Source organism: Methylocystis sp. (assembly GCF_050251305.1).
GTDB lineage: Bacteria > Pseudomonadota > Alphaproteobacteria > Rhizobiales > Beijerinckiaceae > Methylocystis.
Map to the genome: position 1 here is coordinate 1 of NZ_JBFWNB010000025.1, position 48759 is coordinate 48759.

Here is a 48759-nt window from a genome sequence, read left to right on the forward strand (position 1 = left end):
CCACGCGCATGGGCATGATCACGGCGACCATGATCACGCTCACGAGGATTCCCACCGGCGCCTCGAACTCGAATCGCGGATTCTCGCGAAGAACGACGCGATCGCCGCCAAATGCCGGGCCTGGCTCGCAGGTCGAGAGATCGTGGCGCTCAATTTCGTCAGCTCGCCCGGCGCCGGAAAGACGACGCTGCTCGAACGGGCCATCGCGGATCTTTCGGGCGAGCTGCCGCTGTTCGTCATCGAGGGCGATCAGGCGACGTCGAATGACGGCGAGCGCATTCGCGCGGCGGGCGCGCCGGTGGTTCAGGTCAATACCGGCACCGGCTGCCATCTCGACGCCGAGATGATCGCGCGCGGTCTCTCCGAACTCAAGCCGAGCGTCGGATCGCTCGTCTTCATCGAGAACGTCGGCAATCTGGTCTGTCCGGCGCTGTTCGATCTTGGCGAGCGCGCCAAGGCGGTCATCTTTTCGACGACCGAAGGCGAAGACAAGCCGCTCAAATATCCGCATATGTTCAGCGCGGCGAAGCTCGTCATCTTCAACAAGATTGATCTTCTGCCGCATCTCGATTTCTCGATGGAGCAGGCGCGGGAGAACGCGCTCCGCATCAATCCGGACATTGAGATCGTCGAAGTCTCCGCCAGGACCGGCGCGGGCATGCCGACGCTCTACAACTGGATTCGCGCGCAACGTATGGCGGCAAGACAGTTGGACGTCATCTGAGGCTGCTGGGCCAGTGAAGCCAGCGCGGCCAGTCCAAATGCCTCAGGAACAAATCCACCTCGCTGAAGTTTCAGCCTTCAGCGAGGCTACTTCATGAAAACACTAAAATCAGATAGATGGCGAAGCGCCTTCCGGCTTACCGGCGGCACAAAATTCGTGGTCGTGAAGCAGACGGGCGCGGAACAGCGCCCCCGGTCATTCGCAAGCGCGCTCAGGGCGCTCGACGGCCTGCTGTACGAAGCCGGAAAAACCGAGCGGGGGATCGTCCTTCTGAGTCCGGTCGAGATCGAAGGCGGTCGCGGCGTACAGGATAGCCTGCGCGGAGACCATCACGGCGGCGAGAGATTACTCGGAGCGCGCGTTGCGACTGCTGTCGCGGCCCTAGCCTCGACAGGCTGTCCCGGGTTGGGCCGCTGCGGCCGAATTTTGCGCCGCCATTCGAGTGACACGGTCTCCGTCGAGTCGGCGCACAAGCGTCGGCCGCCGTGGCGGGGTCAATGTCCGTGCAGATAGGCGAGATAAGTGCTGAGGAAATAGACGATGGAGAGTGACAGGCTTGTCCAGCCGACGACGCCGAAGAAGCGGACTGAGGGTCTGTCGATGAGGGCGACGATCAAGATGCCGGACATAATGACGGCGGCGAAGGCGGTCACCGCATGGGTCGGCGACGCCGCCGCGAACAGCGATCCCGGCTCATAGGCGATGTCGTCGACGGCGAGCACGAGCATATTAAAGAGATTGCTGCCCAACAGATTGGCGATGCCCATGTCGAGTGCGCCGAGGCGCATTGCCGCCATGCTGACGACGAATTCGGGGATAGATGTGGCGGCCGCGACGAATAGGGTGCCAACAAAAGTCGTGCGCCAACTCATGGCCTCAGAAATCTCGAGACCCACGAAAGGGAGCCAGACGCCTGCCGCGGCGACGATCCCCGCCGCCAGAAGATAGCCGCCGATTGCCCGGGCAAGACCTATGTCGGGCTTGGGCGCGGAGTCCGCGCCGGCGGCGGATCGCCGCGACTCATAGCCAAATGTGGCGCGCATTGCCAGGAGATAGAGTGCGATCAGGACCGGGGTATAGATGCCGATGTGAAAGAATTTGGGCCAGAACTGATTGACGCCGAGCAGCAAGGACGCGCCAGCGAAGCCGATGAGGATCACCCCGAAGCCGGCGGTGAGAATATGCCCCTGGTCCATGCGGGTGAACACAGATCCCTCTCGGCTCAATGCGTCGAGAAAAACGAGTATCGCCAGATTGAAAATGCAACTCCCTAGGGCGTCGCCGATCGCGATATTGGGCGCCCCGACGGCGGTGACGGCGGTGACGCCGGTTAGGAGCTCCGGCAGTGAGGTGGCGGTCGCGAGCAACAGCAGGCCGACCCAGCTGCGGGTCAGTCCCGTCCGCCGCGCGATAATATCGCCATGGTAGCTCAGCGCCGGCCCCGCGACCCCGATCAACGCGACGCAGATCGCGAATTTCGTCCACGCCTCGGCAATAACTGTCATTTGGCCTCCCTTATCGTCTCGAGGCGGCGCGGCTCAAGGCTTTTTTCCTGTTTGAAAGCGACCACGCGGTAGATATACCAAAGCCGGCATTGAGCCGACGACGGCGTTAGACGCCGCGTTCCGGTGGAGATCTGCCGATAGCGATTTTCCAGCAGATGGCCGGCGTCGGCGAGAACGCCGGACCAGGTCGTGGTTCCCGGGGCGGAATAGACGAAGAATCGGCCCGACGGCATTTCATCGGCGCCCGCCGGCGCGGAGATCGGCGTCCGCACTGCCGGAACGAGGCGTCCCAAAAAGACCGCGCCCAGCCGATGTAACCGCGAAACCATTCCTCCGCTCTGTCGGTCCCGGTCGGCTCCAGCATTAGCTAGCGGCCTCGCCGCGCGGCGAACCGTTTCAGGCGCTCTTTTCCGATCCATCGGCCTACACCATAGCAGAAAAACGCCCCCACCGTGGAGATGACCGCGCCTGCGAGAAGGACAAGGCGCAGGGTGAGGTCCCGGCGCGCCGCTGCGAAGCCGGCTGCGCTCCTCTCCGCGTCCATGAACAATGCCCGCCGTCGCGCTCGGTCTCGCACTCGCCACGATCTCCTTTGCCGCCGGCGTTCCGGTGGCTTGGCGCGGAGAGTGATTCCGCCGCTGGGTCTATGAAGCGGTCGAATGCCCGGTGATCGTTCTGTTGGGGCACCCTGATTCGGGTCGCTGCCGGCTCCATCGAGCCGACCGGCGCTGCCGATCTTCTTTCCCTTACGTTGCTGCGGGACGTCGCGCGGAGCGACGCGTTGATCGCGCTGGCCTCGATTCTTGCCCGCTTCGACATTGCGCGCGACGACCGTCGCGCTCGCCGAGGGCGACTGTCACGTTAGAGGGCCGCCAATTATCCAAAGAATGCTAACGAAGGCGGATGCGGTTGCTGCCGCGGTCAATAATCCAACGGCAAAATCTACTAAGGGCTCAATCGCGAGTTGAACGTCCCTCGCGATGCGATATTCCGGCGAAGACTGCTCCTGCGCTATCGCAGTTCATGGACCCACCAACCCGCCAGGGTCTCGGTCAAAAACTCTCTCCACCGCGTTTGCATCGTCATGCGCGAGACCAGTCCGCCAGTTACGGCGAATGCGCTGAATGCGACGAGCAACGGAAGAAGTAGGACGACGCGTCAAAGATCAGAGATATTCTTGTATTCCCGCGCATCAAAAAAGCCGCGGCTGCGCCGCCAACTGAAGGAGGACGAACAACAAGACCAGAAAAGTCAACATAAAGGCTCGGGCGCGCGCAGGGCCGATCCAATATTTCGAAGCCATCGATAAAAATCGCAACCATTGATAATATGGATTAACAGGCGTTGGATCGCAGCTTGTCATGATATTCGTCCTCACATCCGGACGCTTCATCGACCGAGCAGTTATAAGGTGGCGGGGGCTACGCACAAACGCGCGGCGCCGTCAAGGTCTTCGACCATATTGGTTCTTTACGGATGGTCCGCGCGACGGTCAAATCAAATGGCGCATACGATAAGGCGCATGCCGATTCGACCATGATGGTGCTTCGCGATTCGCTTCATTGTTTTGCGCGGAGAACGTCCTTGAGCGGCCAGATGCGCGTTCGGACGCGATTTTTTCGACATCGGTCATTGCGAATCTCCAAATGATCGAACGCGTCACGTAATTCCCTGCCGCGTCTATCGCGGAGCGAGATCGGCCCGCCAGCTTTTTGGCCAAAGAATCCAATGTTCGACTTGGAGCTGTCGCAGCAATATTGGGAACATCGCGATCAGAATGATCCCAATAGAGAACAGACACCATATTGCCGGTGATTCGTTGACATTACTCGTGAGAAAATTCGCGAGTACCGGCCCGGCGAGCAGATGGAAGAGCGCGAAGCGCCACGATCCATAAAGAAACGGCAAGACAAGGACAGTCAGGACATAAGTTGGAAACCCCCAATTCGCGCCAATCGCGTCGTCAAATGGTCGGGCGAGTCCATTGTAGGGAATGTCCCAGGCGATGTGCCACTCTCCTGAACGCAAGCATAGTTCTCTGCCGCAAAAAACCTGGCCAATCCGACATGTCCCCGCCCATTCGAAAGGATAGACTTGGGCCAGCATGAACATTGCCGAAACCGTGCACAAGCAATACACGATGACGCGTACCCGCCGGCTGACCGGGGCCGGCACCAGTTGCATTGCGAATGCGTTGATGACGAAAGGCTGAAAAACAATATGAAGGTACGATAATGCGATAATCAGCCGATTGGCGGGCGAACCACATGCGTCCGCCACGAAATAGCCGGCTGCCTGCAGGCCTTCCATGATGCTGAAATAGCCGACGGCGACCCATATAGCCCTTGGCGCCCCCATACGTGCGGCAAAGAGAGTTGTCGTGACGCCAATTGCCCCCACCGTCACTGAAGCAGCCAGACTCCAACACATGCTTGCACCATCAGGGGTCGCGACGCTAAAAAATGCAATTCCGTCTGTGGTCGCCACGGACTGTTGGCTCGACGTGAACCATGCGACGGCGCAGCTTTTTAGACAAGCCCGCCGACCAGTCCTCCGGCGATAAAAAACGATGGACACGACGGACCGCATTCAGGCTTTTGCTCGTCTGGCCGCCACTCTGGCCGGGATCTATGTTTGTTCTTTGTTGTGGGCGCCCTTCTTATCGAGTTTAACATTGGCGGTCACGCTCGCGATTTTGTTTGCTCCAGCCCATGAACTTATCGAGCAGAGGCTGAAAAGCTCGAATCTTTCAGCCGCCGTTTCTGTGCTAATTGTCGCGGTCATCGTCGTGGCGCCGACGTTTTTCGTCACGGAAAGACTTATTAGCGAGGCGGTGAATAACGCTGATTACATGCAACGCCAGCTTGCGTCGAGCGATTGGCGGCGGCTAATCGGCAAGCATCCTTGGACTGCAACGCTGAGCCAATGGATTCAGAACGAGATTGATCCAGGGGCGATTGTAAGCCGCCTGACGTCCTGGCTGACGAACGCGGGCGCCGTATTTCTTCGGAGATCGACCGCCGGGGTCATTAGCGTCCTCATTACTTTCTATGCGCTTTTCTATTTGCTGCGCGATCGACGCGAAGCAGTCGCAATGGTCAAAGCTCTCTCGCCGCTGTCTGAGGCGGAAACTGATCTCATCGTAACTCGCGTCGCGGAAACCATTTACGCGATCGTTTATGGAACCTTGGCGGTCGCAGCGATTCAAGGTGCGTTGGCGGGCTTGATGTTTTGGTGGCTCGACCTCCCGGCTCCGCTGCTTTGGGGCCTCGTCATGGGGCTCCTGTCTATCGTGCCGGTTCTAGGCGCGTTTATCGTCTGGATTCCAGCCGCGATCGTTCTGGCGCTGGATGGAAATTGGGGAAAGGCGATTATTCTCGCCGCCTGGGGCGGCCTGATCGTCGGAAGCGTCGACAATTTGCTTCGTCCGCTGCTGATGGGCGAGCGGCTCAAAATCCATGCCTTCATGGTCTTTATCTCGCTGGTGGGGGGGCTAAACCTTTTTGGGACGCCAGGCATGATTCTTGGGCCAGTTGCGATGACGGTGACGATCGCACTTCTCGGCTTGTGGCGCGCCAGCGACGTTGAGGCGGAGAAAGCGACCCAAGGCGCTCCAGCCGAGCGGAGAACTGAAAGGCCATGGCATTGCGTCTCGCGCGACGAGGTTCTCCAGCGGCTAGGCGTTTCGGCGAACGGCCTATCGACGCAGGAGGCCTCGAAGTTGCTCGCCGCGCACGGGCCAAACGTCCTTCTCAAGCAGACGAAGCCGCTCCGGCCCTGGGCGATCTTTTTAGCCCAGTTCAACAGCATTCTCATCTGGATCCTGATCGCCGCGAGCGTCGTCTCCGGCTTTCTCGGGGACGCGATCGACGCGGTCACCATCCTCGCCATCGTTTTCCTGAACGCCATCGTCGGTTTTTACCAGGAATACAGCGCGGAGAAATCGATCGCCGCACTGATGCGAATGACCGCGCCGCAAGCGAAAGTTTGGCGCGACGGCGCGGTGACGACGGTCGCTTCGGCTGAAGTGGCGCCTGGCGACATACTCGAACTCGACGCCGGCGACCTGGTCGCCGCCGACGCCCGGTTGTTTGACGCCGTTTCCCTCTCCTGCGTTGAAGCCGCCCTGACTGGGGAATCGGAAGCCGTCGAGAAAAACGCGGAGGTCCTGGCGCAGGCGGAACTTCCGATCGGCGACCGTAGGAACATGGTTTTCATGGGCACGAGCGTCGCGACCGGCTCTGGCCGGGCGGTGGTGGTCGCGACCGGTATGCAGACCGAATTCGGCTCAATCGCCACCCTTCTCGAGGAAGCCGGCGCGGCGGCGGAAACGCCGCTGCAGCAGCGCCTGGGAGCATTCGGGCGAATCCTGGTCTGGGCGTCTCTTGGGATCGTCTCCCTGCTGTTTGGGCTCGGACTATGGCGGGGCGGGGACGTCTTGGAACTCTTCCTGACTTCGGTCAGTCTCGCGGTCGCGGCCATACCCGAGAGCTTGCCCGCTGTCGTCACGGCAGCGCTATCGCTCGGCGTGATGAGGATGTCGAGGCGTCGCGCGCTGATCAGACGATTGGCCTCGGTCGAAACGCTCGGTTCGGCCAATGTGATCTGTACGGACAAGACTGGGACGCTCACGGTCGGTCAAATGACCGTGCGCAGGCTGCTCGTCGCCGGGCGGGCGTATGAGGTCTCCGGCGAAGGCTATGGCGGCGACGGCGACATCCGATTCGAAGGCCGAACGATTGAGCCGGGCCGCGACGCCGCGCTGACGCGACTGAGCGAAATCCTTGTAGGCTGCAATAATGCGCGTTTCGAGCAAGAGGACGACACATGGAGAGTGATTGGCGATCCCACGGAAGGCGCGCTCCTCCTTGCGGGAAGAAAGGCCGGAGCGCATCGCGACGCGCTCGATCGGGCTCAGCCGAAAATCTTCGAGATACCTTTCGACTCGGACCGCAAGCTGCATTCCATCGTCCGCCGCCTGCCCGAGGGGCGGCGACGCGTCCTGACCAATGGCGCGCCCGACGTCTTGCTCCAACGCTGCTCACACATATTGGACGCGTCTGGCGTGCGGCGGATGACGGACGTAGACCGGGAGGCGATCGCCAGCCAGAACCGCGAATTCGCCGATCGCGCGCTGCGCGTGCTCGGCTCGGCGTTCCGTGATCTCGAGTCAACGTCGAGCGAGGAGCGTGCGCCCGAGGCGATTGAAAAGGACCTCGTCTTCGTCGGTCTCTCGGGCCTCTACGATCCGCCGAGACCGGAAGCAAGAGACGCTCTGGCGAAGTGTCGAAGCGCCGGCGTGCGCGCCGTAGTCATCACTGGCGACCATCCCCATACCGCCAAAGCCATTGGCCGCGAACTCGGAATCGACGCGACCGGGCGCATCCTGTCCGGCGTGGAAATGGATAGGCTGACGGACGAAGACCTCGAGACGAAGGTTACGGATACAACCATCTACGCCCGTGTGAACGCGGCGCACAAACTGCGCATCGTCAGAGCATGGCAGGCCAACGACGCGGTCGTCGCGATGACGGGGGACGGGGTGAACGATGCGCCCGCAATCAAGGGCGCCGATATTGGCGTGGCGATGGGGCGCTCGGGCACGGAGGTGACGAAGCAGGCCTCCGATATGATCATTACCGACGACAATTTCGCTACCATCGTCGCCGCGATCGAGGAAGGGCGCGGCATCTACGAGAATATCCGCAAGACACTCCTCTACCTTCTCGCCTGCAATTCAGCAGAACTTTTTGTCATGGCGATTAGCATCATCATCGGTTTGCCGGCGCCGCTGCTCCCCATCCATCTGCTGTGGATCAATCTGATCACCGATGGTCCGCCGGCGCTGTGTCTGGCCGCGGATCGCGTCGACGCTTCGGTGATGAACAAGCGTCCGCGGGAGCGAAATGAGGAAATCGCCGACGAGGAGTTTCTCTGGACGATGTTTCTCGTTGCCGTTCCGACAGCCGTCGTGTCGTTCGTCGCTTACGTCTACGGCCTGCGCTATGGGAACCTGGAACTCGCCCGCACATACGCCTTCATGGCGATGGTCTTCGCCCAACTCTTCACCTCGCTCAGCGTGCGGAGCCGGAACCCGATCTGGCGCGAAAGCCTGTTTTCGAACGTCGCTCTGCTTGTCGTAATCGTCCTGTCAATTTCCGTGCAGATGTCGATCCAGCAGAGCGAATTTTTCGCCGGGCTTCTCAAGACGGCGCGCGTGCCCTGGGAGGACGCGTTCCGATTGCTGGCCTTCGCCTTCACGTCGCTTGTCGTGCTGGAGTTTCTAAAATTTCTGCGATCCGCTGCGGGCGAGGCCAACGACCTGAAGATCATTCGCGCATCGGCGATCAGCGCGCTCGCGATCGTCGCGGTCGGGGGGAGCTGGCTCTATTGGTCGTGGTGGGACGCGCCCGGCATCCGATCTGTCACAGAGAGGGAAACGCGACAGTCGGCGCCGCAAAGCGTTACGGTCGAGGGGCTCGTCAGTGCAGAGAGCGTTGCGCGGGTGACGGCCCCTGTATCAGGCGCGATCGAAGCCATCTACTGCGAGGCGGGCGCGCAAGTGAACGCCGGCCAGCTGTGCGCCCGGATCGACTCTGGGCCCTATCGCGCCGCGGCGGCAAGCGCGCAGGCCGACCTCGACGCCGCAAGGAAGAAATACGAGAGGAGCCTCGCGCGAGCCACGCGCGCCAAGGCGGCGCTGGAGCGTCGCCAGGCGCTCGCGCAACGCAACGCCGCGATACGCCGCAAGTTGGATCGTTACAAAAACGCCTATGCGCGTGCCGTGGCGAAATCGAAGAGCGACGAAGCGCTGGTCGCCAAGCGCGAAGCTGCGTTACGCGCCGCCGAAGTCGAACTCGACAAGACGAACATTCATTCGCCCGTCGACGGAAAAATCGTCGCGCTGGCCGGTGAAACGGGCGAGAGCGCCGAGGCGAGCGCGGCTCAACCCCCGCTCTTCGTGGTGGCCTTGCCCGAGGCGCGCATAGAGGCGCGCGTCACGGAGAAAGACGTCGCAGAAGTCGAGGTCGGGCGACCGGTCTCCATCACCATCGACTCTCTTCCCGGCCGCGTTTTCGAGGGTGAGGTGAAGACCATCAACCCGTCGCCAGACGCAGGGGCCGATGGAAAAAGCTATGTTGTGGTCGTGGGCGCGGCCAATCCGCAGGCGTTGCTGGCGCCGCTGATGAAGGCGACGGTGAAAATACCCATCGTCCACGACAAGGACGCGCGCCGCGCGCCAGACAAGCCGTCGCGAGCCGTTTGGAGCGACTGTTCCGCCTGCGCCCCGGCTGCGGAAGCCAACTCGTGATATCGATTGCGGGGTCGTAGCGTCGATAAATATTTGCCGTAACGGCAATGACGTCGCCGAGCGCCAGAGCCCTCGCATCGATGATCGTCGACTGATCGCCGGCGCTTTTGGGATACGGCTGCCTTTTTGTGTAATTTGCGGCTCGGCGCAATACAGCTTCGATGTGTTCGCCTCGCGCTATTCACGCAATGACTTACGCCAAGATAAGGAGCGCTCGTGGACGTGCCGCATAAAGGCCGGTGGAATGTAACAGCCGACAGCGGCGATCCTGGTCTCGCGATCGACGACCATTATGCAACGACGTGGCGATCCGATCCTTCGACGGAGCCGTGGCTGGAAATCGACTTGGGGGTGATTGCGACGCTTGGCGGACTGGAAATTTATTGGGGCAAAGAAACTCCCAGAAGATATGGGTTCGAGGCTTCGCTCGACCGTGAGACCTGGACGCATCTTTGCCGCACTCTGCACGGCGAAGGCGGACAAGAGATTTTCGCTTTCCCGCCGGTCGCGGCCCGCTTCGTGCGCTGGAAATGCGACAACCTGGAGCCGGCGCGAACGCCCGAGATCATCGAGATCAACTTGTACGGCCCGGCCGATGCCGCGTCGGTGTTGGAGGAGGGTCGCATTGCGGCGCTCGGCAACGCCCCGGTCAAACTTCCCCCTGGCGAGAGCATCACGGTAGATTTTGGCTATGAGAGATTGCCTCTTGGAGCCTTCATCAAATGGGGAGCGACTTACGGAACCGTATTTTCGGTGCATCTCTCCGATGATGGCGCAAACTTTCGCGAAGTCGGCCGGATCTCGACCGGCGATGGCGATATAGACAACTTTTGGTGGCGCTCCACCACCAGCCGTTATTTTCGCTTGACGGTGCATGAGGCGAGTTCCCCAGAGGGAGCCGTCGTCAACGAACTCAAAATCCGACTCTTGAACAAAGACCGGATGCCGTTCGGACAGTTCGAGCGCGCCGCCCGGGCGGGGCGCGGTGAGCTCTACCCGCAGTCGCTCCTGGGTCGCCAAGTCTATTGGACGGTCGTCGGCGAGCGGGAGCGACCGGAGGACGCGCTTTTCGATGAATACGGAAATCTCGAGCCGCGCGCGGAGAGCGCCCAGATCACGCCTCTTCTCAGATTGGGCGGAGTGCTTCGCGGAGCGCCGGCGAGCGCAGCCGTCAGTCAATCGCTGCTCGATGGCGCGCTGCCCATACCGAGCGTCACTTGGTCGATGCTAGGGGTCGAACTCAGGGCGACCGCCATCGCTCATGCCGGCGAAGCACTGGTCGAATACCGCATTACAAACAGGGATAGTCGGCGGCAAGACGGCGCGCTTGTCCTCGCGGTGCGGCCGGTCCAAATCAATCCCTATTGGCAACACGGCGGCCATGCGGCCATCGACGCCATCGGTGTCGACGGGCGCCAAGTGTGGGTCAATAATCAGATCTTCGCCGCTTTTTCGCGCGAACCGGATTTCGTCTCCGTTGCGGACTTTGACAATGGAGACGTAATAAGACTGATTGAGAACGCGCCGCGACAAACCGTTCGCAGACTTCATTCAGTTTCAGGCCTGCTTAGCGCCGCTTGCGAGTTCCGCTTTTCCTTGGCGCCTGAGGGGAGCGCCGCCTTCGTCCTCTCGTCGCCGATGTGGGATGGCGTCACGCCCCACCCGGATATATCGTTTTGCGCCGTCCACGAAGAAGTCGCGCGGGGCTGGCGGAAGAAGATCGGACCCCGGAAAATCACAGTCGGTGATCGAGAAGTCAGCGACACCGTCGAGGCGCAGACCGCGCTTATTCTCGTGAACGCTACGCAACACGCCTTCAAACCCGGTCCCCGCAATTATGACCGCACATGGATTCGCGATGGTTCGTCGCAGGCGCTCGCGCTGCTCTGGGCTGGCTTGGTCGACGAGGCGAAGGACTATGTCCTTTGGTATTCAAAACGCATTTATAAAAATGGGATGGTGCCGCCAATCCTGAATTGGGACGGAAGCGTCAACAAAGGATACGGAAGCGATATTGAATTTGACGCGCAGGGCCAATTCGTCGGCATCGCTGCGGATATATATCGCGTGACCAGAGATCGCGACTTTCTGCACGCCGTTTACGAGCCTGTGGTCCGGGCGACCTGGTTCATCGAGACGCTGACCGCAAGAACCAATGCGCAGCACGGCCCGCAGAGTTCGTTCCACGGACTGTTGGCGCCGTCCATAAGTCACGAGGGCTACAGCAAACCTTCCTACAGCTACTGGGACAACTTTTTTGCCCTGAGCGCGTGGCGGAACTGCGCGTATCTTGCAAATGAGGCGGGCGATGCGGCCGTTGCCGCCCAGGCGAAAGCGAAAGGCGAGGAGTTCGCCGCCAATCTTGCGCGCTCTCTTCGGATGACCGCGGAGCGATTGGGCTCCAAATATATACCTGCATCGGCCGATCGCGAGGACCTGGATCCGAGTTCGACGTCGATCGCTTTCGAGCCTTGCCGGGTGGATGACGTCCTTCCGAGAGATTTGCTAACGGCGACCTATGACGTCGTTTCCCGTCAGATCGAAGTGGTTGGAAAGCCGAAATTCGTGGAAAGCTATACGCCATACGGCGTTCGCAACCTCAACGCTTTCGTGTCGCTTGGTCGTTTCGACGACGCCTTCCGACTGCTCTCCGCCGCCCTTATCTGGCGGCGACCGAGCGGATGGCGCTCTTGGGCGGAGGTCGTCTGGGGCGAACCGCAGTCGCCCGAATATATTGGCGACATGCCCCACACATGGATCGGAGCGGAGTTCGCCACAGCGATCCGTCGGATGCTGCTGTGCGAAAACGGCGCCGCCTTGGAATTGTTGCGCGCGGTTCCCGATGCATGGTGGGAGGGCGATGGCATTACGCTGCATGAAATGCCGACCGCTTTCGGAATCGCCAATCTTTGCGCTCGTCGCGATCGAGCCCAGGCGGTCATCGACCTCAAGTTGAGCGGTCCACAACCAAAACGGATCACATGCCGATTTCCTGGAGCCAAGCAAGCGCGAGCAGACGGCAGGCCGTGCGATGTGCATGGGGATGTCATCTCGGCGCCGAACTTCAACCGGCTGATTATCGAGTCCTGATATCGATCTCACCAGCCTTATTTTATCGTCCATTTGCTGGACGCAAACCCAGGCGCGGTTCACAATGTGCTGCGCGTTTGTCCACGTCGCATCGGCTTCGCCGACCGTCCGTTTCGTCGAGAACCGCCCCCAGCAGGAATTCTTGGACGCCATTCATCCTTGCCTATCGACCCTCACCTACGTTCCGGTCTCGACTGCGCAGCCAGAGGATTGTCAACCACGAGGACCCGTCAATCAGACCAGAACGCCACGTCGCGTCGTCAATCGCCAGCACCCGCAACTAGGTTGGCGCGCCTTGGGGCGACGATTGTTTTGATGTCCCTGTTGTCAACGAACCGTTTGAAAAATGAATTTATGACCGAGCAAAACTTAGGGCGGCGACATTCCCTTAGCGGCAAGCTCCTTGAGTGCTTGCGCGTTTTTGGAAATGTGCGTCAGACCCATGCCACGCAGTACGTTCGGGGCCTTGGAGAACTGAATGTTCTCATAGCCGACGACCTCGACGCGATTGCCCCACGGATCGTAAAAATCGAGGAAAGGCCCGGGCAGTACTTCGATGCCTGCTTCAGCCAGCGCCCGGCGGACGGCGTCCTTGTCGTCGACCACCAGCCCAAAGTGACGATTGTCGTCTCTGGACTGGCGGCGACCTTTCTGAAGAGCGAGGAATTGGTCGCCCAGGTCGATGAAGGCCATATCCTCGCTCTTGCCGCGAAGCTCGAACTCGAACACTTGCGCATAGAATGACAGTGCTGCATCGATGTCGCCTACTTCCAGCGCGACGTGATTGAAGCCGACGGCGCGAGAGCCGCATGCTCTGGATGCGGATCCACAGTTGCGGAATGGTGGCTTTCGAGGCGTAGAAGGTCGTCATTGCGCGCCCTCCTGCGCACCTTTAGCGCGGCCCGGCTTGAGGATCGCGCCAAGCTGGTCAGCAATGTCCATCGACAGTTGGATGAGCGCGGGACCCGCCCGAAAGTCGTCCAGCTCGTCTTTGATTGCGAGAATACCGAGATGAAGTGCATAGGCGCGATCATGGACATGATCGAGTTCGTCCCAGTCGAAGCCTTGGGGATTGCTGCTCATGACTGCGCCTCCTGCTTGTGCTCGATCAAACGCTCGGCGTCGAACGCTTCGGACAATCTGTTCATCTCTCGTGTGATGTCATGCGCGAGTTGTAGGACGCCCCTCGCCTCGGCTTCGTCGTCGCTGTCGACGAGGACTCCTCCAATTGCGGCGACGAGCCCCCACATGCGTCTTCGCATGCTGTTTAGTTGGTCAGAGAATTCGCCGGGCGACATTGAGGCTTTGTCGCCAAATGGACTGTAGAAAAGGCGAGCGGCCTTCGCGATCGTCTCCGCGTGCTCATTTTCAAAGCGGACTCCTGTTAGAGCGGTTCACGATTTGACGGAAGCGTATCCGGCGTTTGCAAAATAGTTTGCGCACTCGCTTGGTTCGATCTCTTCGACGCGGCGGCCGATGTGCCGCCAAAGTGTCCTCGATCGTTCGTTTCTGCGCATGTCGCATCCAGTGCCTTAATCTTGGCGAAGGCTTGCTCGATCGGGTTGAGGTCGGGGGAGTAGGGCGAGAGATACCAGAGCCGCGCGCCGGCCGCCCGGATCGCCTTTCGCACCGCGGCGGATTTGTGACTGCCGAGATTGTCCATCACGACGATGTCGCGGCGCTGAAGGACTGGCGCGAGTTGCTGCTCGACATAAGCGCGAAAGCACAGGCCGTTGATCGGGCCGTCGAAGACGCAAGGCGCGGCGAGACGGCCACAGCGCAGCGCGCCGAGGAAGGTGAGCGTGCGCCAGCGGCCGTGCGGCGCGAAGCCGCGCAGACGCTTGCCTCTCGGTCCCCAGCCGCGCAGCGGCGCCATGTTGGTCTTGATCCAGGTCTCGTCGATGAAAACCAGTCGTCGAGGATCGAGGCGGGACTGCCATGATCGCCAGCGTCGCCGCCTGCGGGCGACGTCGGCGCGCCCTTGCTCAAGCGTGAACAGCGTTTTTTTGAACCGCAGCCCCTCGCGGCGCAGGAACAGCCACACCGCATTGTGCGAGACCTCACGCCGCGCGCCGCCAGTTCGGTCTTCAGCCCATGCAACGTCAGATGCGGCGTCTGTTCGATCCGCTCGATGATGAAGGCGCGGTGCGGTTCCAGCGCGCGCTTGCGATGCCCGCCCATCTTGCCGGGCGCAACCGACCCCGTCGTCCGACGACGCTGCGACCACTTCACGACCGAGGAAACCGCAACGCCGAAACGCTTCGCAACCGAACGACAGCTCTCGCCTGCCGCTGCTGCGGCAACTACACGCTCGCGAAGATCATTGGAAAGAGGTCGCGCCATCGGATGCTGGCCTCTAGCCCAGCCAGCATCTTGAATCACAAGCCCTGCATAAGGGGAATCCTCCCGATTCTAAAAAAATGTGAACCGATCTAGCGTTATCCGAACTTTTCCTGGACCTCTTTGGCGATCTCTCGTTATCGAAGGAGCGCATGACGCTTGTGCCTCGAATGCTTTGATCGCCGCGGATGCTTTCGATACGAGATCGAGCGCGTCGTTCTCGCGGGCACGCTAATGCGTCGCACCATCGATCTTACGGGTGTTTTTCTCCGCCGCTTGTTCGTCATCGCGGCGCCGTGCCTGTCCCCGATTTGCGCGAATGCTGCTTCGCAAGTGACTTGGATCTCCAAGTAGTGGGAAGCCGTCGACCATCTCAACTGGCACGGTCTCGACACGGGAACCGGGCAGCATGCCCAGTCCCCGGATCATCGGGGTGTGATCGCCGATAGGGTCGAGCAGCAGAATGATCGGTTTACCCAGGGCCGACGCCCACCCCAGTTCTATCGCTACGCCGCACGAGGTGCCAGGATAAGCGACCACTAGGTCGCAGCGGCGCATTTCTTCGAAATCTAACGGGGTACAAATGTCGCCTTGCATGATGGCGGCGCCCCAGCGCTCTCTTGCGAGCGCAAGAAACGTTTCGTCACTTTCCTCCTTGAGCACGGCGAAGATGCCGCGGATGAAGCGTTCGAACTGTGGGGGTAACTTGAGCTGCCCGAAGCGCATGAAACCGCTGATGGGACAAGCTAGAAAAGATTTGTAGGCGGAAGGATTATCGCTGAGCATCATAACAACGATTCCGGCCCTGGTTTGGCTACGCGCTCCGTCCTCACTGAGTGGTAAGGCGCAAAGCAACTAAAGTTCTTGGAAAAGACGGTCCAGAGTCAGTGTTAGCTTTCGATGGCAATTTTGGCTGCCAGCTAACGCGCTATGACGGGAATTCCGTCAAACCGGACTCTCCGCACAGTCTCCCGAAGAATATTGGTCCGGTAACAAATGGGTCGCAGGTGCGTCTGGAACAGTGGCACAGCGAAAATCAATCCAATCTCTATTCCGTTTAAGGGAGCATCTACTATTACTATTATAGCTTAGTTATAGTTTATCGTGGGCTCCGTCGCGCAGGTTGTTCCTGCGCCCTCCGAGCCCGCCATGTCTCCGTCTGGGTTGTGAATATAGCCCGATACGATTCGCCCCGAGTCCAAGCGCGCGCGGCCTCGCGGAAGAGCGCTGCGATGTCGCCTTAGCTACTTCCAAGCGAAATTAGCGACCACAGCGATTTCACGGCCAAGGCCGACCGTATTGCCCAAGTCCGCACATTCGTCGAGCGCATATTTTGTGACCTCGGACGCAGCGCGTGGTTGGATCAAGCGTTGCTCCGCATTGCACATTCAGTTTGAAGCAATTCTTTTGTGACGCTTTGCTCCGACGCATGGAGTTCCCTCCACTCTGTATGCTCTCAGAAAAGCGCCAATCCCGGCATCGACCATCGCGGCGACTGAGGCTTCGTCTCTCGGTTCGAGACCAAGCGCCGTGTGAAGCGGCAGGTCCCCGCGGATAAGACTCAAAAAATGGCCTGCGGCCTCAGTTGCGTCTGAGAACGTCAAAAGACCACGGGCCTTGGCTTCTTCGAGCAGCGCTGCGACACGCAGGAGTTCGTTTTTCGGCCCGCTGTCAAAAAAGAGCTGGCAGAGCTGTGGGAAGCGCGAGCGCTCACTGGATATCGCCTGAAAGAACGCCATCGACTCCGGCGTCATATACACCTCGACAAACTGACGGGCGAAGCTTCGAAGCGCCTCGACAAGGCCGATATCGAGATCCGGCATCTGCAGACGGCTGGCCTTCAGGCGGCATTCCGCTTCGATCAAATGGGCGAACAATGCCTCCTTACTCGGAAAGTAAGCGTAGAGCGTCGCCTTCGACACGCACGCGGATCGCGCGATCGCATCCATGCTTGTCTCAACGAAACCCTGCTCGAGGAATAATTTCCGGGCGGCCGCAATGACGGAACATTCCTTCCGTCCCGCAACATGGGCTTCCGCCAATGTCTCCGGCGATGAACATTCCGTGGAACGACCGGCCAGCGCGGGCTGCGCTGCTGCAGCCGTCAGGGACGAGGCGCCGCTGTCTTTTCTTGCCGTCAAGTCATGGCCTCCAGCGAGAACAGGCGCATGTGAGCCTCCGCAATTAAGTCGAGACAGACCCGGTCGTTGGCCGTCTTAAACGGCGAAGCGCCGCCTTCGCCTTGTTGCAAAACATCCAAACTAAACCGCTTGGTTCAGTTTAGCGTTGACAGCTATTCCTTGGCAAGAATAAAACTAAACTGTTCAGTTTTTTCTGGGTGCGAAATGGAATGGACGGCACAAAAATCGCGGCCATTGCTCGTTCCGCTTGCGCGGGATCGCCGTCCGATTCGCCGGGAGCGGCTCGTTGCGCCACAGATTGCGGCGCGCCAGGGACGCCAACCGACTTCGGGCGGAGCGAAGGTTGGCGTCATGGTTCTCGGCCTGCTCCAGGCGCCAGTTCTTTCCGGTTGCGCCGTCGGGCCCGACTTTATCGCGCCCCCGGCGCCCCAGGGCGCGGGCTACGCTGTGGGCAAGCCTGCGAATGTCACGCAATCGTCTCCCATCGCAGGAGGCGGCGCGCAAAGGCTCGTGCCTGGCCGCGACATTCCGGGCGAATGGTGGCGACTGTTCCGCTCGAAGCAAATTTCGGCGCTTGTCGCCGAGGCGGTGACGAATCATCCCAACATCGCCGCCGCAGAAGCGGCGTTGCGCCAGGCCAGAGAAACCACGGAAGCCGATGCGGCGTCGTTCCTTCCGCAAGCCACGTTAGGCCAGAGCGTCACGCGCCAGCAGATAACGACCGCGCAATTCGGCAGTTTGGCGCAAAGCTCGTCGTCCAGTGGGCCGACGGCGCTGCTCTTCTCGCTTCATAATTCGAATGTGGCGGTGTCGTTCACGCCCGACGTTTTCGGCAAGACGATGCGTACGGTTGAGAGCGATTTCGCCGCAGCCGAATATCAGCGATTTCAACTTGAGGCGACCTATCTCGCGCTGACCGCCAATGTGGTGACCGCGGCGATCGCCGATTCTTCTTATGCCTCGCAGATCAAGGTCACACGCGATCTCATCACCGCCTATCAGAAGCAACTCGACATATTGCAGAAGCGCTTCGAGCTCGGGGCCGTGAGCGCGGCCGACGTGGTCTCGGAAAAGGCGCTCGTTGCTCAGGCGCAAGCAACGCTGCCGCCGCTCGAAAAGGCGCGCGCGCAGACGCGCAATCAGCTCATGGCCTATCTCGGCCGTTTTCCCAACGACGACAAGGGCGAAGCGATCGACATAGAGCATCTGCATCTGCCGCGCGATCTGCCGTTAAGCCTGCCGTCCAATCTGGTGCGTCAGCGTCCCGACGTGCTTTCGGCGGAGGCGCAATTGCATCAGGCGAGCGCCAATGTTGGAGTCGCCACCGCAAATATGCTGCCGCAGATTACGCTGACGGGCAGTGGCGGCAGTCAGGCTTCGAATTTCTCGCAATTGTTCTTGCCGCAGACCTCAGTCTACAATCTTGCGGCGCAGCTCTCGGGACAAGCGTTCGACGCCGGCAGATTGTTCCACCAGCGCGAGGCGAAGCTCGCCGCGCTGGAACAGGCTGAAGCGCAATATCGCGCGACAGTGATCAGCGCCTTTCAAAATGTCGCCGACGCGCTGCAGGCGATCAAGCATGATGCGGAGACGCTGCGTTCGCAGGTTGCGGCGGAAAAGGCCGCCGCCGAAAGCCTGAATATCTCGCAGGCTCAATATTCGGCAGGCTCGACCACCTATCCGACGGTGCTCAACGCCGCGCAGACGCTGCTCAACGCTCGGATCAATCGCGTCCAGGCGCAGGCGGCGCGCTTCTCCGATACCGCTGCATTGATGCAGGCGCTCGGCGGCGGCTGGTGGAATCGTCTCGACGAGACTCCGGCGTCGCTGCCCAAACCCACCGATCTCATTTCAACCCTGCCGATCGCAGCGGCCATACGCGCCGAGGCTGAGGAACGCTCCCGTGCCCGTTAATACGCTTTTGCAAGACCGTCTCGGATCGATGTTCAAGCCAATGATGATCATGTTGGCGTGCGTCGCCCTCCTATTCGGAGGTCTTTACGGCTTCGTCAGTTTCCGCTCGATGATGATCGGACGGTTCCTCGCCTCCATGGCCAATCCGCCACAAACCGTGTCGGTGACGACGGCGACCTATCGGGAATGGCGTCCCAAACTATCAGCGATAGGCACGTTTCGCGCCGTCGATGGCGCGGACCTGGCGCTCGAAACCTCCGGCATTGTCGAGAAGATCCACTTCCAGTCAGGCCAGGACGTAAAGGCGGGGCAAATTCTGCTCGAGTTACGCAAGGATACCGACAACGCCCGGCTTGAATCATTGAAAGCCGCCGCGGAACTCAACGCCATCAACCTGCGCCGCGACCAGGCGCAGTTGAAAATTCGCGCTGTGAGCCAGGCGACGGTCGACACCGACGTCGCCAATCTGAGAAGCGCGAACGCGCAAGTCGTGCAGCAGGAGGCGGTGATCGCGCAAAAGACTCTGCTTGCGCCTTTCGCGGGACGGCTTGGCATCCGCCAGATTGATCTTGGCCAGTATATCAGCGCCGGAACGGCGATTGTGACGTTGCAGGCGCTCGATCCGATCTTTCTCGACTTTGTGCTGCCGCAGCAGGATTTGAATGGCGTCTCGGTCGGACAAGCGATCGCCGCGACCGTCGACGCCTTTCCCGGCCAGACCTTCAAGGGCAAGATCGACGCGATCAGCTCCAAGGTGGATCTCGCGAGCCGCAACGTCCAGATTCGCGCCAGCCTTGCCAATGCCGAACGCAAGCTGCGGCCCGGCATGTTCGCGTCGGTCGACATCGCGACCGGCAAACCCCAGCGCCTCATCACGCTGCCGCAAACGGCGATCGTCTATGCGCCTTTCGGCAATTCGGTGTTCCTAGCGCAAAAAGACGAGGAGAGCGCGGGCAAGAAGCCTCCGCAAAGCTCCGGGCTCGTGGCGCATCAGGCTTTCGTTCGCCTCGGGGAGTCGCGCGGCGACGAAGTATCGGTGCTCGAAGGCGTGCCGGAAGGCGCCACGGTCGTCACCGCCGGTCAGGTCAAGCTGCACAACGGCTCGCCGCTCGCCATTTCGCAACATCCGCCGCCGCCTGTCGACGACGATCCCAAGCCTGTGGATCAGTGAACGGAGATTCCGCAATATGCGTTTCACTGACATTTTCGTGCGTCGCCCGGTGCTGGCCAGCGTCATCAGCCTGCTGATCCTCGTGCTTGGCCTGAGATCGCTAGCGACTTTGCCCGTGCTGCAATATCCGCGCACGCAGAACGCCGTCGTCACGGTGACGACGTCCTATTTCGGCGCCGATCCGGCGACCGTCGCCGGCTTCGTCACGACGCCGCTGGAAAACGCCATCGCGCAGGCGAATGGCATCGACTATCTCACCTCGACCAGTCAGATCGGCGCGAGCACGATCACCGCCAATCTCCGGCTGAACTATGATTCCGGCAAGGCGCTGACCGAGATCAGCACCAAGGTCGATTCGGTGATCAACCAATTGCCGCAGGCCGTGCAGCGCCCCGTCATCACGGTCAAGATCGGCCAAACGACCGACGCCATGTATCTTGGCTTCAACAGCGACATCCTCACGCCGAGCCAAGTGACGGATTATCTTATCCGCGTCGTGCAGCCGCGTCTGCAATCCGTGCCAGGCGTGCAGACGGCGGAGCTCATCGGCGGCAAGACCTTTGCGCTCCGAGCATGGCTCGATCCGGTGAGGCTCGCCGCCTATGGCCTCACCGCCACCGAGGTGGCGGCCTCTCTCCAGGGCAACGACTATATTGCCGGCCTCGGCTCGACCAAAGGCCAATGGGTTCAGGTCAATCTCTCGGCGGCGACCTCGCTCCATTCGCTCGAGGAGTTCCGCAACCTTGTCGTCAAGCACGCGAACGGCGCCAATGTGAAGCTGCGCGACGTCGCCAATGTCACGCTTGGCGCGGACGACTATGAATCCTCGGTGTCGTTTGACGGCAAGAAAGCGGTTTATATCGGCATACTGGTGGCGCCGAACGCGAATTTGCTCGATGTCGTCAAAGGCGTCAAAGACGCCTATCCCGACATTTTAAAAGCGCTCCCCAAAGGCTTGAACAGCGAAATCGTCTACGATACGACGAATTTCGTGAACAGCTCCATCGATGAGGTGGTTCACACACTGATCGAAGCGGTCCTCATCGTCACCGCCGTCGTCTTCGTGTTCTTGGGATCATGGCGCTCGGTGCTGATCCCGATCATGGCGATCCCGCTTTCGCTGATCGGCTCGCTGACGTTTCTCCTCGCATTCGGCTTCTCGATCAATCTGCTGACGCTGCTTGCGCTGGTGCTGGCGATCGGCCTCGTGGTCGACGACGCGATCATCGTCGTCGAAAACGTCAACCGCCATCTCGCCGAAGGTCTTACGCCGGTCAACGCCGCGTTGCTGGCGGCGCGCGAACTCGCCGGACCGATCATCGCCATGACGATCGTGCTGATCGCCGTCTATGTGCCGATCGGATTCCAAGGCGGCCTCACCGGCGCGCTCTTCGTCGAATTCGCCTTCACGCTCGCGGCGGCGGTCACCGTGTCCGGCATTGTCGCGCTGACCCTGTCGCCGGTGAGCTGCGCGTTAGCGCTCAAGCCCCCGAACCAAGGCGCGGAAACGCTTGAGTCCCGCATCGTCGGCTTTATCGACGCGCGGATGGACGCCGTTCGTGACCGCTATCAGGCGCTCCTGGAGTCCTCGCTCAATTACGTCCCGGTGACGCTCGTCTTCGGCGGACTGGTGCTTGCGAGCATCTATTGGCTCTACGCCAACGCCAAGAGCGAGCTCGCGCCAAACGAGGACCAGGGCATCATTTTGGCGCAAGCGACGCCGGCGCCGAATGCGACTCTTCAGCAAAAGCTGTACTACGCTAATGAGGCGTATAAGATCATCGCCAAGCACCCTGAGACTGATAGCGTGTTTCAGATCAATTCGCCGGCCATGAACCTCGCGGGCATGGTGCTGAAGCCTTCGGAGGAGCGCAAAGTCGGGGCGGAGGACTTACAGCGTATGCTCCAACAGGAGCTGAGCGCCGTGCCGGGCGTGCGCTTCGTCGCCTTCCAGCCGCCGCCGCTTCCTGGCTCGATGGGCTTGCCGATTCAATTCGTCTTTCAGAGCAGCGACCCTTTCGAGAAGATGAGCGATCTCTCTCGAGAGTTCTTGTCGAAAGCTCTGGCGACGGGAAAGTTCATGTTCCTCGACACCGATCTCAAGATTGATCAGCCGCAATTGTCGCTGGTTATCGACCGCGAAAAGACAGCGCAACTCGGATTGAGAATGATTGATGTCGGCGGCGCGCTCACCACCGCGCTGAGCGGCGGCTACACGCAATATTTCGGACTGGCCGGCCGTTCCTACAAGGTCATTCCGCAGGTCGCCCAGCGATTTCGGCTGAATCCGGATCAGATCCTGAACTACTACATCAAGACGGCGAGCGGCTCCTTGGTGCCGCTTTCGACCGTCGCCAAGCTCGAGACCACCATCGTTCCCGAGTCGCTCAACCATTTTCAGCAAATTAATTCGGTGACGATATCCGGTGTGGCCGCCCCTGGCGTCATCGCCGGCGAGGCGCTCGACGCGTTGAGAGAGATCGCACGCCAAGTGTTGCCTTCAACCTATACGATCGACTACGCCGGCCCCTCGCGCCAATTCGTGCAGGAGTCAGGCGGCTTCCTGGTGACCTTCGGTTTCGCGCTGATCATTATCTTCCTCGCGCTCGCGGCTCAGTTCGAGAGCTTTCGCGATCCGCTGATCATCCTCGTGTCCGTTCCGATGTCGATCGCCGGCGCGCTGGCGTTCATCCTGCTTGGCTTCGGCGGCGCGAGCATCAACATCTACACGCAAGTCGGCCTGGTGACGCTGATGGGGCTGATCAGCAAACATGGCATATTGATCGTCGAATTCGCCAATGAGCTTCAGCATGCCGGCGCGTCGAAACGCGAAGCGATTCTCAAGGCGACCGCCATTCGACTGCGCCCCATTCTGATGACCACCGCCGCCATGGTCCTTGGCGTGGCGCCGCTCATCTTGGCCAGCGGCGCAGGCGCAGCCTCGCGCTACAATATGGGTCTTGTGATCGCCTCAGGCCTTTCCATCGGCACGCTCTTCACGCTGTTCGTTCTTCCCGCCGTCTACCTGGTGCTGGCGGCGGATCACTCGGCGACCGTGCAAGTTGACGCGGCGGAGCCTTCCGCACTCGCCAAAGCTTCGTGATCGGCGACCATGAAGATGCGGCGCGACGTTTGATGCCCGACAACCGGCATCGAGCGTGGTCGCGCCGCAGTTCCGGCGCGAACCCCTTCGATGAGATCATCCCTTGATAGTTTCCACGATGACTGCCGGCGGCGCTCGCATGAACTCGGCCCAATACTCGCGATCATCGACCCCGTCATCAGCGGGTGACAGCTCTAATGCGCGCACCTGGAAATCTCGAAAGCCCGCCGCGCGAAACGCCGACTCATAAGTCGAAATCGGCAGGTAATAATTCTCGACTTCCAGCGTGGCGTCGTCCAGGTGGGCGCGCCACTGAATCGGGGCGCCTTCATAAACGCGGTCTTCCAAAAGAATCTCGAAACCGTATCGACGATAGTCGCCACGGGGCTGAAACGAGTACAGATCCGGATTTGTGGTAAAGGTGACAAATCGGCCACCCGGTCTCAGCCACGAGGCGATGCCGCGGCACATCTGCGCGAGTTCCTGACGTTCGCGCACGTAGACCAAGAGCCATGCAGCGACCCCCAGATCGAAGTCTTTGCCTAGCGCTACTTCACGCGCGTCATGAACAATATATTCGATGCCTAGCGGGTTGGACGCCTCCTGCGCGCGAGCCAATTCGATCATCCGATCGGAGACATCGAATCCCACGACCTTCGCGGCTCCTCCCTGGCGCAGCCGACGAGTGAAGTAACCTTCACCGCACGCCATGTCGACGACGGTCTTGTTAGTGAGGTCGCCGATGAACCTGAGGAACGAATACGCTTCAATTCGTTCCCGCCACGGCTGCTTCTTGGCTTGCTGATACTGCTGTGCGACTTCGCCTTCATTGTAATCTGTAGTCATGCCCTGACTCCCGCTTTAGCTGGGATTGGCCGGATGGGCGCCAGTTCGGGTCCGACTCTTCCCGAATTTGCCGCGTTCGACAAGACCGCGCTGTCGCAAAAACCGCCGCGTGAGCGCAGGGAGGTAGACGGCCGACAGTGGTCGGCCTCGTGATACGCCAACCACTCTTGCTTCCGCAGCTGCTATGTTACAATGCTGAGTTTTCCGGCATTGAAATTGACAGAGAATGGCTCAACAGAGCCATTTTGCTAACGTCGCACATTTCATAATTTGCGTACTATCGCGAGGTTTACCGCTTCGCTGTTGACTCGCGACATAAAAGTCGATTGTGCGCCCGGCTTTGTTGCTCTTGAGTTGCTATTCATCACCTTTTTGGAACAGCGTCGGGAACGTCAAGCATCAAACAGTCGATCGCATCAGGGAAACGTGAATGATGTACGACATGGCCATCATCGGCGGCGGGCATAACAGTCTCGTTTGCTCCGCCTATTTGGCGATGGCAGGATTCAGGGTAGTCGTGCTCGAACAACGCGCGGTCGTTGGTGGCGCCGCCGTCACGGAAGAGTTCAGCCCCGGCTTTTTCAATTCGGTCGCATCGTACGCTGTTTCTCTGTTGAACCCGAAGATCATTCGCGATCTCGATCTTGCCGGTCATGGTCTGCGCATTGTCGAACGTCCGATATCAAACTTCTTACCATTGGACGATGGCGGCTTCCTGAAGGTTGGGGGAGGCCAGACCAAACGGGAGGTCGCGAAGTTCTCGACGCGAGATGCAGATCGTCTCGACGATTATCAAGCCCGCCTGACGGCTGTCGCCGATGTCCTGCGCGCCACTGTGCTCGAAACGCCCCCGAATGTCGTTGAGGGCCGCCCATTGTCCGCGATCGCCGAATGGATCAAAGCCGGCAGGATCGGCAACAGAATTCGGGCCCTTGGACTCGACCTGCAGCGGGATCTTTTAGATCTCTTCATGGGCTCCGCCGGCGATTTTCTCGACGGTTGGTTCGAAAGCGCACCCATCAAGGCGGCGTTCGGCTTCGACAGCGTCGTCGGAAATTATGCGAGTCCCTATGCGTCAGGCTCGGCCTATGTTCTCCTGCATCATTGTTTCGGCGAGGTAAACGGCAAGAAGGGCGTCTGGGGCCATGCTATCGGCGGGATGGGCTCCATCACGCAAGCCATGGCTAAGGCCGCCGTCGCCCATGGCGTGGAAATCAAGCTTTCGACTCGGGTCCGCCGGGTGATTATCGAAAATGGACGCGCGGTCGGCGTTGAGACAGAAGGGGGCGAAGCGATTCGCGCCACGGCGATCGCCGCAGGAATTAATCCTAAGCTGCTTTACCTCGACCTCGTAGAGTCGTTCACCTTGCCTGATGGATTTCGGCAGGGGATGGAAAAATGGCGTTGTGGTTCGGGCACGTTTCGCATGAACGTCGCGCTTTCCGAACTACCGGACTTTAGCGCCTTGCCTGGACGCGCATGTGCGGAGCACCACGCTTCAGGAATCATCATCGCGCCCAGTCTGGGCTACATGGAGCGCGCCTATTTTGACGCCCGTTCATTTGGGTGGTCGCGCCGCCCGATCGTCGAATTGGTCATCCCTTCCACGCTCGACGGCACGCTCGCGCCGCGGGGACAGCACGTGGCGAGCCTTTTCGGCCAGCATGTCGCGCCGAAGCTGCCCGATGGTTCATCATGGGACGATCACCGCGAAACGGTCGCCGATCTGATGATCGAGACGGTCGATAAATATGCGCCGAATTTTCGGCGCTCGGTATTGGCGCGCCAGATATTGTCGCCTCTTGACCTCGAACGTTCGTTCGGCCTCGTCGGCGGTGACATATTCCATGGATCTCTCGATCTGCGCCAGATTTTCTCGGCGCGCCCGATGTTGGGCCATGCGAATTATCGGGGGCCAATCGAGGGTCTTTATTTGTGTGGCTCGGGAGCTCATCCGGGAGGCGGAGTCACAGGCGCGCCAGGACATAATGCTGCTCGCGAAATCCTGCGCGATCTCAAGCGTAAGCGTTTCGTCCGGAAGCGATGGCTAGAGAGTGGCCCAATTCCCCATTTGCCACGTTAGGCTCCCTGTTCCGTCAAAATAGTTTTCTGCTTGCGGCTGAGGGAATTTGCTCCCCGCTGTAATGGGGCGCCGCCTCAGCTGACACAGCGGCGCTTCTGGCGTTCTTCGGCGAAACAACAACATTTGTCGAGGGGCGAAGGGCGTCGCTCGCCAGCCCGGCGTGCGAACCGATCGCTCCGGCCACGCCGTAAAACGCCGTCATTTCTTTCTGACGTAAATCCACACGCAGCCGGGGCACGCGTCGGCGATGGCGGAGTCAGACCGGGCTCGGTCCCTTGCCAGTGTGAGCGAGGAGCGCCAAAGTCCCAATCGCATGAGTTCGCTCCGCACCTTTCGCACACGTTTGGCGGACAGCTTTTCAGACTTTGCCGAGCGTTCTCCAGCGGCGCTATGCGCCCCGATCGAAACATGCACTCCCGGATAGGCTTTCACTACTCGCGCAACGCGTTGCAGTTCTTCGCGCGCCGTCGAGCTCAGCGCCGCAGTGCCGGCAGCAAAAGCTACCCCAGCGAGATCGAATTGCGCCCCCTTGGCGGGACCGTGTTCAAGAAACGCGCGCAGCCGATCCTCAATGCCTGGCGCCATGGAATTTTTCGTCGTCGCGCCGTCTCTTTCCGGATTCTCCGCCGGCGGCGGCGCCGGGGCTTCTTCAGCTGAGTTCGCTTCGCGAGGCTCCGCCACGCTGACAGGCGGGGGCGCCGGGGCTTCTTCAGCTGAGTTCGCTTCGCGAGTGGATGGCTCCGCCATACTGACAGGCGGCGGCGTGTAGGATTGCTGATCAGATACAGAACCGCCGCCGAGGTTTGGTGGAGCGCCCGGCGTGAACAACCAGGAAAGTCCACACACGACGGCGAAGCTGACTGCAACGCCGAGCGTTATCGCAACGGGATGCATGCCCTTCTCGACGTTGGGCTGCGAATCCCCTTCACGTAAAGCCGCATGCGCGTGCTGGCTTTGCGGGAGCTCTCCGGTGTAATGGCGCCACACCCACGCCTCCGGCGCGCCTCTGTCTCGGGTGGCGTTGCGTCCGATTGCGAAATTCGTGTCCATCGGCGTCCTCGAAGCGCACAGCTGTGCTGACGTTGCCTTCCGCCCCCATGTCGTTCTTGCATTTTGCCGGAGACTCGAACTTAGGCGTTCGTCGAATCAGCATGAACGATAGAAGAGTCCGGTATCTTCGATTTTCTCTTCAGCGCCCCTCGAGAGTAACGTTCATGCGATACATGCGCGTTTCTGCACTATGTCCCGCCGGTTTTCGCCGGACGAAGACTGGGCGCCATACAACCTTCGGATTGGCTCGTTCCTCCGTCGCTTTGGCGAGCCGTTTCCATCCCCGCAGTGAACAGCCCGGCGTATGCGCTGCACGCGCCGTTTGGCGTTGACGTCCTTTTCAAAGACGTTGGCGCCACGTGGCAACGCCGCGGGATTGGCTCTACGGTGGGGGCCCCGCTCAACGGAATTTCGGACACATGGAAGCCTTCATTGATTACCCGCTCAGCGTCATTTTCTTGACAAGCCTGATCCTTCTCGTCGGCGCGAGTGAAATTGGCCGCCGTTTCGGCGCGCGTTCGCCAGAGGGAGCCGGCGCCAGCATCGCGACACTGGAGGCGGCGATGTTGGGGCTTCTCGCGCTGATGTTGGGCTTTACGTTCGCTATGGCGTTGTCGCGTTTCGACGCGCGGCGCGACGCCATCTTGCATGAGGCGAACGCCATCGGCACCGCCGCGCTACGCGCGCGTCTATTGCCCGCGCCATATGGCGCCGAGAGCCTGAGATTGTTTCACGATTATGTGCAGATTCGACTGGACCTCGCGACCCGTGTGCCGACTCCCGCCGAACTCGCCGCCGCGATCGCCCGTTCAAACAGGATCCAGGAGGGTCTCTGGCGGCAGATCAAAGCGGCCTCGGCGAAGGATAACGCGATGGTCCCCACCGGCCTTTATATTCAGGCGCTGAACGAAATGTTCGACGTCCAAGAAATTCGACTGACGGCGGTTCGAAATCATGTGCCGATCGTCGTCGTGTTTTCGCTTTACGGCATCGCCATGGTGGCGTTGGCCTTCACCGGATACGCCAGCGGAATCGAGCGGCGGCGGCCACGATTTCCGGTATATCTGATGTCGCTGCTCATCGCCGGCGTGATCCTGCTGATCCAGGATATCGATCGCTGGGGCATCGGCTTTGTGACCGTCAGCCAGCAGCCGATGATCGATACGGCGAAGGCGATCAACGGTTATTCCGCCGACGTCCAAAGCGAGAAGTGACTGACCTAGGGTTTTCTGAACCGGATATGAAAGAATCCGTTGGGCTTTGACGGCGTGTCGAGCGCCGGACGCGAATGTTTCGTCGGCGATCATGGCGCGCGTGCCGCTCCGGGCCACGGACAGCGGCGATCGCTGAGGCCGAGAGACGCCGTCAGTTGCGGCAGAGAATTTCAGCAAAAAAATTCCTGTTTGGAAGCGCCCTGTCCGGCGCCTCGAACATCGAACGCGGAAGGCCGTAAAGGTCGTCGTAATAGGCGTCGAGGCGCTTGTTGATCTGACGGTTGTAGTCCGGGCGGACAAACAATGTTTTTCCGCGCGTAAAGCGCTGCGCTTCGCCGTCGCGCACGACGAGCTGGCCGTCCTTGAAGACATAGGCTGCGTTGCGGAACATCGCCGCTTTGTCCCGTTGCGGCTTATACACCGCGATATCGGCGACCGCGCCCGCCCCGAGTTCTCCGCGATCGGTGAATCCGTAGAGCTTGCGTGGCGCGGCGCGCGTCATCACGGCGATTTCATATAAAGTGTATTCCCGCTTGATCGACGGCAAGCTGGTCATTTCCAACACCTCCGCCGGCAAGCGCGACATCCACTGCGCACGTTTGTCGGCGCCCATCAGCAAGGCGAAAACTTCCGGGTAGGTCGTAAAGGGCGCGCCGTTTGGATGATCCGTCGTAAAGAACACGCGCATCGGATCTTCGGTCAGCAGGAATAATTCTAGACCCGCAGCCCATTGCACCGCGTTATAAAAATCCGAGACGCGATAGGAATAGGGCACCACGCCCAAGCCGTTGGCGTCGCCGTCGAAGATCACGCCTTTCTTCGGACGACCGGCGGGCAGGCTGTTCAACTGTTTCATGACGTCGGTGGAGATCGTCACCGTGTCGGCAAACATCACTTGGCCGACGTCCATGGTGACATTCTTGTTGGCGTTGATCTTCTCCGCGAATTGCGCGGCAGCGGACGAGAAACCGTTCTTTCCGTCTTTGCCATAGGCGTAGAACTGCGCGTGCGCGAGATGGAGCGGCGCGCCCTGCGCCGCGTCGATGGTGCCAAGCGCGGTTTCGATGTTTCCCGCAAGCCCGAGATTGCTCATGTGCAAATGCAGCGGGTGAGGTATCCCGGTGGCCGCCACCGCGCGCTGCAAGCGCGTAAAAATCTCGCGCGCAGAGACGCCATATTCCGGCACCTTGTCGTCCAGCGAGAAAGAGCGAAGATTTTGCTTGCAGGCGCAAACCCCGCCGGGATTTGCGCATTTGACGCCAATCGCCCGCGTCGATTCGAGCGTCGCGCCGATGTAATCGACAATGGCTGTGTCGCCTTCCCGATCGCGAAGGATGCTCAAAAGAAAATCGTCATTGCCGAGAACGGTCAGAAAGCCTTTGTCGATGATCGGAATGTCCGCGAGCTCGAGATGCGCATGCAAAGCGTGGTGGGGCAGGACGGCGGGTTCAATGGCTGTGGTGTAGCCTAACTGAGCGTACAGGCGGCCGGTCTCAAAAGCCGTCCAACCAGCTTCGGAAAGCGGCGTTCCCCGCGGACGGGGACGATGCGCGCGGTGCGACTCCGGCATCAAGAGCCGCGCCGTGTTCACGCCCCCGCCGGCGATATGCGAATGGACATCGATCGCGCCGGCCATGACGATATGCCCGGCGATGTCATATTCCTGGTCCGCCTCGCGGCCTTGTGGCGGCGCAATGATGTGGCCGTCCTCGAACCAGAGGTCGCCTAAAGCGTCGGTTCCGTTGACGGGATCGATGACGTGACCACCGCGAAGACAGGTCAGCATGGCATCTCCTTCGAAAGCGGAACGCGCCTCATGTCGCTGCGTGGGCGCCCGTGCTACGAACGCACTTCGGAATCGTCCAACGCTTTCTCGACTTCGGCTTCGTGCGCCGGCGTGTGCAGTTCGGCCTCGTCTTTCGGCAGCAGATGACGCGGCAGAAAAAATCTGTTGGCGATCAAAGTCGGAATGATCGCCGTGCCGATGATCGCTGCGACGAGCGTCGAATACTGCCCCTCGTCGATGATCTTGTTGGAGAGTCCGAAGAGCGCTGAAATCGTGCCGAAGGTCAGACCGGACGCCATCAGCAGAGTCGTGTACATCGCGTCCTTGTGCGGCGACTTAAAGGCTCTGGCGACGGGATAGACGCTGACGATCTTGGTCGCGATCTCGACGGCGATGAGAGCGAACACGCCGAAGGGCGCCATCACGACGGCGGGAATCGACACGAAATAGCCTGCGCGGATGAAGTAGAACGGCGTGAGCAGGCCAATGGTGATCGCGCGGAGGCGCTTGACCAGCGCGGCATCGCGCCCGACGCTTCCGGCGAGCGCCATGCCGACGAGATAGGCTGGCAGAACGGCTTCGCTCCCTGCCCAGACGGCCAGAGCGCCGAGCGCCATCAACCAGAAAAGCAAGAATTTCGCTTCGAATTCCGAAGGCTTGCCGCCAAAGCGCGCGTAGGCGCGCGGCGTAAGGATCGGCAGGCCGAAGAATGCGGCCGCGAGCGCGACCACGAGCAATAGCGTCTTCCAGGTGAAGGGCGCAAAGACGAGCCCGAGAGTCACGACAGTGCCAAGGTCGGTAATGAAGCAGGCGGCGAGAATCGTCTTGCCAAACCCGACGCGATTGAAGCCGTATTCCATCATGACCGTGTAGACGACCGCGACCGATGTGGCTGCGAGCGCGATGCCGGCGAGAAGCGCGGGGGAACTTTCCCAGCCGAGCAGATAATGCGCCGCCGCCCAGCACCCGATCGCCGGCAGCAGGAAGCTCGCGACGCCAATGGCGGCGGCTTCTTTCCACTTCATCCGAAAAACATCAGGGTCGAGTTCCGCGCCAGCAAGGAAGGTGAGGAATATCGCGCCAATGCCGGCGAGCGCTTTCACCCACGGCTCTTGAACGGAGAAAGCCGCGTAGCCGCCAACGGCGGCGAGGATCGAGCCCGCCACCATGCCGACGATAATTTCCACCAACGCCGTCGAAAAGCGATAGCGATGCGCGATCAGACTGGCGATCAGCGCCAGACCAAACACCATCGCGACTTGGGCCCAAATCTCCGCCATGTTCGTTCCTTCCCGATTTTTATTCGCTTTATGAGTGTGGGCCATAGTCAATAGATTGCGGACGGCGTTCCACTCAGGTCTTGTGCGCCACAAGGATCGCGCCGATCCCGATGAGGCCAACGCCGAGCCAGTTTCCGAGGGACAGTCGCTCTCGAAGCAACAGCGCTCCGAATATCGCCACCAGCACCACGCTCAATTTGTCGATCGGCGCAACCTGGGATGCATTCCCGAGTTTCAATGCGCGAAAATAGCAAACCCAAGACGCGCCCGTCGCGAGGCCCGAGAGAAGCAGGAACGCGTAGCTGCGGGCGGAGATCGAGTCGAAGCGTTGCCACTGGCTCGTCGCTCCAAGGAAAGCGGCGAGCGCGCAAAGGATGACAATCGTGCGGATGAATGTCGCGAAGTCAGAATTGACGTTTTCGATTCCGATTTTCGCGAAGATCGCCGTGAGCGCGGCGAACGTCGCCGACAAAAACGCCCAGAACTGCCAAGAACCCAGGACCTGGCTCATGCCCCAACCTCCTCTTTCAGCAGCTTTCGACGATGCGCCGACGCTCGTTCGTTCTCATTGCTTCGTTGCGCGCCGTATCCAGGACTCTTCAGTCGCGTCTGCGCTTGCGCGCCATCGCCGCCGCGCGAACTCACCCGAGAACTGAGCGCAACGATCGGTTTTGCGGTGCGGCGCCGATGGCCGACATCGCCCGCGACGCTTGCCGAAGAAGAGGGCGGAACGCGTCGGCAAGCAGAATGGCCGATGGCGAGCGTCACCATGCTCGGACCTTTCCGACGCGCGCTCGGCGACAGGCTTGGGTCGGAAAATCGAGAAATAAGGGCGGATTCAACACAGACTCCTGACGTGCAAGCGCAAGCAGGAGTCATCAGCCCGGAGGGCGGTTACATGGCGAACTCCATCGCCAAAGGCGGAGTATTCAAAGCCAGCTAGGCCTTGTCAACTGACGACCGCCCTGACCGCGGACGCAATGACCGCGGTGGCGTTGGCCGATCCCGCCTCGACCTCGAAGCGAAGCTACCCGACGCATTCGAGAAAGCGCCGTTGTTGGCGCCGGTCGCGCGGCAAGGCCTTGCGCATTGATCGTCGCCGATGTGAATAGCTCTCCCGAGCGACGTTCCACGCCGGTTCGCTTGGCCGCGATGGCGACGGAACGGCCGGCGGCGTTTTTCCGGGAGGCGTCAAAATGGGCGGGGTCGCATGGGGAGCGCCAGGACTGGCGCCCACCTGGTCGTCAAGCGACAAGGACTTCGTGACAACGGCGCATGGCGCTGCGCGGCTCTGGGCGACTGTTGGCCATGGGATCATCAATGAGGTCTACTGGCCATCGACAGGCCAGCCGCAACTTCGCGACCTCGGCTTTTATCTTCTCGGCGAGAACAGCTGGGCGGATCTCAAGCGCATCAATCGCTATCGACTGTCCCGGCCCAAGCCTTATGTGCCGCTTCTGACGATCGCGCACTCGGGCGATGACTATCGGCTCACCTTGGAACTTCTGCCCGACCCGCGCCGCGACGTTCTGCTGATCCGCTTCGACGTCGAGGGCCCCTATCGTTTGGCGATCGTCGCCGCCCCCCACCTGGGTGAGAATGGAATCGACAACAGCGCCTGGGTCGAAGATGGCGCGCTCGTCGCAACCGCCGCAGGCGCGTCGCTCTGCGTCGCGGCTGATGCGCCGATGGTCGATCTGAGCGTCGGATACGTCGGCGCGACCGACGGATGGCAGGACCTCGCGCGTCACGGCCGGCTCACATTCGACTTTTCCGCTGCGCCACATGGCAATGTCGCCATGTCGGGCTCTTTCGCCGATGCGAAGGGCGTCATTGCGCTGGGCTTTGCGCCGGGCGTAAACGGCGCGCGCACGCTTGCGCTGTCGGCGCTCTCAGAGGGCTACGAACCGATAAAAAACGAGTTCCTCGACGGTTGGCAGCGATGGGGAAGCCGACTTGATCTTCCGGCGCCGGACGCCGGCCTCGGCGAGGAGGCGCTGATTTCAGCCACGGTGCTCAAATGCCATGAGGACAGGATGTTTCCTGGCGCCGTCGTCGCCAGCATGAGCACGCCCTGGGGCAATCACACGGATACGCTCGGCGGCTATCATTTGGTCTGGACGCGGGATGCGACATTGGCCGCTTTCGCCCTCATCGCCGCGGGGCAGATCGAGGACGCGCGGCGCATTCTCGCCCATATGATCGCGGTCCAGATGCAGGACGGACGTTGGCCGCAGAACTATTTTCCCAGCGGCAGGCCGTTCTGGACGGGATTTCAGCTCGATGAGACCGGCTTTCCGATTCTGCTTGCGGCGAAGCTGCGGGAATCCGGACGCCAGGACTTGCCGGGCGTCGGGGAGATGGCGCGTCGGGCGGCCGGCGCGATGGCGAAATGGGGCCCGTCGAGCGAGCAGGACCGGTGGGAGGAGAACCCGGGGATCAGCGCTTTCACGCTCGCGGTCGTGATCGCTGCGCTCGTCGCCGCGGCCCCCTGGCTCGATGACAGCGAGCGCGACTATGCGCTCGACCTCGCCGACGACTGGAACGAACGCATCGAGCACTGGTGCTACGTGTCCGGGGCGCCTATGGCGATAAGGACAGGCGTCGCCGGCTATTACGTGCGTTTGGCGCCGCCGGAGAAGGACGGCGGCCTGACTGGCCGGGTTCAGCTGCGCAACCGCGAGGGCGAAACCATCGACGCCAGCGCGCTCGTCGCACTCGACTTTTCCTGGCTGGCGCGGCTCGGGCTGCGTGCGGGAACCGACAGCCGGATCCTCGACACGATCAAGGTGGTCGATGCGGTCCTGAAGACGGAGACGCCTGCCGGCGCCGCATATCGCCGCTATAATGACGATGGGTATGGCGAATATGACGACGGTCGCCCCTATGACGGCAATGGCGTCGGGCGCGCCTGGCCGCTTCTCGCCGGCGAGCGCGGCCATCTCGCGCTGGCGGCCGGAGAGGATCCGATCGAATATCTGCGAACGATCAGCCGAAGCGCCAGTTCCGGCGGACTTCTGCCCGAACAGATATGGGATGCGCCGCCGATCCCGGAACGGGGCCTGTTTCCTGGACGGCCGACCGGCGGCGCCATGCCGCTCGTCTGGGCGCATGCGGAGTTCTTGAAACTGCTGATTGCTCGTCAGCAGAAGCGTCCGGTGGAGCGGCTCGCCTGCGTCGAGCAGCGTTACGGCGCAGGCGCGCGGCGCGCGCGCCGAACGCGCTGGCGCAACGAGACGCCGGTCGCGAGCCTTGAAAAGGGCCGCACGCTGCTGATCGAGGACCGTCGCCCGTTCACCCTCCATATCGGCTGGGACGGCTGGAGCGACGTCGAGGATATGGAATCGGAGCCGCTTCCCTTCGATCTCTGGGGCGTGGCGATCGACCCCGACCGTTATCAAGGGCGGGCGCGGCTCGACTTTACGCGTCGCTATGGCGAAAGGTGGGAGGGACGGGATCACTGCGTCGAATTTGTCGACGGGCCGCAGGCGCACACGCTTGTGCACCGTGAGACGCGGAAACCATGATCGGGGCGCCGGTTCGTCGTCATCACGAAGATTTCGGCGCCGACGCTTCGCGCTGTTCGAGGTTCGGCGTTCGGCCATCGTTGCGGCGTGAGCGCGCTCGCCAGAGCGACGATGCGCGTCTACCGCGCCGCAACGCGGCAGACATTCGCGCAGCGAGCCGATCTTTGCGTAAATCTGTTCCGCCAGCGCCAGAGCGACGCGCCTGTAGGCGTCGCCGCTCACCAATACCTACCGCAGGGATGAAATCCTGTTTACAGTGAACCTTTCGCCGCTTTAAATCCAAATTGCATCGGCACGAACTGGCGCAATCGGACTCACCAGATCGCGGGGCGTAGCGACGACCATGGCGCATCCGATCGAAGACTACGCGCTCATCGGCAATTGTGAAACGGCGGCGCTGGTCGCCCGCGACGGCTCGATCGACTGGCTGTGCTGGCCGCGTTTCGACAGCGACGCCTGTTTCGCCGCGCTGCTGGGCGCGCCTGAGCATGGTCGATGGCGGATTGCGCCCGCCGATCCGGCGGCAAAGATCACGCGGCGCTATCGCGACGACACATTGATCCTTGAGACTGAGTTCACGACCGACGCCGGCGTCGTCGCGCTCATCGACTTCATGCCGCTTCGCGACGACGGCGAGCCCTCGCAGATTGTCCGGCTCGTCGAGGGGCGCCGTGGCCAGGTCGCCATGTCGTGCGAGCTTATCTTGCGCTTCAGCTACGGCTCGTCCGTGCCATGGGTGACGCGTCTGAAAGGCGGCGGATTGCGCGCCATCGCCGGGCCAGACATGGCGGTGCTGCACACGCCCGTCAAATTGCACGGCGCCGATCTCAAGACAGTAGGCAAATTCGTCGTTTCGGAAGGAGAGACGACGCCCTTCGTCCTGAGCTATGGCCGGTCCTACCGGGACGCGCCGGCGGAGCCGATCGATCCAATCCTGGCGCTCGACGACACTGAGAAGTTCTGGCGCAAATGGTCGGCAAGCTGCCAGGACACTGGCAAGTGGTCTCACACAGTGCGTCGTTCTCTGATCACGCTTAAGGCGCTCGCTTTTCGTCCGACCGGCGGCATTGTCGCGGCGCCGACGACCTCGCTGCCCGAACAGCTCGGCGGATCGCGCAATTGGGACTATCGCTATTGTTGGTTGAGAGACGCCACCTTCACCTTGTTGAGTTTGATGAATGGCGGCTTCTATCAGGAAGCGCGGGACTGGCGGGAATGGCTGCTGCGCGCCGTCGCCGGCAGCCCGCAGCAATTGCAGATCATGTATGGCATCGAGGGCGAACGGCGGCTGACCGAATTGGAGCTGCCCTGGCTGCCCGGCTATGAAGGCGCATCGCCGGTGCGGATTGGCAATGCGGCGTCAGGTCAAGTGCAGCTGGACGTCTATGGCGAGGTCATGGATGCGCTCTATCAAGCGCGCCAAGGGGAACTCGGCCCGCTCAAGGCCTCTTTCGACCTGCAACGCGCGATACTCGACCATCTCGCGACGATCTGGAGCGACCCGGATGACGGGATTTGGGAAGTCCGGGGCGGGCGCCAGCACTTCGCCTATTCCAAGGTCATGGCCTGGGTCGCATTCGATCGCGCCGTCAAGCTGTCTGAGGGGTTCGGCCTTACGGGTCCCGTCGATCGCTGGAAACAGCTGCGGCAGGAGATCCATGACGATATCTGTCAAAAGGCGTTCAACGCCAAAATCGGCGCCTTCGCTCAGTCCTATGGCGCCGACACGCTCGATGCGAGCGTGCTGCTAATGCCGCTGGTAGGCTTTTTGCCGGCAAGCGATCCGCGCGTGAAAGGAACGCTCGCCGCGATCGAGCGCAACCTGATGGCCGATGGTTTTGTCATGCGCTACGACACGCAGGCAAGCAAGGATGGATTGCCGCCAGGGGAAGGCGCTTTCCTCGCCTGCAGCTTTTGGTTCGTCGACAATCTCGTGCTGGCGGGCCGCCAGAAGGAAGCGGAGCAGATGTTCGAGCGACTCTGCGGACTCTGCAACGACGTCGGATTGCTCTCCGAGGAATATGATCCGCGCGCGAAGCGCCTGATCGGCAACTTCCCTCAAGCTCTGTCGCACATCGCCTTGGTCAATAGCGCTCACAATCTGTTTCTCGCGGAAAATTCGCTCAAACAGCGCGCCGGCCATTGTTCAGGAGCAAAGTCGACGACGACTCTGGCGCAAGCTCTTCGATGATCGGACCAACGTCTTCGAAGACGGCGTTCGCGCTCATGCGTCCGTTGCCGCCTGTCGATGATCGCTGAAACGCAACCGTTTGCGTCGAATGTCGATCGGGCGTCGGCGCGCACGCGTTCATCGGCAGGCGCATGAGCCGTGATCAGGCGGCGGCGTCTTTGCTCATCAATATGAGCATATGGCCATCGGGGTCGCGGACGCAGGCGGCGCGTCGGCCGTCCGCAAGCGCGACGACGCGCTCGGAAACGAAATGTGCTCCCGCTGCGCCGAGCCGCGCAACGAGCGCATCGAGGTCATCGACCTCGTGAACCTGCCGGACGGACGCTGCGTCCTGGGCGCAAAGCGGCGCGGCAAGGGCACGGCCGCGCGGCGCGCGATAATGCAGCAGCTCCACATGTGGCGTCGCGACGCTGGCCGGCTCCAGGGCCACGACATCCACCTCCACGCCGTCGAGGCCGTCGAGCCGGTCCTGCGTCTCGCCGCGATTGAGCGTGCGCCCGCCGACGCGCAGGCCGAGCAGTCCGACATAGAAGGCGAGGCTGCGGTCGAGATCGAGCGTCGAAATCGCTGTGTGGTCGTAGCCGATTACGCCTGATCCGGTCCGTTCCCGCCAGATTGTCGCGCCGACTCCGTCAGGAAATTCTATGAGTTCGAGCGGATGGCCTTCCGGATCGCGAAATTTGAAGGCGGTCACGCTTCCTGTGCTTGGCGGCAGCAGGACCGGTCCGCCGCGGCTGACCCTGTCCGCGCCGCCTGAAAGAAGCGGTTGCGCCGCCATCTCGATGGCGCGGCAGACGAGCGCGACATGCTGGAACCATTGATCGTTGGCGGCGCGTTCGGCGGGGTAGGGGGCGCCCGGCGGATCGAACGCGACGATTTCGAGCGTCTGCGCGCCGACGCGCATGTCGCACGCGCGCGCCGTCGTCTCTGGCCGAAGTCCGAGCAGGCGGCGATGGGCGGGATCGTCAAGCGTCCGCTCCGGCCCGGCTTCGAAACCGAGCGAATCGCGAAAATACGCCGCCGCCTGCGGCAGATGTTCGACGGTGAGGCTGACGTTGAGCAGCCGCGTCACCGGCATGACGACGACGCCTCGACGCCACAGGCCGCAACCCGCGCGCCCTTGATCGATGCGGTCGCGGTCGGCAAAAATCCGCTGGCCGTCATCACGAAGATCAGCCCGCCGACGAGGCCGAAATTCTTGAAGAAATCCCAGATGTGAGGATAGCCCGCGCTCTGAGGCGACCAGAAGCGCGGATAGGTCCAGAACGCGTGATAGACGAGGCCTGTAACGGCGCAATAGCCGGCCAGCACGAAGGCCGCGAGGCCGTCGTAAAAGCCGAACACGATCATCGGCGGCGTCAGCGCCTCGACGATCATCGCCAGGATGAGGAGAATCGGTCCGCCAGGCAGCCAGCTCGACGTCGCCTGTTTGAGCGCGCCGTCCCAGTTAATGATCTTGTCCAGGCAGCTGAACGGAAAAATCCATACGATGAAAATGCGCGCCAGAGTCGGCGCAACGTCGTTCACGAGCCAGTCCATTCGCCAGCCTCCTCGTTCCCGCTATGATCTGGGACCTCAGTCTTCGACGAAGCGCGCGCGCGGCGCAAGTCGTGGCCGATAGACAAATACGGGAGAGCGGCGATGAGCGAGTCGACAAACGTGAGCGAAGAGGCCGGCTTCGTCGCCTGGGCGGACGCCTTTCATGGCGTCATCGGTGCGCGCTTTCAGCGGCTCCTGCTGGCGGAGACGAACGCGCATGAGGGGCCGGTCTATGTGGCGGCCGATCACGCGCTCTATTTCACGACGACGCCCGAGGCGGGATTCAAGAACGTCCATGTGCGGCGCGTCCGGCTTTCGGGCGACGCCTTTCCCTTCCGATCGGGCGCGATCGAAACCGTGCTGGAAAACGCCAATATGGCGAACGGCATGACGCTCGGCAGCGACGGCCGCCTTGTCGTCTGCGAGCAGGGAACGCGTGAAACTCCGGCGCGAATCAGCCGGTTCGATCCCCGTTCCGGAGCGATCGAAACAATTGTCGATCATTGGCGAGGCCTGCGCTTCAATTCCCCCAATGACGTGGCAATCGCAAGCGACGGCGCGATCTGGTTCACCGATCCCGATTACGGCCAACTTCAAGGATTCAAAGGGCCCGCGGAAATTGGGGCCTATGTCTATCGTCACGATCCCGTCTCGGGCGAGACAAGCGTCGTCGCGGATGATTTCAACAAGCCGAACGGTCTCGCCTTTTCTCCCGACAGATCGGCGCTTTACGTCACCGACAGCGGCGCGGATCAGGCGAGCGGCGCGCTTGTCCCCAGCCTGCCGCATCATATCCGCGCATTCGACGTCGCCGGCGGGCGGCGTCTGTGCAACTCCCGTCTGTTCGCCGTCGTCAGTCCCGGCATACCGGACGGGATCAAATGCGACGCGCATGGCCGCGTCTATGTCTCGTCCGCGACAGGCGTGCAGGCGTTCTCGGCGGAGGGCGAATTGCTGGGCGAGATCATGGCTCCCGGCGTCGCGAACTTCACGTTCGGCGGGCCCAATAACGATGTGCTGTTTATCCTCGCTGATACGCGGATCTGGCAGGCCGCGCTGACAGTCGCGGGCGCCGTTTAGAGCGCGCCGCCAAAGAAGCGGGAACCGGCTTTTTGCGCAGAGCGCGCTCTCAATTTTGGAATCGATCACGTTATCTGCATTGGGCGATTCCGCCCGAATGCAGCGTGATCCGGCGGTTCACGCCGCGGCGAGGTGCTGGCCCAGCCGTAGCCCCCAGGCATAGATGGTAAGCGAAGGGTTGACGCGGCTCGAGCGCGGCAAGGGCGAGCCGTCGCCGACATAAAGCCCTTCCAGACCGTGCACCTTGCCATGCGCATCGACCACGGAGGCGGTAGGATCGGCGCCCATGACCATGCTGCCGAGCGCATGAGAGGTGGTTGCGATCCCCGTATATTTATCGAAGCCAATGAGGCCGGCCTCCAACAGGCGAAGCCGCCAGTCCTCGACCATCGCCTCATGCTCGCGCTGCGATTGTATGATCCGATCGAGACGATAATCGAGCGTCGGAGGCTCTCCTGATCCGCCGGATATGATTCGGTTCTCCGGCGACGAGCCGTCCTCGGTCGTCGCCCAGAACCCGATGGCGCGCCTGCCAAAGAACCGGTCGAGGAACTGCGGCAGATGCGACGGTTCGAGCGCGGCGAGCATGTCGCCGTCCATCCAGCCGAGACATTGCATGGAGGAGTGGGGATAGCGCTCGTTGAAGAACACGGCGGTCTTACGCAGCACGTCATGATCCGCGAAAGGCGAAAAGCCCATGATCGCCGAATTAATGTGCATTTTGAAATTGCCGCCGATCAGCTGGTCGCAGGGGAGGCGCAGCCCATTCGCGCGCAGGTAATCTTGAAGAATGCGCGGGCTCGTCATCGCGCCGGCGGCGAGCACGATCCTGTCCGCCTCATGGCGCGCGCCGCTCACGCATTCGACGCCGACGATCCGATTCGGATCGTCCGACGCAGCAATGAGACGGATGACGGGATCGCCGGCGATGAGCGTGAAGTTCGGCAAATCCAGAACGCGATCGATGAGGTTGCGCTCGGCGTCAGATTTGTAGCCGGATGGCGAGGCGAAGCCGTCGAAATGTTTGGCCTCTTCGGGGCTGGACAGGATGGCCTTCGACAATCCGAGCGGCAGCGATTCGGGCTTCCAGCGCGAGTCGGCCGCGACGATCCTGTCGATGATGGACTGGAGTTCGGGCTCGTTGGCGAACGTCGTAATTTCGAGGAGAGCGCTCGCCTCGTCGTAAAACGGCGCGAGCTCCTCGTAGCCGAATGGCCAGCCGAGCAAGCTGAAATTCGGTTCCGCCTCGAATTCCTCCGGGCGAAAGCGAAACAGCGCCGCGCCGTACCACTTCGTCTTGCCGCCGACGTTATAAAATTCGGAAGGCGTGAACGCATGCCCGTGGCCGTCGCTCCAGGCGTCATGATTCTTGAACGCGCCGTTGACGAACACCTCGCGGACGTCCAGCGTGGAGGCGTCGCGCGGGAGAAACGGGCCCTTTTCGACAACGAGCACGCGTTTGCCGGCCTTTGCGAGCCTATAGGCGGCCGCTGCGCCGCCTGCGCCGCTGCCGATGACGATGACATGATGCGTCTCCGTAGCGATTTGCGCCTCCCAGATGTCAATACGTCCGAACCTGCGCGCAGCAACGTTGCGCTTGCCGGCGACGATGTCTAGGCTCGCCGGCAGCCAGCGTCCATTCGGACACCGATCTGCGCCATGGGATTAGAATCGTCGCTTTGGCGCAGCCAGACTCGTCAGATGGAGCATACCACATGCCCTTGCGCAACAAGGTCGCGATCGTCACAGGCGGCAACAGCGGAATCGGCCAGGCCATCGTGCTTGCGCTTGCAGGCCAGGGAGCGAAAATCGTCATCGATTATATCGTCGACGAGCAGGCGGTCGAGGGCCTCGAAGCGGAGATCGCCAAACTTGGCGGACAGGCGATCGGCGTCGATGCAGACGTCTCGAAACCGGCGGAAATTCAAAAGCTGGTCGACGCCGCGGTGCAGGCGTTCGGCCGGCTGGACATCATGGTCAACAACGCCGGCGTCGAAACGCGCTCCTCGATCCTCGACACGACCGAGGCGCAATATGATCGCGTGATGGACGTCAATCTCAAAAGCGCGTTCTTCGGCACGCAGATCGCCGCCAAGCAGATGATTGGCCAGGGCGGCGGGGGCCGGATCATCAACATCACCTCGGTGCATGAGGACTGGCCGATGCCAGGCAATACGCCGTACTGTCTCTCCAAGGGCGGCATGCGCATGCTCAACCGCACCGCCGGAGTCGAACTCGGGCCACATGGCGTATCGGTCGTCGGCGTCGGCCCCGGCGCGGTCGCAACGCCGATCAACGCCTCGACGATGAACAATCCGGGTCTGCTCGCTAAGCTCGACGCCGCGATTCCGCTCGGACGCATGGCGCGGCCCGAGGAAATCGCCACGCTTGTCGCCTTTCTGGCGGGCGACGGCGCGAGCTATCTGACGGCGACGACCATTTTCGCGGATGGCGGATTGATGCAAAGCAGCGTTGGGTTGTGAGACGCGGCGGGAGGCAGGTTTGGACAAGATTCAATCGCGGGGACGCCTCATCGCCGGCGTGTCGTACGACATTCCCGGCATGGGCTACAAAAATCCGAAGACAGGCCGGATCGAAGGCTTCGAGGCCGATCTTGCGCGGGCCATGGCGCAGGCTTTGCTCGGAGATTCGGATCGCGTCGATCTCCATCAGGTAACGGACGAGGGGCGCATCGAGGCGCTGCAGCGAGACCAGGTCGATGTCGTCATATCGCAGCTCACCATCACGCCGGCGCGCGCGCGCGAGGTCGATTTCACGACGCCCTATTACGTGACGCATGAGGCGATTCTTGTTCCATGCGACAGCGACATCAAGCAGTTCGAGGATCTCAAAGGGAAACGCATTGCGGTGACCGCCGGCTCGGTGTCCGGGATTAGAATGCGCGCGGCGCTTCCCTCTCTGCCCGGCGCGACGCTCGTGGTCACACCGCTCAGTTCGGGAAATCTCGAGGCGATCGAGAAGGGCGACGCCGATGCGGCGTCGAACGACATGATCAACCTGACGCTGCTGCGCAAAGGCGCTGCGGACCCCGATCGTTACTAGATCATCGACATCGGCGACCGCTTCGATCCCAAGCCGTTCGGCATGGCGGTCAAGTAAGGCGAGGCCGAGCTGCTGGAGCGCCTGAACGCGTCGATCGATGCGCTCAAGGCGGAAAAGCGGATCGACGCGCTGCTTGCGGCTGCGCTCGCCAGCGTCGGCCGCGGGTAAAGCGAAAATCTCGATGCTTGGTTCGTCGATTACGGTTCTTCTGCCGGTCTTTTTCGTAATTGCGCTCGGCTATTGGGCTGGCCGTTCCAAGCAATTCGATATGGACCAGGTGAAGGGAGTCAATAATCTTGTCGTGGAGTTCACCCTGCCGGCGCTGATGTTCGTCGGCATCGCCACGATGACGGTGGACGCATTGCTCGCGCAATGGTCGTTCCTGTTCATGCTGTTTTTAGGCTTCGCCGGATCCTTTCTCCTCACGCTGCTCGTCAGCGTCGGCCTGTTGCGCCGCTCGCTTGGCGAAGCGGCGCTGCAGGCGAGCTCGGTGAGCTTTCCGTCGGTCGCCTTCATGGGCTTTCCAATTTTCGATGGTCTATTCGGCCGCACGAGCCTCGAGCCGGTCTCGAGCGCGAATGTGATTGGCGTGCTCGTCATTATCCCGGCGACGGTCGTTCTGCTCGAAATCGATGCGCTTCGGTCGGGCTGCGGACCGGCCGGCGCAGCGCGGCCGAACATCTCTATCGCCCGGACCATCGGCGCTGCGCTGATTCGCAGCCTAACCAAGCCGGTCGTCTGGGTGCCGCTCGCCTCATTCGGCTTGATCCTGCTGGACATCCGACTGCCGAATGAAATGGTCGACATGGCGAAGCTGATCGGCCAGACAACGTCCGGCGTCGCGCTGTTCGCGGCGGGACTCGTTCTCGCCGCCTATAGGCTCACGCTCACCGCAGAGGTCATCGGCAACGTCGTCGCCAAGATGATCATCCAGCCGATCGGCGTCGCGCTCCTCGCCTTCGCATTTGCGCTGCCGCAAACGCTGGCCCATGAGTCGATCCTGATGTTCGCGCTGCCGACCGCCGCCTTCGCGGCGCTGCTCGCGCCGCATTACGGGCGCTACGAAAGCGAGAGCGCCTCAACGCTGATCCTGACGACGTTGGCGATGATCGTGTGCGTGCCGCTCGTCATTGTCCTTCTGGGCGAATGAACGGACGGACAAAGCCGGTTCGTAGATCATCCGTTCCCGCATAACTGAATTGTGCAAATCGGCGTGGGCCCGGGCGCCGATCGTGCGATAGGGCCCGACTGGGTCTCTTCCTTCTTAACCCATTGATTCTATATGTGCCGTAATACCCCGAAACGCCGCAAACAGCGGCGATTTTCGAAAAATTCGCCGAGCGCGCCGGCACAACCTTGCGGAAACCATTCAGCAAGAATTCAGAAGCGCAGCTTGGTTAAGTCATCCGGGGGTATTATGCCGGGACACGCCGCGTGGCGCCCCTGTTAGGAGACTCGCCCGAACTTAAAATTGCTGCGCAAACACATCGCCCACAACAGAAACCATAACTTCATCAAGGCGCTCGAATGCAATTTCGTGGAAGATCATTATTTATCGGCCTTGCTTGTTTCGCATTTGCTCATTTTTCAGTGAGCGTCGCGATCGCGCAGCAACCTGACGTCAAGAAATATGGCGCTTGGGAAATTCAATGCGCATCGCAGTCCAATGGCAAGGCGTGCGCCCTGGTCCAAAAGAAGGTGTCGGAGGAGCAGCCGAGCGTCGGCATCATGGTGGCGATCAGAAAAGCGCCAACCATGCCGAATGGAGCGATCCAGATTTTCGCTCCGCCGAAGACGTTCTTGCTGGAAGGCGTGGGGATCAAAGTCGACTCGCATGAATTCGGAAAGCTGCCGTTCTTCAGATGCACGGAGATCACCTGCGCCGCCGAAGGCCCGATCAGCGACGACCTGCTCAACAAGATGCTCAACGGCAGAACGCTGCTGGTGACGATCTATCTCAATCCTGGCGAGGGGCTTCGCCACCTCGTTGCGCTCAACGGGTTTAAGGACGGCTACAAGGCGCTGAGCGAGTGAACGCCGAAGACCCGCTGGCGCTGAACGACGACGCCGACGCGTATCTGCGGCCGACGCGGATGACCCGCCGCAGGAATGAATCATGCGCCGGGCGTGTCGGCGACGCCGACGACATCCGGACGATCGCGCTTCTATGTCGCGACAACGCCGAGCCGCCGCTCCGAGGAGAGGTACCAGAGCACGCCGGCGGCCACTAGAAGCGCCGGCACGTCGCCAATGAGATGACCCGTCTCGTGCGCGTCTGAAATCGCTTGCGCCGCCATGATGCCGGAATGTACGACGCTCGACCAGATCGTGAAGGAGATCAGGCTCTTATTTTCCAAAGGATTGCGCGCAGCGGCAATCAAATAGACTCCAAGGACCGCGTAGATTCCGCAGATCATCTGAAAGTAATATTGGCCCTGACCGCCATGCCACCGCCATCCCGACGGCCAGATCAGGCTGAGGGGGTAGACCGTCAGGAAAACTACGCCGAATGCGACCAAGGCGATCTTAAGGAATTTTTCTCGTGTGGCGCTGCCCATGGCGAACCTCATTGTTGCAAGAGACCGGTTGGGCTTGCTGGAAGCCGATCAACCGACTGTGCGATATCTAGCGAGTAGCAATGTCCGCATGAATGATCGTTCGACCGCATTATATGACTGTTCGTCCAAACTTGCGGAGCAACTGAAATGGCGGATCCGCTGAATGACGTGCTTCGTTCGGTTCGCCTGCAAGGCGGCATTTTCCTCGACACCCGCTTTACAGCGCCCTGGTCCGTTTACACACGGGTCTGCAACGAGGACTGCCAGGCGTTCCTTGCGGCCCCGGCGCAGATCATCGCATATCACTTCATCATCGAAGGCGCCCTCTTCGTTAGCGTCGAAGGCGCGCCTGCGCTCCAGGCCCACGCCGGCGAAATTGTCCTTCTGCCCCGCAACGATGCGCACATTTTGGCCAGCGGCGCCGGTCTTGAGCCGAAGAATGCGCGCGACCTGATCCAACCGGCCGTGAGCGGCGGACTCGCCCGAATTTCCCATGGCGGAGGCGGCGACGGCGCTCATCTCATATGTGGCTTTCTCGCAAGCGAACAACTCTACAACCCTCTGATCGCCGGCCTGCCAAGAATCCTCAAGGTCGACGTCCGGCAAAGCACATCGCGCGACTGGGTGGAATCCTCGGTCCGGTTTGCCGCCAATGAGCTGATCGAGGGAAGACAGGCTTCGTCGAGCGTCGTGTCGCGGCTGTCCGAATTGCTTCTGGTCGAGGCAGTGCGCAATTATGCGGCGACGCGCGGAGATCAGGAAGTCGGCTGGTTGAGGGGCCTCGCGGATCAGCATGTCGGCCGCGCTCTGGCGCTTATCCACCGCAACATCAGCGACGGCTGGTCGGTGGAAGGCCTGGCGAAGGAGGTTGGGCTGTCCCGCAGCGCATTCGTCGCTCGCTTCACCGCATTGGTCGGCATGCCTCCCATTCGATATCTCACGCTCTGGCGGCTCCAAACCGCCAAGCTGAATTTGCGGGAGACGCAAACGACGATCGCTCAACTCGCGCGTTCCGTCGGCTACGAGTCGGAGGAAGCCTTCAGTCGAGCGTTCAAACGGGAGTTTGGGCTGTCCCCCACACGATGGCGAGATCAACCGATGTTGGACTGACGACCATCGATGGCGACCGCCAGCGAAGACGCCATCGCCGGGCTGTGGCCTAAACAACTTTTAGCCTGATTGATCATCTCTCCTTCATTCGGTTTGCTCCAGTGAGGAACTCCGATGAAATTCTTTGCTTGCGTCGCCGTCGCCGCGGCCGTCCTTTCCCTTGCCGGTTGTTACACGCCCCAGGACCGAGCGCTGGGCGGCGCGGCGATTGGCGGACTTGGCGGAGCTGGAATAGGGGCTCTCGCATCTGGCGGCCGCGCGGGCGGGACTCTCGCGGGCGCTGCGATCGGAGCGGCAAGCGGCGCGGCGGTCGGCGCATTGACGGCGCCGCCTCCGGGCCTGCCGCCGCCCCCTCCGCCTCCGCCGGCATGCGCGCAGTGGGATTATGACTATTACGGCAACGCCATGTGCGTGGCTTACTACTGAAGCGACGCCCGCCTCATTCAACAGATCTTCCGCATCGTGGCTCAATGCAGCGGTTGGAGGCGCACTGACATGCGTCGTCGCACGATCTCCGGTTTTGTTTCTTTCGCGTCCATCGCCTCTATCGCAATCGCCGGTCCGATCTTGCCGACGCCTGGGTCCGATGCGCCAATCGAATTGGCGAGCGACGACTCTCAGCGATGCCGGACGGACGCCGATCCGTGGCGGCCGCAGCGACGGTGCCGCGACGGCGGGGGCGATCACGGAGATCGCTCCGGCGAAGGAGGCTTTCGCGGCTGGACCGGCGCTTATGGCGGCTGGAATGGCGGCTATGGCGCCCAGCAGCGCGGCGACTGGGATGGTCGGAATTGAGCACGCGACGCCGGCTGCTTCGAGCTGATTGCTGAACGCGGGACGGTCGCAACGCCCACAGCCGCGAAACTCCCGCGCTCACTCAATATTCCCATTCAAGTCCGACGCCGACCGAGGTCTTGCCGTCCGCGCGCGTCTCGCTTTGGATGCGCACGCCCTTCGTCACGTCGACGCCGACATTCACAGCGCTTTGGGACGGATTCGGCCCGGTGCGCACGCCAACGTTGACGCCGCGCATGATGTAGCGCGAGGCGCCGACGGTCGGGCCGCTCGTGCCGCCGGCGTCGAGGTCGAGCGAGTCGACGCCAAGCGCCTTGCGCATTTTTTCGAATGCGTCGACGCCCGTCGCGGCGCCCGAAAACTGCGCGAGAGCCGCCGCGAGCTGCACGGCTTGCGAGGCCGTGAGCGAGCCGGACGCCTTGGAGAACAGGAGCCTCGAAAGAACTTCATCCTGCGGCAGTTCGGGCGTCGAGGAGAAAGTGAACGTCGGCTGCGACGCGGGGCCGGTCACCGTGATCCGCGCGGTGACGTCGGCGGCGGCCGCTTCGGCGGTAAAGTCGAGTTGCGGTTTCAGGCCGCCGGTGAAGGTCACCTTGCCACGGGTGATGTCGATGCGCTGCGTCAGCAACTGCAGCCTGCCGCGCTGCAGATCGAATCCGCCGAGGACGATAGGTTTCTGGATCGTGCCGCCGATTTTCAGATCGCCGCCGAATTCGGCGTCGATGCCATGGCCGCGCACAAAGATGCGATTGGGCGCGGAGATCGCGAGGTCGAGCGCGGCGTCGAAACTGGATTGTTTCCCCGCCTTTGCCTTCTGCTTGCGTTCGAGCGCAAGCATTTGCGCGGCGAATCCCTTGGCGTCGATATGCTTGGCGCCGGGCAGCGGCTTCAGCGCCCCCGGCAGCCGGTCGGGAACGCTGACGTCGAGGCTGTCGAGCTTGACGCTGCCCGCGACTTTCGGCGCGCGCGCCAAGGGGCCGCTGATCGTGAGATCGAGATCGCCGGTCGACGAGGCGATGTCCGTATTGGCGAGCAGCGCATTATGCGCCGTGACATGCAGCGAGGCGGGCAGTCCCGCGTCGGGCGCGACGTTCACGCGCCCTGTGACGGCGATCTGGCCGCCGTTCTTGGTTTGCGCGGTCAGCGACGCGATATTCAGATCGCGGCCGCGGCCTTCGAACCGACCCGTAATCTTCCCCAGGCTCACGCCGTTGAGCGGATCGTCGAAGGCGCCATTGTCGAGCGCGACGGTTCCGCCGATGATCGGACTGACGGCCGCGCCCGTGAGCTTAAGATCCACCGTGGCCTTGCCGGCGACGGTTAGATCGGAAGAGCGT

Annotated in this window: 35 protein-coding genes, 2 pseudogenes and 1 riboswitch; of the genes and pseudogenes, 18 read left to right on the top strand and 19 right to left on the bottom strand. The window is 61.4% G+C overall.

Annotated features, from left to right (window positions below; genetic code table 11):
* Positions 1–724: hydrogenase nickel incorporation protein HypB (hypB, locus tag AB7F41_RS10015; protein ID WP_428406542.1), on the top strand; the 724-nt coding region annotated here is incomplete at its 5' end.
* A gap of 494 nt (positions 725–1218) precedes the next feature.
* Here the strand turns inward: hypB and AB7F41_RS10020 are convergent.
* The 4 genes from AB7F41_RS10020 to AB7F41_RS10035 form a co-directional block, all read right to left on the bottom strand.
* Positions 1219–2229, bottom strand: coding sequence for a sodium:calcium antiporter (locus AB7F41_RS10020; protein WP_428406543.1), 1011 nt, complete (start codon positions 2227–2229; stop codon positions 1219–1221).
* Positions 2226–2558 carry a DedA family protein gene (locus AB7F41_RS10025; protein WP_428406544.1) on the bottom strand — a complete coding sequence of 111 codons (333 nt, stop codon included), beginning with the start codon at positions 2556–2558 and terminating at the stop codon, positions 2226–2228. Before AB7F41_RS10025 ends, AB7F41_RS10020 begins: the two co-directional genes overlap by 4 nt.
* 1163 nt (positions 2559–3721) lie before the next feature.
* Entirely contained in the window at positions 3722–3862 is a 141-nt protein-coding gene (locus AB7F41_RS10030; protein ID WP_428406545.1) for a hypothetical protein, read from the bottom strand.
* A gap of 47 nt (positions 3863–3909) precedes the next feature.
* On the bottom strand, positions 3910–4716 hold the full coding sequence (locus AB7F41_RS10035) for a DUF5765 domain-containing protein (protein WP_428406546.1): 807 nt from the start codon (positions 4714–4716) through the stop codon (positions 3910–3912).
* An 82-nt stretch (positions 4717–4798) separates the two neighbouring features.
* Between AB7F41_RS10035 and AB7F41_RS10040 the strand changes: the two genes are divergently transcribed.
* Positions 4799–9541, top strand: coding sequence for an HAD-IC family P-type ATPase (locus tag AB7F41_RS10040; protein WP_428406547.1), 4743 nt, complete (start codon positions 4799–4801; stop codon positions 9539–9541).
* A 216-nt stretch (positions 9542–9757) separates the two neighbouring features.
* Entirely contained in the window at positions 9758–12631 is a 2874-nt protein-coding gene (locus AB7F41_RS10045) for a discoidin domain-containing protein (RefSeq protein WP_428406548.1), read from the top strand.
* 369 nt (positions 12632–13000) lie between these two features.
* On the opposite strand, the pseudogene AB7F41_RS10050 reads toward AB7F41_RS10045, so the two are convergent.
* From AB7F41_RS10050 to AB7F41_RS10070, 5 genes and pseudogenes are all read right to left on the bottom strand, one after another.
* Positions 13001–13411, bottom strand: a pseudogene (locus AB7F41_RS10050) (VOC family protein); the annotation flags it as partial.
* A gap of 87 nt (positions 13412–13498) precedes the next feature.
* Positions 13499–13714 (bottom strand): hypothetical protein, encoded by a 216-nt coding sequence (locus AB7F41_RS10055; protein WP_428406549.1) that lies wholly within the window; start codon positions 13712–13714, stop codon positions 13499–13501.
* 311 nt (positions 13715–14025) lie between these two features.
* A pseudogene (locus tag AB7F41_RS10060) lies at positions 14026–14974 on the bottom strand (IS630 family transposase).
* A 228-nt stretch (positions 14975–15202) separates the two neighbouring features.
* Entirely contained in the window at positions 15203–15760 is a 558-nt protein-coding gene (locus tag AB7F41_RS10065; protein WP_428406550.1) for a nucleoside 2-deoxyribosyltransferase, read from the bottom strand.
* A gap of 599 nt (positions 15761–16359) precedes the next feature.
* Positions 16360–17112, bottom strand: coding sequence for a TetR/AcrR family transcriptional regulator (locus tag AB7F41_RS10070; protein ID WP_428406551.1), 753 nt, complete (start codon positions 17110–17112; stop codon positions 16360–16362).
* Positions 17113–17463: 351 nt separating this feature from the next.
* Between AB7F41_RS10070 and AB7F41_RS10075 the strand changes: the two genes are divergently transcribed.
* Genes AB7F41_RS10075 through AB7F41_RS10085 form a run of 3 tightly spaced genes read left to right on the top strand, consistent with a single transcriptional unit; the run spans position 17464 to position 23300 of the window.
* Entirely contained in the window at positions 17464–19026 is a 1563-nt protein-coding gene (locus tag AB7F41_RS10075) for an efflux transporter outer membrane subunit (protein ID WP_428406552.1), read from the top strand.
* Positions 19027–19054: 28 nt separating this feature from the next.
* Positions 19055–20197, top strand: coding sequence for an efflux RND transporter periplasmic adaptor subunit (locus tag AB7F41_RS10080; RefSeq protein ID WP_428406564.1), 1143 nt, complete (start codon positions 19055–19057; stop codon positions 20195–20197).
* A gap of 16 nt (positions 20198–20213) precedes the next feature.
* Positions 20214–23300: an efflux RND transporter permease subunit gene (locus AB7F41_RS10085; protein WP_428406553.1), complete on the top strand. Its 3087-nt coding sequence runs from the start codon at positions 20214–20216 to the stop codon at positions 23298–23300.
* A 96-nt stretch (positions 23301–23396) separates the two neighbouring features.
* On the opposite strand, the gene AB7F41_RS10090 is transcribed toward AB7F41_RS10085, so the two are convergent.
* Positions 23397–24146, bottom strand: a complete 750-nt coding sequence (locus AB7F41_RS10090; protein WP_428406554.1) for a class I SAM-dependent methyltransferase — start codon at positions 24144–24146, stop codon at positions 23397–23399.
* Between the two features lie 430 nt (positions 24147–24576).
* On the opposite strand from AB7F41_RS10090, the gene AB7F41_RS10095 reads away from it, so the two are divergent.
* A complete protein-coding gene (locus tag AB7F41_RS10095) occupies positions 24577–26229 on the top strand; it encodes a phytoene desaturase family protein (RefSeq protein WP_428406555.1) in 1653 nt (550 codons plus the stop codon).
* Positions 26230–26427: 198 nt separating this feature from the next.
* Here AB7F41_RS10095 and AB7F41_RS10100 read toward each other — a convergent pair whose 3' ends face one another.
* The gene (locus AB7F41_RS10100) at positions 26428–27279 is read right to left on the bottom strand and encodes an OmpA family protein (RefSeq protein ID WP_428406556.1); all 852 of its coding nucleotides are present in this window, start codon (positions 27277–27279) and stop codon (positions 26428–26430) included.
* Positions 27280–27698: 419 nt separating this feature from the next.
* On the opposite strand from AB7F41_RS10100, the gene AB7F41_RS10105 reads away from it, so the two are divergent.
* Positions 27699–28493 (top strand): hypothetical protein, encoded by a 795-nt coding sequence (locus AB7F41_RS10105; protein ID WP_428406557.1) that lies wholly within the window; start codon positions 27699–27701, stop codon positions 28491–28493.
* Between the two features lie 151 nt (positions 28494–28644).
* On the opposite strand, the gene AB7F41_RS10110 is transcribed toward AB7F41_RS10105, so the two are convergent.
* The 3 genes from AB7F41_RS10110 to AB7F41_RS10120 form a co-directional block, all read right to left on the bottom strand.
* Entirely contained in the window at positions 28645–30279 is a 1635-nt protein-coding gene (locus AB7F41_RS10110) for a formylmethanofuran dehydrogenase subunit A (protein ID WP_428406558.1), read from the bottom strand.
* A gap of 53 nt (positions 30280–30332) precedes the next feature.
* Positions 30333–31559 carry a cation:proton antiporter gene (locus AB7F41_RS10115; protein WP_428406559.1) on the bottom strand — a complete coding sequence of 409 codons (1227 nt, stop codon included), beginning with the start codon at positions 31557–31559 and terminating at the stop codon, positions 30333–30335.
* 73 nt (positions 31560–31632) lie between these two features.
* Positions 31633–32070, bottom strand: a complete 438-nt coding sequence (locus AB7F41_RS10120; RefSeq protein WP_428385566.1) for an EamA family transporter — start codon at positions 32068–32070, stop codon at positions 31633–31635.
* A 351-nt stretch (positions 32071–32421) separates the two neighbouring features.
* Positions 32422–32484, bottom strand: a riboswitch (Fluoride riboswitch).
* 271 nt (positions 32485–32755) lie between these two features.
* Here AB7F41_RS10120 and AB7F41_RS10125 point away from each other — a divergent pair.
* The gene (locus tag AB7F41_RS10125; protein ID WP_428385567.1) at positions 32756–35086 is read left to right on the top strand and encodes a glycoside hydrolase family 15 protein; all 2331 of its coding nucleotides are present in this window, start codon (positions 32756–32758) and stop codon (positions 35084–35086) included.
* A gap of 343 nt (positions 35087–35429) precedes the next feature.
* Entirely contained in the window at positions 35430–37277 is a 1848-nt protein-coding gene (locus tag AB7F41_RS10130; RefSeq protein ID WP_428385569.1) for a glycoside hydrolase family 15 protein, read from the top strand.
* A gap of 142 nt (positions 37278–37419) precedes the next feature.
* Here the strand turns inward: AB7F41_RS10130 and AB7F41_RS10135 are convergent, their stop codons facing one another.
* Both AB7F41_RS10135 and AB7F41_RS10140 read right to left on the bottom strand, forming a co-directional pair.
* The gene (locus tag AB7F41_RS10135) at positions 37420–38355 is read right to left on the bottom strand and encodes a VOC family protein (RefSeq protein WP_428385571.1); all 936 of its coding nucleotides are present in this window, start codon (positions 38353–38355) and stop codon (positions 37420–37422) included.
* Positions 38346–38816: a DoxX family protein gene (locus AB7F41_RS10140; RefSeq protein WP_428385574.1), complete on the bottom strand. Its 471-nt coding sequence runs from the start codon at positions 38814–38816 to the stop codon at positions 38346–38348. Before AB7F41_RS10140 ends, AB7F41_RS10135 begins: the two co-directional genes overlap by 10 nt.
* Before the next feature lie 102 nt (positions 38817–38918).
* On the opposite strand from AB7F41_RS10140, the gene AB7F41_RS10145 reads away from it, so the two are divergent.
* A complete protein-coding gene (locus tag AB7F41_RS10145) occupies positions 38919–39896 on the top strand; it encodes an SMP-30/gluconolactonase/LRE family protein (RefSeq protein WP_428385576.1) in 978 nt (325 codons plus the stop codon).
* 117 nt (positions 39897–40013) lie between these two features.
* On the opposite strand, the gene AB7F41_RS10150 is transcribed toward AB7F41_RS10145, so the two are convergent.
* Positions 40014–41525 (bottom strand): FAD-dependent oxidoreductase, encoded by a 1512-nt coding sequence (locus AB7F41_RS10150; protein WP_428385592.1) that lies wholly within the window; start codon positions 41523–41525, stop codon positions 40014–40016.
* A gap of 86 nt (positions 41526–41611) precedes the next feature.
* Here AB7F41_RS10150 and AB7F41_RS10155 point away from each other — a divergent pair, with 86 nt between their 5' ends.
* The 4 genes from AB7F41_RS10155 (at position 41612) to AB7F41_RS10170 (ending at position 44993) form a co-directional block, all read left to right on the top strand.
* Positions 41612–42379: a glucose 1-dehydrogenase gene (locus AB7F41_RS10155; RefSeq protein WP_428406560.1), complete on the top strand. Its 768-nt coding sequence runs from the start codon at positions 41612–41614 to the stop codon at positions 42377–42379.
* Between the two features lie 19 nt (positions 42380–42398).
* Positions 42399–42959 carry a transporter substrate-binding domain-containing protein gene (locus AB7F41_RS10160; RefSeq protein WP_428406561.1) on the top strand — a complete coding sequence of 187 codons (561 nt, stop codon included), beginning with the start codon at positions 42399–42401 and terminating at the stop codon, positions 42957–42959.
* Between the two features lie 181 nt (positions 42960–43140).
* Positions 43141–44109: an AEC family transporter gene (locus AB7F41_RS10165; RefSeq protein WP_428385581.1), complete on the top strand. Its 969-nt coding sequence runs from the start codon at positions 43141–43143 to the stop codon at positions 44107–44109.
* 440 nt (positions 44110–44549) lie between these two features.
* On the top strand, positions 44550–44993 hold the full coding sequence (locus AB7F41_RS10170; protein WP_428385583.1) for an invasion associated locus B family protein: 444 nt from the start codon (positions 44550–44552) through the stop codon (positions 44991–44993).
* 131 nt (positions 44994–45124) lie between these two features.
* On the opposite strand, the gene AB7F41_RS10175 is transcribed toward AB7F41_RS10170, so the two are convergent.
* Positions 45125–45517 (bottom strand): DUF6632 domain-containing protein, encoded by a 393-nt coding sequence (locus AB7F41_RS10175; RefSeq protein WP_428385585.1) that lies wholly within the window; start codon positions 45515–45517, stop codon positions 45125–45127.
* Between the two features lie 147 nt (positions 45518–45664).
* Here AB7F41_RS10175 and AB7F41_RS10180 point away from each other — a divergent pair, with 147 nt between their 5' ends.
* From AB7F41_RS10180 to AB7F41_RS10190, 3 genes are all read left to right on the top strand, one after another.
* On the top strand, positions 45665–46627 hold the full coding sequence (locus AB7F41_RS10180) for an AraC family transcriptional regulator (RefSeq protein WP_428385587.1): 963 nt from the start codon (positions 45665–45667) through the stop codon (positions 46625–46627).
* A gap of 114 nt (positions 46628–46741) precedes the next feature.
* A complete protein-coding gene (locus AB7F41_RS10185) occupies positions 46742–47053 on the top strand; it encodes a hypothetical protein (RefSeq protein ID WP_428385589.1) in 312 nt (103 codons plus the stop codon).
* A gap of 69 nt (positions 47054–47122) precedes the next feature.
* Complete coding sequence (locus AB7F41_RS10190; RefSeq protein WP_428406562.1) at positions 47123–47422, top strand: hypothetical protein; 300 nt, start codon at positions 47123–47125, stop codon at positions 47420–47422.
* An 82-nt stretch (positions 47423–47504) separates the two neighbouring features.
* Here AB7F41_RS10190 and AB7F41_RS10195 read toward each other — a convergent pair.
* Positions 47505–48759: translocation/assembly module TamB domain-containing protein (locus tag AB7F41_RS10195; protein WP_428406563.1), on the bottom strand; the 1255-nt coding region annotated here is incomplete at its 5' end.

Bases quoted from the DNA above. Each gene is read 5' to 3' on its own strand.
- AB7F41_RS10090 (WP_428406554.1), bottom strand. From the start codon at position 24,146: ATGACTACAGATTACAATGAAGGCGAAGTCGCACAGCAGTATCAGCAA.
- AB7F41_RS10055 (WP_428406549.1), bottom strand. From the start codon at position 13,714: ATGAGCAGCAATCCCCAAGGCTTCGACTGGGACGAACTCGATCATGTC.
- AB7F41_RS10180 (WP_428385587.1), top strand. From the start codon at position 45,665: ATGGCGGATCCGCTGAATGACGTGCTTCGTTCGGTTCGCCTGCAAGGC.
- AB7F41_RS10105 (WP_428406557.1), top strand. From the start codon at position 27,699: ATGGAAGCCTTCATTGATTACCCGCTCAGCGTCATTTTCTTGACAAGC.
- AB7F41_RS10120 (WP_428385566.1), bottom strand. From the start codon at position 32,070: ATGAGCCAGGTCCTGGGTTCTTGGCAGTTCTGGGCGTTTTTGTCGGCG.
- AB7F41_RS10175 (WP_428385585.1), bottom strand. From the start codon at position 45,517: ATGGGCAGCGCCACACGAGAAAAATTCCTTAAGATCGCCTTGGTCGCA.
- AB7F41_RS10130 (WP_428385569.1), top strand. From the start codon at position 35,430: ATGGCGCATCCGATCGAAGACTACGCGCTCATCGGCAATTGTGAAACG.
- AB7F41_RS10190 (WP_428406562.1), top strand. From the start codon at position 47,123: ATGCGTCGTCGCACGATCTCCGGTTTTGTTTCTTTCGCGTCCATCGCC.
- AB7F41_RS10040 (WP_428406547.1), top strand. From the start codon at position 4,799: ATGGACACGACGGACCGCATTCAGGCTTTTGCTCGTCTGGCCGCCACT.
- AB7F41_RS10100 (WP_428406556.1), bottom strand. From the start codon at position 27,279: ATGGACACGAATTTCGCAATCGGACGCAACGCCACCCGAGACAGAGGC.
- AB7F41_RS10125 (WP_428385567.1), top strand. From the start codon at position 32,756: ATGGGCGGGGTCGCATGGGGAGCGCCAGGACTGGCGCCCACCTGGTCG.
- AB7F41_RS10025 (WP_428406544.1), bottom strand. From the start codon at position 2,558: ATGGTTTCGCGGTTACATCGGCTGGGCGCGGTCTTTTTGGGACGCCTC.
- AB7F41_RS10140 (WP_428385574.1), bottom strand. From the start codon at position 38,816: ATGGACTGGCTCGTGAACGACGTTGCGCCGACTCTGGCGCGCATTTTC.
- AB7F41_RS10030 (WP_428406545.1), bottom strand. From the start codon at position 3,862: ATGACCGATGTCGAAAAAATCGCGTCCGAACGCGCATCTGGCCGCTCA.
- AB7F41_RS10155 (WP_428406560.1), top strand. From the start codon at position 41,612: ATGCCCTTGCGCAACAAGGTCGCGATCGTCACAGGCGGCAACAGCGGA.
- AB7F41_RS10185 (WP_428385589.1), top strand. From the start codon at position 46,742: ATGAAATTCTTTGCTTGCGTCGCCGTCGCCGCGGCCGTCCTTTCCCTT.
- AB7F41_RS10165 (WP_428385581.1), top strand. From the start codon at position 43,141: ATGCTTGGTTCGTCGATTACGGTTCTTCTGCCGGTCTTTTTCGTAATT.
- AB7F41_RS10135 (WP_428385571.1), bottom strand. From the start codon at position 38,355: ATGCCGGTGACGCGGCTGCTCAACGTCAGCCTCACCGTCGAACATCTG.
- AB7F41_RS10020 (WP_428406543.1), bottom strand. From the start codon at position 2,229: ATGACAGTTATTGCCGAGGCGTGGACGAAATTCGCGATCTGCGTCGCG.
- AB7F41_RS10145 (WP_428385576.1), top strand. From the start codon at position 38,919: ATGAGCGAGTCGACAAACGTGAGCGAAGAGGCCGGCTTCGTCGCCTGG.
- AB7F41_RS10110 (WP_428406558.1), bottom strand. From the start codon at position 30,279: ATGCTGACCTGTCTTCGCGGTGGTCACGTCATCGATCCCGTCAACGGA.
- AB7F41_RS10095 (WP_428406555.1), top strand. From the start codon at position 24,577: ATGATGTACGACATGGCCATCATCGGCGGCGGGCATAACAGTCTCGTT.
- AB7F41_RS10085 (WP_428406553.1), top strand. From the start codon at position 20,214: ATGCGTTTCACTGACATTTTCGTGCGTCGCCCGGTGCTGGCCAGCGTC.
- AB7F41_RS10065 (WP_428406550.1), bottom strand. From the start codon at position 15,760: ATGATGCTCAGCGATAATCCTTCCGCCTACAAATCTTTTCTAGCTTGT.
- AB7F41_RS10080 (WP_428406564.1), top strand. From the start codon at position 19,055: ATGTTCAAGCCAATGATGATCATGTTGGCGTGCGTCGCCCTCCTATTC.
- AB7F41_RS10115 (WP_428406559.1), bottom strand. From the start codon at position 31,559: ATGGCGGAGATTTGGGCCCAAGTCGCGATGGTGTTTGGTCTGGCGCTG.
- AB7F41_RS10075 (WP_428406552.1), top strand. From the start codon at position 17,464: ATGGTTCTCGGCCTGCTCCAGGCGCCAGTTCTTTCCGGTTGCGCCGTC.